General features: G+C 72.1%; 53 protein-coding genes and 4 pseudogenes (1 of these 57 only partly in view). 35 read left to right on the top strand and 22 right to left on the bottom strand.

Going from position 1 to position 56,631, the window contains the following annotated elements:
* The 6 genes in view from ABZ881_RS22525 to ABZ881_RS22500 are tightly spaced (at most 40 nt apart) and all read right to left on the bottom strand, a layout consistent with a single transcriptional unit that may run on beyond the window.
* Nucleotides 1-143: the 5' portion of an MFS transporter gene (locus ABZ881_RS22525; protein ID WP_358487394.1), read on the bottom strand. It extends 1,231 nt beyond the left edge of the window; the window shows 143 of its 1,374 coding nt (coding positions 1-143); the start codon lies at nt 141-143; its stop codon lies beyond the left edge, outside the window.
* A 40-nt stretch (nt 144-183) separates the two neighbouring features.
* On the bottom strand, nt 184-1,053 hold the full coding sequence (locus ABZ881_RS22520) for an alcohol dehydrogenase catalytic domain-containing protein (RefSeq protein ID WP_358487392.1): 870 nt from the start codon (nt 1,051-1,053) through the stop codon (nt 184-186).
* Nucleotides 1,050-2,486 (bottom strand): mannitol dehydrogenase family protein, encoded by a 1,437-nt coding sequence (locus tag ABZ881_RS22515; RefSeq protein ID WP_358487507.1) that lies wholly within the window; start codon nt 2,484-2,486, stop codon nt 1,050-1,052. Before ABZ881_RS22515 ends, ABZ881_RS22520 begins: the two co-directional genes overlap by 4 nt.
* A 2-nt stretch (nt 2,487-2,488) precedes the next feature.
* Nucleotides 2,489-3,709, bottom strand: a complete 1,221-nt coding sequence (manD, locus tag ABZ881_RS22510; protein ID WP_358487390.1) for a D-mannonate dehydratase ManD — start codon at nt 3,707-3,709, stop codon at nt 2,489-2,491.
* On the bottom strand, nt 3,706-4,698 hold the full coding sequence (locus ABZ881_RS22505; protein ID WP_358487387.1) for a 2-hydroxyacid dehydrogenase: 993 nt from the start codon (nt 4,696-4,698) through the stop codon (nt 3,706-3,708). Before ABZ881_RS22505 ends, manD begins: the two co-directional genes overlap by 4 nt.
* Entirely contained in the window at nt 4,695-5,705 is a 1,011-nt protein-coding gene (locus ABZ881_RS22500) for a LacI family DNA-binding transcriptional regulator (protein WP_358487385.1), read from the bottom strand. The genes ABZ881_RS22505 and ABZ881_RS22500 overlap by 4 nt, the downstream gene beginning before the upstream one ends.
* A 161-nt stretch (nt 5,706-5,866) precedes the next feature.
* Between ABZ881_RS22500 and ABZ881_RS22495 the strand changes: the two genes are divergently transcribed.
* Nucleotides 5,867-6,376 carry an Lrp/AsnC ligand binding domain-containing protein gene (locus ABZ881_RS22495; protein WP_358487383.1) on the top strand — a complete coding sequence of 170 codons (510 nt, stop codon included), beginning with the start codon at nt 5,867-5,869 and terminating at the stop codon, nt 6,374-6,376.
* A 4-nt stretch (nt 6,377-6,380) separates the two neighbouring features.
* On the opposite strand, the gene ABZ881_RS22490 is transcribed toward ABZ881_RS22495, so the two are convergent.
* Nucleotides 6,381-7,532 carry a DUF3500 domain-containing protein gene (locus ABZ881_RS22490; RefSeq protein WP_358487380.1) on the bottom strand — a complete coding sequence of 384 codons (1,152 nt, stop codon included), beginning with the start codon at nt 7,530-7,532 and terminating at the stop codon, nt 6,381-6,383.
* On the opposite strand from ABZ881_RS22490, the gene ABZ881_RS22485 reads away from it, so the two are divergent.
* The gene (locus ABZ881_RS22485) at nt 7,432-7,935 is read left to right on the top strand and encodes a putative quinol monooxygenase (RefSeq protein ID WP_358487378.1); all 504 of its coding nucleotides are present in this window, start codon (nt 7,432-7,434) and stop codon (nt 7,933-7,935) included. The genes ABZ881_RS22490 and ABZ881_RS22485 overlap by 101 nt on opposite strands.
* Before the next feature lie 63 nt (nt 7,936-7,998).
* Complete coding sequence (locus ABZ881_RS22480) at nt 7,999-8,901, top strand: DUF3152 domain-containing protein (RefSeq protein WP_358487375.1); 903 nt, start codon at nt 7,999-8,001, stop codon at nt 8,899-8,901.
* Nucleotides 8,902-8,953: 52 nt separating this feature from the next.
* Here the strand turns inward: ABZ881_RS22480 and ABZ881_RS22475 are convergent, their stop codons facing one another.
* The 4 genes from ABZ881_RS22475 to ABZ881_RS22460 all read right to left on the bottom strand — a co-directional run bounded on the left by ABZ881_RS22475 (nt 8,954) and on the right by ABZ881_RS22460 (nt 12,215).
* Nucleotides 8,954-9,568, bottom strand: a complete 615-nt coding sequence (locus ABZ881_RS22475) for a dihydrofolate reductase family protein (protein ID WP_358487373.1) — start codon at nt 9,566-9,568, stop codon at nt 8,954-8,956.
* Nucleotides 9,569-9,596: 28 nt separating this feature from the next.
* Nucleotides 9,597-10,286 carry a response regulator transcription factor gene (locus ABZ881_RS22470; RefSeq protein ID WP_358487371.1) on the bottom strand — a complete coding sequence of 230 codons (690 nt, stop codon included), beginning with the start codon at nt 10,284-10,286 and terminating at the stop codon, nt 9,597-9,599.
* Entirely contained in the window at nt 10,283-11,407 is a 1,125-nt protein-coding gene (locus ABZ881_RS22465; protein WP_358487368.1) for a histidine kinase, read from the bottom strand. The genes ABZ881_RS22470 and ABZ881_RS22465 overlap by 4 nt, the downstream gene beginning before the upstream one ends.
* Nucleotides 11,408-11,561: 154 nt before the next feature.
* Nucleotides 11,562-12,215: a GPP34 family phosphoprotein gene (locus ABZ881_RS22460; protein ID WP_358487366.1), complete on the bottom strand. Its 654-nt coding sequence runs from the start codon at nt 12,213-12,215 to the stop codon at nt 11,562-11,564.
* Between the two features lie 128 nt (nt 12,216-12,343).
* On the opposite strand from ABZ881_RS22460, the gene ABZ881_RS22455 reads away from it, so the two are divergent.
* The 6 genes from ABZ881_RS22455 to ABZ881_RS22430 all read left to right on the top strand — a co-directional run bounded on the left by ABZ881_RS22455 (nt 12,344) and on the right by ABZ881_RS22430 (nt 17,241).
* A complete protein-coding gene (locus ABZ881_RS22455) occupies nt 12,344-12,595 on the top strand; it encodes a hypothetical protein (protein WP_344025478.1) in 252 nt (83 codons plus the stop codon).
* 110 nt (nt 12,596-12,705) lie between these two features.
* Entirely contained in the window at nt 12,706-13,101 is a 396-nt protein-coding gene (locus ABZ881_RS22450; protein WP_358487364.1) for a hypothetical protein, read from the top strand.
* Nucleotides 13,098-14,585 carry a helix-turn-helix domain-containing protein gene (locus ABZ881_RS22445; protein WP_358487362.1) on the top strand — a complete coding sequence of 496 codons (1,488 nt, stop codon included), beginning with the start codon at nt 13,098-13,100 and terminating at the stop codon, nt 14,583-14,585. The genes ABZ881_RS22450 and ABZ881_RS22445 overlap by 4 nt, the downstream gene beginning before the upstream one ends.
* 233 nt (nt 14,586-14,818) lie before the next feature.
* On the top strand, nt 14,819-15,166 hold the full coding sequence (locus tag ABZ881_RS22440; RefSeq protein ID WP_358487359.1) for a hypothetical protein: 348 nt from the start codon (nt 14,819-14,821) through the stop codon (nt 15,164-15,166).
* Between the two features lie 67 nt (nt 15,167-15,233).
* Nucleotides 15,234-16,214: an aminoglycoside phosphotransferase family protein gene (locus ABZ881_RS22435; protein WP_358487357.1), complete on the top strand. Its 981-nt coding sequence runs from the start codon at nt 15,234-15,236 to the stop codon at nt 16,212-16,214.
* A 118-nt stretch (nt 16,215-16,332) separates the two neighbouring features.
* Nucleotides 16,333-17,241, top strand: a complete 909-nt coding sequence (locus ABZ881_RS22430; RefSeq protein WP_358487354.1) for a universal stress protein — start codon at nt 16,333-16,335, stop codon at nt 17,239-17,241.
* 30 nt (nt 17,242-17,271) lie between these two features.
* On the opposite strand, the gene ABZ881_RS22425 is transcribed toward ABZ881_RS22430, so the two are convergent.
* Together ABZ881_RS22425 and ABZ881_RS22420 are read right to left on the bottom strand one after the other, a co-directional pair.
* Entirely contained in the window at nt 17,272-19,650 is a 2,379-nt protein-coding gene (locus ABZ881_RS22425; RefSeq protein ID WP_358487352.1) for an excinuclease ABC subunit UvrA, read from the bottom strand.
* 187 nt (nt 19,651-19,837) lie between these two features.
* Complete coding sequence (locus ABZ881_RS22420; protein WP_358487349.1) at nt 19,838-20,605, bottom strand: alpha/beta hydrolase; 768 nt, start codon at nt 20,603-20,605, stop codon at nt 19,838-19,840.
* Nucleotides 20,606-20,869: 264 nt separating this feature from the next.
* Here ABZ881_RS22420 and ABZ881_RS22415 point away from each other — a divergent pair, with 264 nt between their 5' ends.
* Nucleotides 20,870-21,898, top strand: coding sequence for a YdcF family protein (locus ABZ881_RS22415; protein WP_358487346.1), 1,029 nt, complete (start codon nt 20,870-20,872; stop codon nt 21,896-21,898).
* Between the two features lie 83 nt (nt 21,899-21,981).
* On the opposite strand, the gene ABZ881_RS22410 is transcribed toward ABZ881_RS22415, so the two are convergent.
* The gene (locus ABZ881_RS22410; RefSeq protein ID WP_358487344.1) at nt 21,982-22,959 is read right to left on the bottom strand and encodes an alpha/beta fold hydrolase; all 978 of its coding nucleotides are present in this window, start codon (nt 22,957-22,959) and stop codon (nt 21,982-21,984) included.
* Between the two features lie 76 nt (nt 22,960-23,035).
* Between ABZ881_RS22410 and ABZ881_RS22405 the strand changes: the two genes are divergently transcribed.
* On the top strand, nt 23,036-23,593 hold the full coding sequence (locus ABZ881_RS22405; RefSeq protein WP_358487342.1) for a helix-turn-helix domain-containing protein: 558 nt from the start codon (nt 23,036-23,038) through the stop codon (nt 23,591-23,593).
* Here ABZ881_RS22405 and ABZ881_RS22400 read toward each other — a convergent pair.
* A complete protein-coding gene (locus ABZ881_RS22400) occupies nt 23,583-24,488 on the bottom strand; it encodes a LysR family transcriptional regulator (RefSeq protein WP_358487340.1) in 906 nt (301 codons plus the stop codon). The two genes, ABZ881_RS22405 and ABZ881_RS22400, sit on opposite strands and share 11 nt — an antisense overlap.
* Before the next feature lie 117 nt (nt 24,489-24,605).
* Between ABZ881_RS22400 and ABZ881_RS22395 the strand changes: the two genes are divergently transcribed.
* A complete protein-coding gene (locus ABZ881_RS22395; RefSeq protein ID WP_358487338.1) occupies nt 24,606-28,052 on the top strand; it encodes a proline dehydrogenase family protein in 3,447 nt (1,148 codons plus the stop codon).
* Nucleotides 28,053-28,079: 27 nt separating this feature from the next.
* A complete protein-coding gene (putP, locus tag ABZ881_RS22390) occupies nt 28,080-29,594 on the top strand; it encodes a sodium/proline symporter PutP (RefSeq protein WP_358487337.1) in 1,515 nt (504 codons plus the stop codon).
* Between the two features lie 98 nt (nt 29,595-29,692).
* On the opposite strand, the gene ABZ881_RS22385 is transcribed toward putP, so the two are convergent.
* Nucleotides 29,693-30,985 carry an acetylxylan esterase gene (locus ABZ881_RS22385; protein ID WP_358487336.1) on the bottom strand — a complete coding sequence of 431 codons (1,293 nt, stop codon included), beginning with the start codon at nt 30,983-30,985 and terminating at the stop codon, nt 29,693-29,695.
* Between the two features lie 1,045 nt (nt 30,986-32,030).
* On the opposite strand from ABZ881_RS22385, the gene ABZ881_RS22380 reads away from it, so the two are divergent.
* The 3 genes from ABZ881_RS22380 to ABZ881_RS22370 are packed head-to-tail and all read left to right on the top strand — an operon-like array spanning nt 32,031 to nt 34,232.
* Nucleotides 32,031-33,440, top strand: coding sequence for a DUF222 domain-containing protein (locus ABZ881_RS22380; protein WP_358487333.1), 1,410 nt, complete (start codon nt 32,031-32,033; stop codon nt 33,438-33,440).
* Nucleotides 33,441-33,477: 37 nt separating this feature from the next.
* The gene (locus tag ABZ881_RS22375; RefSeq protein ID WP_358487331.1) at nt 33,478-33,852 is read left to right on the top strand and encodes a hypothetical protein; all 375 of its coding nucleotides are present in this window, start codon (nt 33,478-33,480) and stop codon (nt 33,850-33,852) included.
* Complete coding sequence (locus ABZ881_RS22370) at nt 33,849-34,232, top strand: EamA family transporter (RefSeq protein ID WP_358487505.1); 384 nt, start codon at nt 33,849-33,851, stop codon at nt 34,230-34,232. Before ABZ881_RS22375 ends, ABZ881_RS22370 begins: the two co-directional genes overlap by 4 nt.
* A gap of 15 nt (nt 34,233-34,247) precedes the next feature.
* On the opposite strand, the gene ABZ881_RS22365 is transcribed toward ABZ881_RS22370, so the two are convergent.
* From ABZ881_RS22365 to ABZ881_RS22355, 3 genes and pseudogenes are all read right to left on the bottom strand, one after another.
* On the bottom strand, nt 34,248-35,267 hold the full coding sequence (locus ABZ881_RS22365) for an LLM class flavin-dependent oxidoreductase (RefSeq protein ID WP_358487330.1): 1,020 nt from the start codon (nt 35,265-35,267) through the stop codon (nt 34,248-34,250).
* A gap of 270 nt (nt 35,268-35,537) precedes the next feature.
* Entirely contained in the window at nt 35,538-36,077 is a 540-nt protein-coding gene (locus tag ABZ881_RS22360) for a pyridoxamine 5'-phosphate oxidase family protein (protein ID WP_358487504.1), read from the bottom strand.
* 207 nt (nt 36,078-36,284) lie between these two features.
* Nucleotides 36,285-36,830 (bottom strand): annotated as a pseudogene (locus ABZ881_RS22355) (transposase family protein); the annotation flags it as partial.
* Between the two features lie 85 nt (nt 36,831-36,915).
* Here ABZ881_RS22355 and ABZ881_RS22350 point away from each other — a divergent pair.
* The 8 genes and pseudogenes from ABZ881_RS22350 to ABZ881_RS22315 all read left to right on the top strand — a co-directional run.
* Nucleotides 36,916-37,881 (top strand): replication initiator, encoded by a 966-nt coding sequence (locus tag ABZ881_RS22350; protein WP_358487329.1) that lies wholly within the window; start codon nt 36,916-36,918, stop codon nt 37,879-37,881.
* Nucleotides 37,878-38,084: a helix-turn-helix domain-containing protein gene (locus ABZ881_RS22345; RefSeq protein ID WP_358487327.1), complete on the top strand. Its 207-nt coding sequence runs from the start codon at nt 37,878-37,880 to the stop codon at nt 38,082-38,084. Before ABZ881_RS22350 ends, ABZ881_RS22345 begins: the two co-directional genes overlap by 4 nt.
* Nucleotides 38,084-39,313 carry a site-specific integrase gene (locus tag ABZ881_RS22340; RefSeq protein ID WP_358487326.1) on the top strand — a complete coding sequence of 410 codons (1,230 nt, stop codon included), beginning with the start codon at nt 38,084-38,086 and terminating at the stop codon, nt 39,311-39,313. The genes ABZ881_RS22345 and ABZ881_RS22340 overlap by 1 nt, the downstream gene beginning before the upstream one ends.
* 488 nt (nt 39,314-39,801) lie before the next feature.
* On the top strand, nt 39,802-40,407 hold the full coding sequence (locus ABZ881_RS22335; protein ID WP_358487324.1) for a TetR/AcrR family transcriptional regulator: 606 nt from the start codon (nt 39,802-39,804) through the stop codon (nt 40,405-40,407).
* Nucleotides 40,404-41,123: a GAP family protein gene (locus tag ABZ881_RS22330; RefSeq protein WP_358487321.1), complete on the top strand. Its 720-nt coding sequence runs from the start codon at nt 40,404-40,406 to the stop codon at nt 41,121-41,123. The genes ABZ881_RS22335 and ABZ881_RS22330 overlap by 4 nt, the downstream gene beginning before the upstream one ends.
* Complete coding sequence (locus ABZ881_RS22325; protein ID WP_358487320.1) at nt 41,120-42,331, top strand: acyltransferase; 1,212 nt, start codon at nt 41,120-41,122, stop codon at nt 42,329-42,331. Before ABZ881_RS22330 ends, ABZ881_RS22325 begins: the two co-directional genes overlap by 4 nt.
* Nucleotides 42,332-42,445: 114 nt before the next feature.
* A complete protein-coding gene (locus ABZ881_RS22320; RefSeq protein WP_358487319.1) occupies nt 42,446-43,282 on the top strand; it encodes a BTAD domain-containing putative transcriptional regulator in 837 nt (278 codons plus the stop codon).
* 163 nt (nt 43,283-43,445) lie between these two features.
* Nucleotides 43,446-43,559: pseudogene (locus ABZ881_RS22315) on the top strand (helix-turn-helix domain-containing protein); the annotation flags it as partial.
* Nucleotides 43,560-43,581: 22 nt separating this feature from the next.
* On the opposite strand, the gene ABZ881_RS22310 reads toward ABZ881_RS22315, so the two are convergent.
* Complete coding sequence (locus ABZ881_RS22310; protein WP_358487514.1) at nt 43,582-43,998, bottom strand: hypothetical protein; 417 nt, start codon at nt 43,996-43,998, stop codon at nt 43,582-43,584.
* Nucleotides 43,999-44,263: 265 nt separating this feature from the next.
* Between ABZ881_RS22310 and ABZ881_RS22305 the strand changes: the two genes are divergently transcribed.
* The 9 genes from ABZ881_RS22305 to add all read left to right on the top strand — a co-directional run bounded on the left by ABZ881_RS22305 (nt 44,264) and on the right by add (nt 53,067).
* On the top strand, nt 44,264-45,214 hold the full coding sequence (locus tag ABZ881_RS22305; protein WP_358487317.1) for an ATP-binding cassette domain-containing protein: 951 nt from the start codon (nt 44,264-44,266) through the stop codon (nt 45,212-45,214).
* A complete protein-coding gene (locus ABZ881_RS22300; RefSeq protein WP_358487315.1) occupies nt 45,211-46,020 on the top strand; it encodes an ABC transporter permease in 810 nt (269 codons plus the stop codon). Before ABZ881_RS22305 ends, ABZ881_RS22300 begins: the two co-directional genes overlap by 4 nt.
* Nucleotides 46,017-46,661 carry an NAD(P)H-binding protein gene (locus ABZ881_RS22295; protein ID WP_358487313.1) on the top strand — a complete coding sequence of 215 codons (645 nt, stop codon included), beginning with the start codon at nt 46,017-46,019 and terminating at the stop codon, nt 46,659-46,661. Before ABZ881_RS22300 ends, ABZ881_RS22295 begins: the two co-directional genes overlap by 4 nt.
* A 239-nt stretch (nt 46,662-46,900) precedes the next feature.
* Nucleotides 46,901-47,599, top strand: coding sequence for a TetR family transcriptional regulator (locus tag ABZ881_RS22290; RefSeq protein ID WP_358487311.1), 699 nt, complete (start codon nt 46,901-46,903; stop codon nt 47,597-47,599).
* 10 nt (nt 47,600-47,609) lie between these two features.
* Nucleotides 47,610-48,518, top strand: coding sequence for an ABC transporter ATP-binding protein (locus ABZ881_RS22285; protein WP_358487502.1), 909 nt, complete (start codon nt 47,610-47,612; stop codon nt 48,516-48,518).
* Between the two features lie 92 nt (nt 48,519-48,610).
* Nucleotides 48,611-50,185 carry a hypothetical protein gene (locus tag ABZ881_RS22280; RefSeq protein ID WP_358487309.1) on the top strand — a complete coding sequence of 525 codons (1,575 nt, stop codon included), beginning with the start codon at nt 48,611-48,613 and terminating at the stop codon, nt 50,183-50,185.
* Between the two features lie 22 nt (nt 50,186-50,207).
* A complete protein-coding gene (locus ABZ881_RS22275) occupies nt 50,208-51,458 on the top strand; it encodes a macrolide family glycosyltransferase (RefSeq protein ID WP_358487307.1) in 1,251 nt (416 codons plus the stop codon).
* A gap of 401 nt (nt 51,459-51,859) precedes the next feature.
* On the top strand, nt 51,860-52,075 hold the full coding sequence (locus tag ABZ881_RS22270; protein WP_358487304.1) for a hypothetical protein: 216 nt from the start codon (nt 51,860-51,862) through the stop codon (nt 52,073-52,075).
* Nucleotides 52,072-53,067, top strand: coding sequence for an adenosine deaminase (gene add, locus ABZ881_RS22265; RefSeq protein ID WP_358487302.1), 996 nt, complete (start codon nt 52,072-52,074; stop codon nt 53,065-53,067). Before ABZ881_RS22270 ends, add begins: the two co-directional genes overlap by 4 nt.
* Nucleotides 53,068-53,132: 65 nt before the next feature.
* On the opposite strand, the pseudogene ABZ881_RS22260 reads toward add, so the two are convergent.
* A pseudogene (locus ABZ881_RS22260) lies at nt 53,133-53,913 on the bottom strand (transposase family protein).
* Between the two features lie 215 nt (nt 53,914-54,128).
* The gene (locus ABZ881_RS22255; RefSeq protein WP_358487300.1) at nt 54,129-55,070 is read right to left on the bottom strand and encodes an NAD(P)-binding domain-containing protein; all 942 of its coding nucleotides are present in this window, start codon (nt 55,068-55,070) and stop codon (nt 54,129-54,131) included.
* 59 nt (nt 55,071-55,129) lie between these two features.
* On the opposite strand from ABZ881_RS22255, the gene ABZ881_RS22250 reads away from it, so the two are divergent.
* On the top strand, nt 55,130-55,492 hold the full coding sequence (locus ABZ881_RS22250) for a MerR family transcriptional regulator (protein WP_358487298.1): 363 nt from the start codon (nt 55,130-55,132) through the stop codon (nt 55,490-55,492).
* 511 nt (nt 55,493-56,003) lie between these two features.
* A pseudogene (locus ABZ881_RS22245) lies at nt 56,004-56,537 on the top strand (transposase); the annotation flags it as partial.
* Nucleotides 56,538-56,631 lie beyond the last annotated feature (94 nt).

Below are 56,631 nucleotides of genomic sequence, written 5' to 3'. Positions count from 1 at the left end.
GCGGTGCCGTAGATGACGAAGTCGTACTGCTCGAGCGTGGTGCCGACCAGACCGGCCCAGGCCGCCTTGCGGGTCGCCTTCGGGTCGGCCGGCCGATCGGGATCCACTGTGGACGGGTTTGGTGCGGTTCCGCTGGTGTCCATGCGTCCTCGGATGGAGTCGGGCCCCGTGCGGGGCGGGATGTCAGTCGCCCGGGCGGACGACGACCTTCAGGTGGTGCGGGTCGGCACCCGGTGCGCGCAGCGCGTCCGGTGCCTGGCCGACGACGGTCGCCCGCCCGGCCGGGCCGAGCGCGTGCATGCCCTGCCAGAGCGCGGCGGGCACCGCGGAGCACTCGAGCAGCCGGTCGAACGTGGCCTCCCCGAGCTCGTCGCGGGCGGTGTTGACGGTGCCGGTGGCGCCGAGCCCGGCGGCCCGGTCGAGCCGGGCGTCGTGCACGTCGGTGACGACGACCTGCTCGGCGCCGGCGGCCCGGGCGACCTGGGCGACCAGCACCCCGATCGGCCCGGCACCGGTGACCAGCACCCGGTGCCCGGTGGACACCCCGGCCCGGCGGACCGCGTGCACGGCGACCGCCAGCGGTTCGACGAGCGCGCCGAGCTCGGTGGTCAGCGTGTCCGGCAGCGGGTGCACGGCGCGGGCCGGGACGGCCCGGTAGCCGGACATGGCGCCGTCGGTGGGCGGCGAGCCGAAGCAGGTCCCGGACGGGCACAGGTGGTAGGCGCCGGACCGGCAGGTCGGGCAGTCCCCGCAGCCGACCGCCGGTTCGACGGCGACCCTGGTGCCGACCGCCGGTCCGGTCACCCCCGGCCCGAGCGCGGCGACGACGCCGGCCGCCTCGTGCCCCAGCACCATCGGGCCGCGCAGCACGTTGCGCCCGTTGCGGCCGTCGGTGAAGTAGTGCACGTCGGAGCCGCAGACGCCGACCGCCTCGACCGCGACGAGCACCTCGCCGGGGGCGGGGCCGGTCACCGGCACCTCGTCGACCCGCAGGTCGAGCGCGGCGTGCAGGACGGCGGCGCGGGTGCGCCCGGGGATCGTTCCGGTGCTCATGCCGCCCTCCGCTCACCGGCGGCCTCGGCGGCCGCGGCGTCGACGCCGTGCCGCACGAGCACGTCGAGCAGCTCGGCGGTGCGGGCCGCGAACCCGCCACCGGGATCCCCGCCGAGCAGGTCCAGCCCGGCCCGCACGTGCCCGTCGGCCGGGCCGGCCGCGGTCGCGGCCAGCCGGTCGCGGGCCGGCTCGGCCATCGCGGCGGCGTGCGGGCCGGGATCGAACCCGGCGGGCGGTGCGACGCAGGCGAGCCAGCCGGCGACGGTCAGCGCGAGATGGTGCGGCATCGTGCCGGACGCCAGGTGCTCGGCGGCCGGGCCGGGGATCCGCTGGGCGAGCTTGAGCGACCCGTCCGACCCGACCTGCCGGGTGCGGTGCCCGAGCGCGACGTTCGACCAGCGGGTGAACAGCCGGGCGGCGTAGTCGTCGACGTCGACGCCGTCGGGCACCCGCACGGTGGGCCGGTAGTCGTCGTGCAGCACCCGCGCGGCCGCGGCCCGGATCGACGGCCGGGCGGCCGAGTCCGCGATCAGGTCCTCCCCGGCGAGCGCGCCGAGGTAGGCGAGCAGCGAGTGGGTGCCGTTGAGCAGGCGCAGCTTGAGCAGCTCGTAGCCGGCGACGTCGTCGGTGAACACCGCGCCGGGGACGCGCCCCCGGTCGCCCGGCGCCTCCCAGGCCGGCCGGCCTGCGGCGAACGCGTCCTGCAGCACCCACATGCTGAACGGCTCGGCGGGCACCGGGACGGCGTCCGGGACGCCGGTCAGCCGCGCCGCGGCGGCCCGGGTGGCGTCGGTGGTGGCCGGCACGATCCGGTCCACCATCGAGTTCGGGAACGTGACGGCGCCCGCGTCGAGCCAGCCGAGCAGGTCGTCGCGCTCGGCGGCCGGCAGCGCGGCCGCGAATCCGCGCACCAGCCGCTGTGTCACCTCGCCGTTGGCGAGCAGGTTGTCGCAGCTCAGCACGGTCACCGGGGCGCCGTGACCGCGGGCCCGGCGGAGCAGGCCGCGGGCGACCAGGCCGATCGCGGTGCCGCTCGCGCCGGCCAGGTCGGCCCGCACACCGGGATCGTCGAGATCGATGCCACCGGTGCGCGGATCGATCGTGTACCCGCCCTCGGTGACGGTCAGCGAGACGATCCGGGTGTCCGGTGCGGCGAGTGCGGCCAGCACCGGCTCCGGATCGCGGGCCGCCACCAGCGCACCGGTGTGCACCGCGGGGACGCTCGCCCGCTCGCCGTCCGGCGAGATCTCGACGACGGTGTAGCGCAGGTCCTGCGCGACGAGCGCGTCGGCGACCGCGGTGCTGCGCGGCGCCACCCCCAGCACGCCCCACGGGCCGGGTTCGGCGGCGAGCGCGGCGGCGGTGTGCACCGCCTGGTGCGCCCGATGGAAGTTGGACAGTCCGATGTGGACGATCCCGGTCGGTGGGTGCATGCTCACCAGTCCGTCATCGAGCCGTCGCGGCGGCGCGCGACGGGCAGCAGGGCGGGTTCGTAGGGGTACCGGGCGGCGAGCGCCTCGTCGACGTCGACGCCGAGGCCGGGCGCGTCGCCGGGGTGCAGGTGGCCGTCGGTGCAGGTCCAGGCGTGCCGGAACACCTCGTGCGCCGGCTCCGGGTAGCCCATGTACTCCGCGATCCCGTGGTTCGGCGTGGCCAGCGCGAGGTGCAGGCCCGCCGCCATCGCGATCGGCGAGACGTCCGAGGGGCCGTGCGGGCTCACCTTCACCTGCCAGACGTCGGCGAGCACGGCCAGCCTGCGCAGCGCGCTGATCCCGCCGGCGTGGGTGACCGCGGCGCGCGCGTGGTCGATCAGCTGCTCGGTGATCAGCTGCTGGAACTCCCAGAGGGTGGAGAACACCTCGCCGATCGCCAGCGGGACGGTGGTGTGTGCGCGGACCCGGCGCAGCACGTCCGGGTTCTCGGCCGGGGTGACGTCCTCCAGCCAGTACAGGTCGGCCGGTTCGAGGGCCTTCCCGAGCCGGGCGGCCTCGATCGGGGTGAGCCGGTGGTGCGCGTCGTGCAGCAGGGCGAGCTCCGGACCGGCGTGCGCCCGGACCTCGGCCAGCACGCCCGGGACGTGCCGCAGGTAGGCGGCGGTGTCCCAGACCTCCTCGGCGGGCACGGTGCCGCGGGCGGCCGGCTCGTAGCCGGGCCCGCGGCCGACGCCGTAGACCGAGTCCAGGCCGGGCACCCCGCTCTGCACCCGGACGGCGGTGAAGCCGCGCTCGCGCACGGCGTCCACGGCGTCGCACAGCTGGCCGGTCTCCCAGCCGGTGGCGTGTGTGTAGGCCCGCACCCGGTCCCGGACGGCGCCGCCGAGCAGCTGGTAGACGGGCAGCCCGGCGGCCTTGCCCTTGATGTCCCACAGCGCGAGATCGACTGCGCCGACCGCGGTCATGGTGACCGGGCCGCGCCGCCAGTAGGCGCCGCGGTAGAGGTACTGCCAGGTGTCCTCGATCCGGGCCGGGTCGCGCCCGAGCAGCTGCGGGCACAGGTGCTCGCGCAGGTAGGCGGCGACGGCCAGCTCGCGGCCGTTGAGGGTGGCGTCGCCCCAGCCGGTCACCCCCTCCGCGGTGGTGATCTTCAGCGTGAGGTAGTTGCGGCCGGGCGAGGTGAGCAGCACCTCGGCCGCGACGATCCGGTCCGGGCCGCTCACCGGCCGACCACCGCCACCACGTTGGCGAGGGGCTCCCCCGCTGCGAGCCGGTGGGTGTTCGCGCCGATCTCGGCGGCCCGCCCGAGGAAGGTCTGCCGGGTCAGGCCGGAGCTGTGCGGGGTCATCAGGACGTTGCCCAGCTCCCGGAACGGCAGCGCCGACGGCTCGGCCCGCGCGGTGCCCGGCGCCGGATAGCCGTACCAGACGTCGATCGCGGCACCGCCGATCACGTTGTCGCGCAGCGCCTCGTACAGCGCCCGCTCATCGACCAGCGGCCCACGGCCGACGTTGACCAGGATCGCGGAATCCTTCATGGACGTCAGCTCGGCGGCACCGATCAGCCCCTCGGTCGCCGGGGTGAGCGGGGCGCTGACGACGACCACGTCGGAGCAGGCCAGCAGCTCGCCGAGCCGGTCGGCGGTGCTGCCCGCCCAGTCCAGGCCGGTCGCGGCGGCGTCGATCGCACCGCGCCCGGTCACCGCGACGCCGCGCGCACCGAACGCCCGCAACCGGTCCCAGGCGCGGGACCCGATGTGGCCGAAACCGACGAACCCGACGGTCGCCTCCTGCAGCGAGCCGGTCCAGCGGGCGGCGGGATCGTAGGCCGGGGTCGGCCACTCCCCCCGGCGCAGCGCGGCGTCCTGGGCGAGGAAGCCGCGGCGCAGCAGGACCGCCGAGGCCGCGACGTACTCGGCGATCGAGTCCTCGTGGTGGAAGGTGTTGGCGACGGTGCACCCGGCGGGCAGCGCGCCGACGTCGATGCCGTCGGTGCCGGCGCCTGCGGCGTGCACCAGCCGCAGCCCGGGCCCCGCGTCCGCGACCTCCTTCGGGCAGTGCCCGCCGATCAGCACGTCCGCGTCGCCGACCAGCGCTGCGATGTCGTCGGCGTCCCGGGTCGGCGACCAGACGATCTCGCTGCCCGCTGGCAGCGACGCCTCGGTCTCGGCGCGGATGCCGGCCAGGTTCTGGTCGGCGACGACGATCTTCACGGGGTGACCTCCAGTGCGGTGGCGGAGCGGGCCGGCGCCGGGCCGGTGGTGCCGCGCGCGACGAAGTGGGTGGGCAGCCGGACGGCCCGCGGCGCGGTGCGCTCGCCCGCGGCGGCGCGGCCGAGGATCTCCATGGCGAGGGTCCCGGCGCGGTCCATCGGGGTGGCGATGCTGGACAGGCCCGGCTCGGACAGCGCGGAGAACGGGATGTCGTCGCTGCCGACGACGGACAGGTCGTCGGGCACCCGGGCGCCGAGCGCGCGGGCCCCGGCCATCAGCCCGAGCGCGACCAGGTCGTTGTGCGCGATCGCAGCGGTCGCGCCGGAAGCCAGCACCCGGGCCGCGGCGGCGCTGCCGCCGTCGGTGGTCTCGGTGTGCCAGCCCAGCAGCGACAGCTCGCAGCCGTACTCGGCGGCGAGCTCGCGCACCAGGCCGACCCGGTGCAGGTTGGACCAGGAGTCCGAGCGGCCCTGGACGTAGGCGATGTGCCGGTGGCCCAGCGCGTCCAGGTGGTCGACGACCTGGCGCAGCCCCTGCGTGGAGTCGGCGATCACGCAGTCCCCGCCGGGCACCTCGCGGTTGACCAGCACCGACGGCGTGCCGCCGCACAGGTCGAGCACCTCGGCGCCGTCCAGCCGGGACGAGTGCACGACGATGCCGTCCACCCGCGGGCAGAGCCCGGTGATCACCTCGCGCTCGCGGTCGGCGTCGTAGTCGGTGTCGGCGACGACGACCGTGGAGCGGACCTGCCTGCCCTGCGCCTGGGCGGCCTTGACGAAGCGGGAGAACACCGGGTTCGCGATGTCCGGGACGACCGCGGCGACGGTGGCGGTGACCGGCGCGGCCGTCGGCTCGGCGGTGCGCGGCGCGTACCCGAGCTCCTGCGCGGCGGCCAGCACCCTGCGGCGGGTCCCGGCGCCGATCCGGTCCGGGTCGGAGAACACCCGGGACGCGGTCGACAGTGCGACGCCTGCGGTCCGGGCGACGTCGGTCAGGGTGGGCGCCACGGTGCTCCTCCTCGTGCGTGTCCCCGCGGTGGGACGGCCTCACCCTGCAATGGCTTGCACAAGCTTGTCAAGCCTTGCCATATCCTTGCCAATCCCGTGCCGGAGCCGTGCCGGGAGCGGACCGGGCGGGGTGCGTCCCGGCCCGGCCTAGACTCCGCGGCGTGCCCGAGCCGATCCGCCTCGACGCCCTCGACGTCGACCTGCTCGCCGCCGTCGCGGACCGGCCGCGGGCCGGGGTGCTGGAGCTGTCCCGCGCGCTGACCGTCGCCCGCGGCACCGTGCAGGCCAGGCTGGACCGGCTGGAACGGGCCGGCGTGGTCACCGGCTACGGGCCGGACGTCGACCTCCCAGCAGCCGGTTTCGGCGTGCAGGCGTTCGTGACGCTGGAGATCGCCCAGGGCGAGCTGGACGACGTCACCGCGGCACTGGCCGCGCTCCCCGCGGTGACCGAGGCGTACGCGACGACCGGCTCGTCGGACGTGCTGTGCCGGATCGCGGCGTCCTCGCACGAGGACCTGCAGGCGACCCTGCTCGCGCTGGGACGCTCACCGCTGGTCGCCCGCACGGCCAGCGTCGTCGTGCTGTCCACGCTGGTCGCGCCGCGCTGGCGGCCGCTGCTCGCCGACCGGCACCGGGAGGGCCCGAGCCGGGCGCCCGCCTACCGGCCGTGATCCCTCACCGCAGGTGGTGCGCCGCCCGGTGCGCGCCCAGCACGTCCAGCCCGAAGTCGGCCGACGGGTCCCGCCACACCGAGTGCGCGTGGTTCGCCTCGCGCTGGGTGTTGTCCCACTCGACCAGCAGCCGCGGGCCCTGCAGCCGGTAGTAGTTCGGGGCACCGTCGGCCAGTGACCCGGCCCAGGCCACGTGCACCCGGTCCAGCTCGGCGTCGTCGTCGTACCGGCCGATCGGCGACACCTCGGCCGGCACCCGGCCCAGGTAGGTGCCGAGCAGCACGCGCAGCATCTCGCGCTGCCCGGCGTCCAGCTCCGCCGCGGGGACGCCCAGCGGGGTGCGGGAGAGCCGCACGACGTCCTTCTCGGCGTCGGTGAACCCGGCCCGCTCCTCGATCGCCTCGCTCACCGCGTCCAGCTTCGCCTGCTCGGTGTCCGAGCCGAACCGGTCCCGCCACACCCCGGCCAGCGGGATCCAGTTGTCGCCCTCCTGCGGATCGGCCCGGTTCGCCGCGACGACGTCCGGCGGGGCCCTGTCCAGCAGCACCGCGCGCCCGCGCAGCGGCGCGGGCAGCGACCGCACCAGATCGCGGGCCAGGTCCTCGACCCGGCCGAGCGGGCGCAGCGTCGCGTCCCCCAGCAGCTCCGACGACGCCGGATCGGCCCCCAGGAAGCACGGCGTCGTGGCCACCACCTCGCCGTCGACGACCAGCATGTTGACCGACACGTGATGCCCGCCGAACCGCCAGCCCCAGGCGCCGCTGCCGCCGGGCTCGCCGAACACCCGCAGGTAGTACATCAGCGGATCGCGACCGCGGGAGCGGTCGAACATGGTCACGAAACCCTCGGTGTGGTCCAGCAGGTTCTCCAGGCCCATCACGGTCACGACGGTGACGTAGGCGGGCCGGGACAGGCCCGACCCGATCAGCTTCATCGCGGCCCGCTGCTGCGGCGGGAGCTGCTCGTGGAAGGTCAGACCGCCGTGGTCGGTGGGAGTGTAGAACCAGCGCCTGCGCTCGGCGTCGGTGTCGCCGTCGCCGCTCGGGACGTGCCCGGTGGCCCGCTCGCGCTGCCCCGCGTCGAGCGTGCCGAGCCACTCCCGGGCCGCCTCGGCCATCGCGCCGGCCGTCGCCCGGGTACCCGCCGCATCGCTCATCGGGCCGACGGTAATCAGGTGCGGGGCGCCGCACCCGCCGAGATGCTCGATAGTCGCCGGGAAGGACCGACCACGACGGAGGCGACGATGCCACCCCACCGACGACAACCGCGAGCTGCTGACGGTCATCGCCCGGATGCGCGCCAAGCCGGGCAAGGAGGCGGAGCTACGGGCCGAGCTGGAGAAGCTGGTCGAGCCGACCTCGAAGGAGGACGGCTACGGCAACTACGACCTGCACCAGGGCGTCGACGACCCGGCGGCGTTCTTCTTCTACGAGAACTGGGAGACTGACGAGAAGCTGGGCGCGCACCTGCAGACCCCGCACCTGGTGCACTTCCAGCAGGTCATGGGCGACCTGCTGGACGGCGAGCTGATGATCCAGAAGCTCAAGCGGATCGCCTGACCGGGCGGCGGGTACGGCGCCTGGCGGCTCGTGCGCGCGGTCCGGCTCTGTCACCCTGGCCGCGTGCCGCACCTCATCCGGGCCGTTGCCCGGCCGGCCCGCACCGGCACCGCCGCGCCGACCGGGCCGACCGTGTCTGCCGGGCCGGCCGAGGCGGCTGAGTCCGCCGCGCCGGCTGAGTCGACCGGGCCGGCGCTGCGGACCGGGCCGGTTGTGCTGGCCCTGCTGGCGGCGCTGACCCTGCTGGCCGGCTGCGGCCCGGGCACCGTCGACGACCCCCCGGGCCCGGCACCCGGACCACCGCTCGGCGAGGCGACGGAGGCGCCCGCTCCCCCGGCAGCACCGGCCGAGCCCGCAGCACCGGCAGAGCCCGCAGCACCGGCAGAGCCCGCAGCACCGGCGCTCTCCGAGGCCGACGTCCGGGCGGGCGTCCGCAGCCGGGAGGTGCCGCGCTCCGCGTCCGGTGAGACGGTCGTCGTCCCGGGTGGGCACGCCGCGCCCGCCGGACGCGCGCGGACCGTCCCGATGCGGGTCGAGATCGAACGCGGCATCGACGTCGACGGTGCCGCGTTCGCCGCGTTCGTCTCCGAGGTGCTCGACCATCCCCGCTCCTGGGGCGGCGACGGCTCGGTCGGCTTCGCTCGCACCGACGGCCCGGCGCCGCTGCGGATCGTGCTCGCCACCCCGGAGCTGGCCGACCGGCTGTGCCTGCCGCTGGACACCGTCGGCAGGCTGTCCTGCCGCAACGGCGACCGCGTCGTGCTCAACCTGGAGCGCTGGGTCACCGGCACCCCGGACTACGCCCGCGACCCCACCGCCTACCGGCACTACCTGGTGAACCACGAGGTGGGGCACTGGCTCGGGCACGGCCACGAACCCTGCCCCGGGCCGGGCCGCCCGGCCCCGGTGATGCAGCAGCAGACCCTCGGCCTGCAGGGCTGCGCCCCCAACCCCTGGCCCCGCTGAGCACCCTCGGTCACACCACCTCGATCACTGCACCTCGATCACTGCACCTCGATCACTGCACCTCGATCGCGCCGTACTCCGGGCGCCCGCCGACGCGGTAGGTGTGGACGCCGACGCCGGCCGGGGTCGTCCGTGCCCCGGTCAGGGTCAGCGCGGTGTCGGGCCCGGACTCCGGGAACAGCCGGCGCCCGGCGCCGACCACCACCGGCGCGACGACCAGGGTCAGCTCGTCGAGCAGCTCCTGCGCCAGCAGCCACCGGACCAGCAGCCCGCTGCCGTGCACCTGCAGCTCCCGGCCCGGCTCCGCCTTCAGCGCGGCGACCGCGCCCGCCTCGCCGGGCAGCACCCGCGTCCCCGCCCAGGACGGCGCGGTCAGCGTCGCCGACACGACGTGCTTGGTGAGCGTGGCGAACCCGACCGCGATCGGGTCGTCGCCGGGATCGTCCATTGCCCCCCAGGACGCGGCGAAGATCTCGTAGGTGTGCCGACCGAGCAGCAGCGCGTCGGCCCGGCCGACGATGCCGGTCATCACTGAGCCGAGCTCGTCGTCGAAGTGCGGCACCAGCCAGCCGCCCCGGGTGAAGCCGCCCGAGGTGTCCTCCGTCGGGGCGCCGGGGCCCTGGTAGACGCCGTCGGTGGAGACGAACAGGGTCGAGGTGAGCTTCATGCCCTGCTGACCGGACGGGACGGCGGAACTAATCGCCGGCGTCGCGGACCAGCAGCGCGATCTGCACCCGGTTGTCCAGGCCCAGCTCCCGCAGCAGCCTGGACACATAGGACTTCACGGTCGCCACCGACATGTGCAGCTCCTCGGCGATGTCGGCGTTCGACCCGCCGCGGGCGACCGCCTCGGCCACGTCCCGCTCCCGCTCGGCGAGCCGGTCCAGCCGGGAGCGGGCGGCGCGCCGCCGGTCCAGCGGGCCGGCCCCGCCCTTCACGATGCCGATCAGCCTGCGGGTGATCGCCGGGGACAGCACCGCGTCGCCGTCGGCGGCGGCCCGGACCGCCTCGACGATCCGCTCCGGGGCGGCGTCCTTGAGCAGGAACCCGCCCGCGCCCGCCCGCAGCGCCCGCACCACGTGCTCATCGGCGTCGAACGTGGTCAGCACGACCACCGTCGGCGGGTCCGGCTCCGCGGTCAGCCGCTGGGTCGCGACGACGCCGTTCACCCGTCGCATCCGCAGGTCCATCAGCACCACGTGCGGCCGCCCGGCGCGGACCGCCTCCGGCACCTCGTCGCCGTCACCGGCGTCGCCGATCACCCGGATCCGGCGCGGCGCCGGTGCGTCGGCGAGGACGTGCCCGTCGAGCATCACCCGCAGACCGGCCCGGACCAGCGGATCGTCGTCGACGAGCAGCACCCGGATCTCCGGATCGGGATTCACGCGCTCTCCTTCCGCCACGGCAGCGCCGCCCGCAGCCGGTACCCGGTCGGCAGCGGGCCGTGCGCCAGCGTGCCGCCGGTGAGTGTCTCGACCCGCTCGCGCAGGCTCACCAGGCCGGTCCCCGCGCCCTCCGGGGCGGGCCGGTCGCCGGTGCAGCCGGAGGTGACGGTGACGGTCAGGTCGCGGCCCGGGCGGCCGTCGAGCACCACCTCCACCGGCGCGCCCGGCGAGTGCCGGGCCGCGTTGGTCAGGCCCTCGCGCACCACCCGGTAGGCGACCCCGGCCAGCGGCCTGCCCGGCGGCGCCACCATCAGCAGCGCGGTCGAGCGCAGCGACACGTCCGCGCCCGCCGCGCGGGCCTCGGCCACCAGACCCTCGACCGCGGTCAGGTCCTCGGTGTCCTCGGACTCGTCGCACGGTGGGTCGTGCAGCACCTGGACGATCGTGCGCAAGTCCTCCATCGCCCGGTGCGTGGTGTCGCGCAGCACCTGCGCGCTCTCCCGGACGGTCTCGGCGGACAGGTCGGTGCGCAGCGCCAGCGCGCCCGCGTGCACCGACAGCAGCGACAGCCGGTGCCCGAGCCGGTCGTGCATCTCCCCCGCGATCCGGCGGCGCTCGGCGATCCGGGCCTGCTCGTCGCGCAGCGCGCGGTCCACCTCGGCCCGGGTGAGCCGCTCGCGCAGGTCGTCGACCATCGCCCGGCGGGTGCCGGTGAACAGGCCCGCGGTGACCGAGCTGACCAGCAGCGTCGACGCGCCGAGCAGCATCGCCCACATCGTCTGCGGGTCCGGGATCGCGGCGAAGTTGAGCGCGGCCCCGCCGAGCGCGAGCACCGTGATCAGGACCGTCTCGGACACCCGGCGCCGGGTCGCGACGACGAACACCCCGACCAGCGGCAGGTAGCTGGTGAGCGGCGAGACGTTCGCCGACAGCACCGCCACCACGCCGAACGCCCGCGGGTACCGGTACCGCCACGGGATCGCCGCGATCGCGGCGGCGCCGGCGATCAGCTGCAGGACGTGCAGCGCGCCGTCGATCTCGCGGGTCTCGGCGACGGTCAGTCCGGCGACGGTGACGGCGATCATCAGGATCGCCGACATCGCGGAGGGTCGGACCGGCACCCGTCGACCATAGGCGGCGCGCCGCAGCTGTCCAGGAGATTCCCCCGGGAGCGGCCGGGCGCGGGGACCCCCCGGTGCCCCGCGCCCGGCCGCCGCCCCGGCCACCGCGGTCAGGACCTCCCCCGCCCCGGCGCGGTGCCGGCGCCCGCCCGACTCACCGGCCGTCCCCCGCGGTCGCCGCGGAGGCGGCCACCGCCGCGGTGACAGCCTGCACCTCACGGACGGCGGCGGTCACCGCCGGGCCGGCCCAGTCGCCGTCGGCGACGACCCGGGCCCGTTCGCGCAGCTCGCGCCGCCGCCCGTCGAGCACCCGGTGCTCGGCCCGGACGGCGTGCAGCAGCGAGACCAGCCCGGCGAGCCGGGCGTCGACCGCGACGCCGTCGCGCAGCGCGGCGGCCACCCCGGCCAGCAGCGCTTCGCGTAGCGCCGGTTCCGGCCACCACCGGGCGGACCGCAGGAACCCGCCGGGCTCGCGGTCGGCGTGCCCGCCGCTGCCGAGCGCGTCCAGCACGGCCGGCCGCAGCCCCGGCACCAGCCTGCTCACCCCGCGGCGGGCCGGGAACCAGCCGGACGGCAGTCGGGTCGCCCGCTCGGTGACGACGTCGGTGGCCGGTCCGGGCAGCAGCCGCAGCCGCGGCCGGGGGCGATCGTCGGTCGCCAGCCGGCCGCGGGCCGCCAGGTCGAGCAGCACCGCCCCGGCGAGTGCGCGCTCGGTGCGCTGCCGGTCGACGACGAACCGGCCGGTGCCGGGATCGAGCAGCACCACCGCCAGCAGCTCCGGCAGCGTGGCCGTCCCCGTGTCGTCCATCGGTGCGCCCCTCTCGCTCGGCGGGACCGAGCCTGCCGCGCCGGGCGGGTGGAACGCACCCTGCGAAGGTTGTCGGCGCACCGACGGAAGTCGCGCTCGTCGATCACCCGGATAGGTACAATTCGGACATGCCAGAGCCCCAGAGTCACCGCGAGAGCGGCCAGCACGTCATCGAGCACGCCCTCGACCTCCTCTCCGCAGCCGATCGGGCGAAGGACTACACCGAGGCCACCGACGGCCACACTGCCGCGACCGCCTACGCGGTGAGCGCGCTCTATCAGGAGATGCGGCACGGCGACGACCAGATCACCGCACTGATCGGGGCCGTCCGGGAGCAGACCGAGGTCCTCAAGCAGATCGGCGAGCAGCTCCGGCGCTGACCTCGACGCAGCCCCGGCCCGGCTCCGGTGCGCGGATCTGGCCGGATCTGTTCGCCCGGTGTCCGCCCGGACGGTGTCGGCTCCCCGTCGGCCGGAGCAGGCTCGCAGTCATGAACAGACTGCCGGTCACCGCCACGCTCCCCAGCAGCACCGCCCTCACGGCCACCGCGCTCGGTGTCACCGCCCTGGCCGTCCTGACGACACTCCCCCCCACGGTCACCGCGGCGCTGGCCGTGCTCGCACTCGCCGCCGCGCTCGCGGCGGCGGGTGCGGTGCGCCCGCTGCGGCTGCCGCTGACCCCGCACGCCGCCGCACTCCGCGCCGCCACCGTCGCACTGGTGGTGATCGGCGGGCCGATCGTCGCGGCCGTCCAGCTCGGCGCCCGCGCGGTGCCGCTGATGATGGCGGTCGCCGCGGTCACGGTGCTGGTGGCGCCACTGATCCCCGGCCTGTGGGGCGGGCAGCGCCGCGACCGCGACCTCCCGCCGCGGGACGCGCTCCGGTGACCGGGGTGGCCCCGTCGCCGCCCGCCGGCGTGCGCACCGCCCGCCCGGCGGGCATCCTGGGCCCGGTGGAGACTCAAGCCGGCTTGAGCGGAGCGCGGCTACCGATCGACGCCGCCGCCCGGCTGCTCGGGACGACCGTGTCCGCGCTGCGCCACTACGACGACCGCGGTCTGGTCCGCCCGGCGGGCCGGGCCGGCGGGCGCCGCTGGTACGGCCGCGCCGAGCTGCGCGAGCTGGCGCTGCTGCGCGCGACCCGGGACACCGGCCTGCCGCTGGAGGGCATCGCGGCCCTGCTCGACCCGGACCGCCGGGACACGATCGCCGACCGGCTCGCCGAGCTCGACCGGCTCGGTGCGCGGGCCGCGAGCGTCCGGACGGTGCTGGCGCACGTGCGGGACTGCCCGGCGGCGAACCCGTGGCGCGACTGCCCGGCGCTGACCGGCGCGCTGGACGCACTGCTCGACGGCGCCCCGCTGCCGGACCTCGGCGGGTCGCATCCCGGCCCGGCGACGGACACCGACGGCCGGCACGAGGTCGCCGTGCTCGTCCGGCCGGGGGTGCTGCCGATGGAGCTGGGGCTGGTCCATCAGCTGCTCGGCGGGGCCCGCTCCGCGGCCGGCGACCCGCTGTACCGGGTGCGGACCTGCGCGCCGGTCCCGGGGACGGTACGCACCGACGGCGACTTCGCGATCGTCGTCGACCACGGGCCGGAGATCCTGGCCGGCGCGGCGACCGTGGTCGTGCTCGGATCGCACGCGCCGAACGAAGAGGACCCGGACGTCCTCGACGACGGCCTCGGCGCGGCACTCGCCTCGATCGGGCCGGACACCCGGATCGTCTCGATCTGCACCGCGGCCTTCGCGCTCGCGCAGGCCGGTCTGCTCGACGGCAGGCGGGCTACCACGCACTGGCTCTCCGCGGAGCGCCTGCGCAGCCGGTTCCCGCAGGTGCAGGTGGAGCCCGACGTGCTCTACGTCGACGAGGGCCGGATCCTCACCGCGGCCGGCGAGGCGTCCGGGATCGACCTGTGCCTGCACCTGATCCGGCAGGACTTCGGCGCCGCCGTCGCCAACGACGTCGCCCGCCGGACCGTGGTGCCGCCCTACCGGGAGGGCGGCCAGGCGCAGTACGTCGCCCGCCCGGCCACGCCCGAGCGCACCGGGACCGGCACCGCCGGGCTGCGCGAGTGGATGCTCGACCGGCTCGACCGGCCGCTGTCGCTCGACGAGCTGGCCGCCCGGCTGCACGTCAGCGTTCGCACCCTGACCCGCCGGTTCCGCGCGGAGACCGGGCTCAGCCCGCTGGAGTGGCTGCTGCGCCAACGCATCGAGCGGGCCCGGGAACTGCTCGAGCTGGGCGACCTGTCGATCGAACGGATCGCCGACCGGTGCGGGTTCGGCACCGCCACCGCGCTGCGCAGGCACTTCGCCGCGCAGCTCGGCGTGCCCCCGGCCGCCTACCGCCGGACGTTCCGCGGGACCTGACGGCGCGGCCCGGGCCCGCCGCCCGTCGCACCGGAATGCGCTTTCCCGGAATCGACCGCATCGGGTGCGAAACCGAACCCAGGGTGATCCGGTCACACGATGGAATTGCCTGAATTGAGTCGGCGATTTCGCCCGAATACGGTGCACGGCAGCCGATGCGGGCTCCCCCATGTTCGCTGCATCGGCAGTGTGGTGGCCGTACCGGCGACCACCGGACCGACAGGAGAGAAACTGTGCTGAAGAAGGCTGGAATTGTCGTGGCGGCATCGGCCGCGTCGCTGCTCGCGATCAGCCCGATGGCGTTCGCCGGGCACGGCGACGAGATCGACAAGGGCGCCGACGGCCTCGTCGCCGCCGGCAACGGCAACAACCTCGACGTGCCGATCCAGGCCTGCAACAACAACGTGCCGGTCAACGTGCTGGGCGTGCAGGTCCCGGTCGAGAACGCGGCCGCCGGCAACGGCGTCACCGGCGCGCTGGGCCTGCTGGGCTCCGGCCAGGCGGCGAGCGGCGACTCGGTCACCGACCAGTCCGACCTGTGCGCGCAGGAGTCCGGCGCGGGCGACTCGATCGGCGGCTGAGCCGCCCGGCGGGCGGGCCACCGGAATCCGGGGCCCGCCCGCCGGCCCGATCGGGCAGGATCCCCGCATGGAGCAGCGACCGCACGGATTCGACGACGAGAACGTCCGCTCCGCGCTGTCCTGCCATCACGGCATCGACGCGCGCGAGCTCCACCACCGCCCGGTCGGCTTCGGCGACTACCACTGGGCGGTGACCGGCGCCGACGGCACACGCTGGTTCGCGAAGGTCTCCGACCTCACCGACAAGCCGCAGTGCGGCAACACCCCCGCGGCCGCCCTCGACGGCTACCGGGCGGCGCTGCGCACCGCGACCGAGCTGCGCGCCGGCGGGCTCGAGTTCGTCCTCGCGCCGGTCCCGGCCGCCGGCGGCGAGCTCGTCGCCGACCTGGACGGCCGCTGGGCACTGACGGTGTTCGAGCACGTCGACGCCCCGGGCCAGGACTTCCACACCGAGCTCTCGACCGGCAGCCGGGACGCCGTCCTCGCCCTGCTGGCCCGGCTGCACGGCGCGCCGGCGCCGGACGCCACCCCGCGACACTCGCCCGCCGTCCCCGACCGGCAGCTCGTCGAGGACGCGCTCGCCGAACAGCAGACCTCCTGGACCGGTGGCCCGTTCTCCGAGCCGGCGCGGCAGGCCGTCGTCACCCACACGACCGCGATCCGGGCCCGGCTGGCCGACGCCGACGCGCTCACCCACCAGGTCAGGACGGCCGGCCGGGAGCGCGTCGTCACGCACGGGGAGCCGCATCCGGGCAACCTGCTCGACTCCGGGAAGGGCTACCTGCTGATCGACTGGGACACCGTCGGGCTGGGCGTGCCGGAGCGGGACCTCGCCGTCGTCTCCGGTGATCCCGCAGAGCTCGCCGCCTACACCGAGCTGACCGGCGTCCGGCCGGACCCGGCGGCACTGGAGCTCTACGCGCTGCGCTGGACGCTCGCCGATCTCGGCGAGTTCCTGCGCTGGTTCCGCGCCCCGCACGACGACGACGCCGACAGCGCCACCGCCTGGGAGGGCCTGCTCGCGACCCTCGCCGACCTGGACCGCTGACCAGCCGCCGGGACCTCCGTCCCCCGGACGGGGTTCGGACGGCCCTGTCGCACAGGCCCGCCCGCGGGGAGCATCGGTACCGTCACCCGACCCGCGGGTGACGGCGAGAGGGGCGAGCGTGACGGTGGACGGACTGGAGGTGCCGGCGGTCGTCGTCGGCGTGGACGGGTCGGAGTCGGCGCTGGCCGCCGTGCGCTGGGCGGCCGGCGAAGCGACCCGCCGGGGTGCCCCGCTGCGGCTGGTCGGCGTGCTCGAATGGTCGGCGTACCGGCCGCCCGCCGCCGCCGGGGTGCTCCCCGCGGGGGACCGCGACGTGCTGATCGAGCACCTGCGCAAGGAGCTGACCGGCGCCGCGGCGCAGGCACACGCCCTCGCACCCGAGCTGACCGTCACCCACCACATCGCCGTCGGCTCCCCGAAGCGGGTGCTGCTCGACGAGGCCGGGTCCGCGATGCTGCTGGTACTGGGCAGCCGCGGCCGCGGCGGGTTCACCGGGCTGCTCACCGGGTCGGTGTCGATGGCGCTGTCCGCGGTGGCGCCGTGCCCGGTCGTCGTGGTCCGCGGGAAGGGCGTGCCGGACGGGCCGGTGGTGGTCGGCGTCGACGGCTCCGTGGCGGGCGCGCTGGCCCTGCGCTTCGCGGTCGAATCCGCGGCCCGGCTCGGTACCTCGGTGCTGGCGGTGCGGGCCTGGAGCCACGACCGGATCGACCCCTACGTGCTGGAGCTGGTCCAGTGGGACGGCGTCGAGGACGACGAGCGGCGCCAGCTGGAGAAGTCGGTGCTGCCCGCCCAGCAGGCCCGTCCGGACGTGCCGATCGAGACCGAGCTGGTGCGCGGGCATCCCGCCCAGGCCCTGCTGGAGGCCGGTGAGCGGGCGCAGCTGCTGGTCGTCGGGTCGCGGGGCAACGGCGGGGTGACCGGGCTGCTGCTCGGATCGATCAGCCGGTCGGTGCTGCACCACGCGCACTGCCCGGTCGCGGTGCTCACCGAGCCGCCGCCCGCGGACCCGTCCGACGTGCAGCCCTGATCCACCGCGCCGCGCACGCCGGCCCGGGGATCAGCCTCCGACGTAGGCTGCGAGGTGCTGCCCGGTCAGCGTGGACGCGTCGGCGACGAGCTCGGCGGGCGTCCCCTCGAACACCACCCGGCCGCCGTCGTACCCGGCGCCCGGCCCCAGATCGATGATCCGGTCGGCGTGCGCCATCACCGCCTGGTGGTGCTCGATGACGATCACCGACAGGCCGGAGTCGACGAGCCGGTCCAGCAGGGCGAGCAGCTGCTCGACGTCGGCGAGGTGCAGTCCGGTGGTCGGCTCGTCCAGGACGTAGATCCGGCCCTTCTCCCCCATGTTGACGGCCAGCTTGAGCCGCTGCCGCTCGCCGCCGGACAGCGTGGTCAGCGGCTGGCCCAGGGTGAGATAGCCGAGCCCGACGTCGGCCAGCCGTTCCAGGATCTTGTGCGCGGCGGGCGTCCGGGCCTCGCCGGCACCGAAGAACTTCTCGGCCTCGGCGACCGGCATCGCCAGCACCTCGCTGATGTCCCGCCCGCCGAACCGGTACTCCAGCACCGAGGAGTCGAACCGGCGGCCCTCGCACACCTCGCAGGTGGTCGCCACGCCCGCCATCATCGCCAGGTCGGTGTAGACGACCCCGGCGCCGTTGCAGTTCGGGCAGGCCCCCTCGGAGTTGGCGCTGAACAGGGCCGGCTTCACGCCGTTGGCCTTCGCGAACGCCTTGCGGATCGGCTCGAGCAGCCCGGTGTAGGTGGCGGGGTTGCTGCGCCGCGATCCCTTGATCGCGCCCTGGTCGACCACGACGACGCCGTCGCGCCCGGCGACGGAGCCGTGGATCAGCGAGCTCTTGCCGGACCCGGCCACCCCGGTGATGACGGTGAGCACGCCGAGCGGGACGTCGACGTCGACCCCCTGCAGGTTGTGGCTGTCCGCGCCGCGGATCTCCAGCGCGCCGGACGGCGTCCGCACCGACCCCTTGATCCGCGCCCGGTCGTCGAGGTGCCGGCCGGTGAGGGTGCCGCTGGACCGCAGACCGGCGACCGTCCCCTCATAGACGACCTGGCCGCCGTCGGTCCCGGCCCGCGGGCCGAGATCGACGACGTGATCGGCGATCACGATCGTCTCCGGCTTGTGCTCGACGACGAGCACGGTGTTCCCCTTGTCCCGCAACCGCAGCAGCAGGTCGTTCATCCGCGCGATGTCGTGCGGGTGCAGGCCGATCGTCGGCTCGTCGAACACGTAGGTGACGTCGGTGAGCGACGACCCGAGATGCCGGATCATCTTGGTGCGCTGCGCCTCGCCGCCGGACAGCGTGCCGGCCGGGCGGTCCAGCGACAGGTAGCCGAGCCCGATCTCGACGAACGAGTCCAGGGTCTCCCGCAGCGAGGCGAGCAGCGGGGCGACCCCCCGCGCGGCCGACTCCCGTTCCAGACCGCGGACCCACTCGGCGAGGTCGTTGATCTGCATCGCGCAGGCGTCGGCGATGTTGATGCCGCCGATCCGCGACGAGCGGGCGAGCTCGGAGAGCCGAGTGCCCTCGCAGTCCGGGCAGGTGCGGAACACGATCGCCCGGTCCACGAACGCCCGGATGTGCGGCTGCATCGCCTCCCGGTCCTTGGCCAGGAACGACTTCTCGATCCGCGGGATCAGCCCCTCGAAGGTGACGTTGACGCCGTCCACCTTGATCCGGGTCGGCTCCTTGTAGAGCAGCGCGTCGAGCTGCGGCTTCGTGAACGACGAGATCGGCTTGTCGCCCGGGAAGAACCCGGAGCCGGCGAAGATCCGGCCGTACCAGCCGTCGACCGAGTAGTTCGGGATGGTGAGGGCACCCTCGACGATCGACTTCGAGTCGTCGTAGAGGGCGGTGAGGTCGAAGTCGGAGACGTTGCCGCGGCCCTCGCAGCGCGGGCAGGCGCCGCCGATGATCTCGAACTCGCGGCGCTCCTTGACCTGCCGACCGCCCTTCTCGACGGTCACCGCGCCGCTGCCGCTGATCGAGGCGACGTTGAACGAGAACGCCTTCGCCGAGCCGACGTGCGGCTCCCCGATCCGGCTGAACAGGATCCGCAGCAGCGCACCGACGTCGGTCGCGGTGCCGACGGTGGAGCGGACGTCGCCGCCCATCCGCTCCTGGTCGACGATGATCGCGGTGGTCAGCCCGTCCAGCAGGTCGACGTCCGGCCGGGCCTGGGTCGGCATGAACCCCTGCACGAACGTGCTGTACGTCTCGTTGATCATCCGCTGGGACTCGGCGGCGATCGTCGCGAACACCAGCGAGCTCTTGCCGGAGCCGGAGACCCCGGTGAACACGGTCAGCCGCCGTTTCGGCAGCTCCACGCTGACGTCGCGCAGGTTGTTCTCCCGCGCGCCGTGCACCCGGATCAGGTCGTGGCTGTCGGCGGCGTGCCGCTCGGACGTGCTCATTCGGTGGTCCCCCCTGGTCATGCGGTGCGCCCGATGCCCCGGGCCCGCTCACGAGATCCGGACCATGGTGCCCGCCCGGACGGTCACCGTCACGCTATGAGGGGCGGGTCCCGCAGCGCTTCTCGATTCCTGACCACCTACGGCGCGGTGACGGATGCCCGCCTTCGGCGTGGTGATCGATGCCCGCCTACGGCGTGGTGAGGAACGCCCGCAGTTCGGCCGCCGTCTCCGCCGGGCGTTCCAGGTAGACCATGTGGCCGGTGTCGAACGGGCGCACCGTGAGGTCGTCGCCGAGCGCGGCCCGGCAGGCGTCCAGCCACCCGTCGCGGACGAAGTCGGCGCCCGTGGCGGGCAGCACCAGGGTCGGCAGGCCGGCCGGTGGGACGAGCGCCGGGCGGGCCATCTCCGACCAGGCCGCGACCACCGAGGCCCGCGAGTAGCGCCAGCGCAGCGCGCCGTCGCGCTCCTCCAGGTGGTCGGCCAGCTCGGCGTCGACGAGCTCTCCGGACACTCCGGGCCAGGTCGCGACCCGATCGGCCCGGGCCGCGGCGACGCTCGTCCAGGACTGGTCGGCGCGGAACTCCTCGGCCCGCTCCAGCATGTCGTCCGGGTCCAGGCCGATCGCCGGGTCGATCAGCACGAGCCGGCTCACCCGGTCCGGCGCGGTGCGGGCGAGGTGGGTGGCGATCGCACCACCGAACGAGTGCCCGACGACGGCGGCCCGCCCGATCCCGAGCCCGTCCAGCACGTCGAGCGCGTCGGCGACGTGGCGTTCCAGGTTCCACGGCGGCGCCCAGCGGGATCGGCCGTGCCCGCGGACGTCGACGCTGATCCAGCGCAGCTGCGGGCACGCGTCGAACAGCGGGCGGAACCGCAGGCCGTGCCCGGTGACGCCGTGCACGGCGAGCACCGGCGGGCCGTCGGGGGCACCGGCGTGATGGACGTTGAGCAGCATGCGGGGATCGTCGCACCGGCGGGTCGCCGGGCGGGTCGCCGGGCGGCGGTCCGGGGCTCGGCGCCACCCTCCGCGCACCCCGTGCACGGCGCCGCACCGGGTACCGGGGGTGCGCGATCGTCCTGGAGGTGCGGGACGGTGCCAGGGGTGCGACGCGGGCCCTCCGCACGACGCGGGCCCGCGGCACGTCCCCCGCCACGACCGGGTGTGCGCCGCGGTTCGTTCCGCGGAACGTGCCCGGGTACACGGCAGGATGGGCCGATCATGCCCGAGTTCGCGGTGATCGTCCTGCTCGTCCTGTCCTTCGTCGTGCCCCTGCTGCTGGCCCTCGGCGTGTGCCTGTTCGTCCGGCGCCGCATCCGGACCGATCCGCGCCGGCTCGGCAACGCCTACTGGCTGCTGCTCGCGGCACTGCTGGTCGGCAACGCGGCGGCGACACTCGGGATCGTCGGGAGCAATCCGGTCGTCGCGACGGGCGTGTTCCTGGCCGTCATCTCACCGCTGATCGCGCTGGTGTTCGCCGGGTTCCTGCTGCTCAACGGCGTGGTCATGCTGCGGCGGGAACGGGTGAGCCCGGGCAACTCGCTGTCCCTGCTGGCCGGGCTGCTGATCGTCGGGCTGCTCGCCGTCACCGTGCCGGTGCTGCTGAACGGCACGCTGTGGATGCGCGCCCTGTGGCTGTTCTGCGCGCTGGCGGCGCTGGTGCTCGCCTTCCAGTTCGTCGCCTTCCTCGGCTACGCGCGGCTGTACGCCTGGCTGGTGCACGACCGTCCCGCCGACTGGGTGCTGGTGCTCGGGTCGGGTCTGCGCGGCAGCGAGGTGCCGCCGCTGCTGGCGTCCCGGATCCGGACCGGGATGGACGAGTTCGGCAGGCGGGACGCCCGGCTGCTGGTGCTCTCCGGCGGCAAGGGAAGCGACGAGCAGCTCGCCGAGGGCGAGGCGATGCGCCGGTGGGCGATCGCGCACGGCGCCGATCCCGGTGCGTTGCGGGCCGAGACCGCGTCCCGCAACACCGAGCAGAACCTGCGCTTCTCCGACACCCTGGTGCGCGACGAGGTGTCCGGCAGCGGCCTGATCGTCACCAGCAACTACCACGCGTTCCGGGCCGCGGTGCTGGCCCGCAGGCTCGGCATCGACGCGCAGGCGGTCGGCGCCCCGACCGCCGGGTACTACTGGCCGAGCGCCGTGCTGCGCGAGTTCGTCGCGATCCTGCGCGAGCACCGGGTGCGCAACCTGGTGCTGCTGGTGCTGGTGTGCGTCCCGGCGCCGCTCGCGCTGCTGCTGGCCGCCTGACCGACCGTCACGATCACCGAGATGCAGATCAGCGGGCCGCACCCGGCGGATCCGGCCCGCTGATCTGCATCTCGGCGGGCGCCTCACCGGTCGTGCCCGGACCAGTACCGCTCCAGCTCCGGGCCGAGCGGCCCGGCGTCCTGCATCGGCAGCGAGTGCGTCGTCCCCGGCCGGACGGTCACCGGGTCGATGCCCAGCGCCCTGGCCCGCTCCGCGGCCTCCGCGCCACCGGCCAGCGACCGGTCCCCGGCGATGTCGATCCGCACCGGCATCCGAAGCGACCGCCACTCGTCGTCGGTGAGGGTGCGCGGCACCAGGGTGACGGCCGCGTAGTGCCGGGCCCCCTCGTCGATCATCACCGACATCGGCGTGCGTTCCCGCACCTCCTCGACGGTGACGCCGCCGATCCCGGCCATCGCCCGGTCCTTCCAGGACTGCGGCACGGGCACCAGCAGCAGCGTCGACCACAGGTAGGTCGACGCGGGGAGCCCGTGCAGCACCAGCACCGGTTCGAGCAGCGTCAGCGAGGCGACCCGGCCCGGGTGGGCGAGTGCGTGCTTGGTCGCGGTGGCCGCACCGAACGAGTGCCCGACGACGTGCGCCCGGTCCAGCCCGAGCCCGGCGAGCGCCTGCTCGACCCAGGTGGCCTGGTCGTCGAACGAGGCGAGCGGCACGGACTGGAGCGACATCCCGGAGTCGCCGATCGCGTCCATCGCGTAGACGGTGCGATCACCGATCCAGTGCCCCAGGTTCTCCCCCCACATCGGCGCGCCGGACCGGATGCCGGGCAGCAGCACCACCGGCAGCCGGTTGCCGGACGACGGACCGGTGGCCCGCCACTCGTAGACCCGCACGCTGCCGTGGTCGACGGCGACGTCGTGCACGGCGTTCGGTGCGGGCAGCGTCGCCATCACCCCGTCGTACGCGGCGCGGTAGGCCTCCCGGCCCTGCTCGCTGCGCCAGTGCCCGACGGTCGGCTCCGGCGCGACGAGCGAGACGGCCTTGTCGACCACCAGCCAGCCCACCACCAGCACCGCGACGACGCTCAGGAACCGGCGCACGCGAGACCTCCGTCAATACGACCGTATTGAACACGACTCTAATACAGTCGTATCGATCTCGCCTAGAGTGGCGGCCGTGGCCTCCGAAGACCGCCGGGCGGCGATCATCCACGCCGTCTGGCAGGTGATCGCCGAGCGCGGCATGGCGGCGGTGTCCATGCGCACCGTCGCCGCCGCCGCGGGCGTCTCGGTCGGCCGGATCCAGTACTGGTTCGCGAGCAAGGACGAGCTCGTCCGGGCCGGTCTGGCGGCGATGCTCACCGGCGCCGCCGAGCAGCACGCCGATGCGACGGCCGGTGCCGACGACCGCGAGCAGCTGTGGCAGCTCGTCGGGCACCCGATCCCGCGCACCGCGGCCGAGCGCGCCGGGGTGTCGGTGTTCCACCAGTACGCCGCCGCCGCGATCAGCCATCCGGCGCTCGCCGCGATGCTGGCCGACGCGAAGGACGGTCAGGAGCGCGCGGCCGCCCGGCTGGTCACCGCGATCGCCCCCGCGCTCGACGACCCGCTCGCCGCGGCCCGGGCACTCATCGCCACCGCGGACGGGCTGACCGTGCGCGTGCTGATCGGCGGGCTGTCCGCGGACGACGCCGAGCGCGCGCTGCGGGACGCGCTGCTCCGGCTCATCGGCTGACCGGCCGGCCGGCACCGACGACCGCGAACGCGTCCGCGAGCGCGCCCCGGACCTGCGCGATCGCCGGATGCCCCGCGGACACCAGCCGCGCCGAGGTGAACAGCTCGCGGTGCGACGGGCCCGCGAGCCCGATCAGCCGGACGCCGTCCCGGTTCCCGGTCCACACCAGGTCCGGCAGCAGGCTCACCGCGTGCCCGGCCCGGACCAGGTGCACGTGGATCTCCAGGTCGGCGGAGTCGAACCGGATGTCGGGCTCGAACCCGGCCGCCCGGCACTGCTGCACCGCCCACTGCCGCGCGGCGGTCCCCGCCGGCTCCATCACCCAGGGCAGGTCCCGGGCGTCGGCGAGGCCGGTCACCCCGGAGCCCGCGGCGACCGCGAGCCGCACCGGATCGGTGCCGAGCGGCTCGCGGTCCAGCGTGGCCCGGTGCGACCGGCTGTGGCCGGGGTACTGCTCGGCGACGGCGACGTCGAACCCGCGGGTCTCCAGCTCGGCCAGTCCGGTCTCGGGCGGGACCACCGACGCCTCCAGCCGCAGGTGCGGCGCGCTGCCCCGCAGCCGGGTCAGCGCGTGCGGCAGCAGCGCCCGGGCCGTCGTCTCCAGTGTCGCCAGGCGCACCGTCTCGCCGACCGGTTCCGCCGAGGCGAGCCTGCTCCGGACCCGTTCCTCCAGGTCGAGGACCTCCGCCGCGTGCCGGGCGACCAGCTCGCCGGGCGGGGTCAGCCGGAGCCGGCGCCCGTCCGGTTCGAGCAGCCGGACCCCGACCTCCTCCTCCAGCTTCGCCAGCTGCTGGGACACGCTCGACGGCGCGTAGTTGAGCGTGCGCGCCACCTCGGTCACGGTCCCCCGCAGGCTGAGCTCGTGCAGCAGCCGGAGCCGGTGGAGATCCCACATCGGTCACACCTTTCGATCGACCCGAATAATAGTGTTCACTTATCGTCGCTTTTGTCGACGTATGTCGGCTGGGACTCTCGTCTTCCCGGAAACGGTGGACGAGTGGAGGGGTGCGGCGTGAGCGTGACGAACGGCGTCGTGATCGACGAGGAGCTGGCGACCGAGGCGGTCGCGCTGGTGCGGCGCTGGCTGGAGGCCGCCCGGCAGGAACCGGTCGACCGCTCCGCCCGCCGGCTGGCGGACGTGCTGCAGGACCCGGACGGGCTCGCCTTCACCGTCGGCTTCGTCGACGGCGTGATCCGGCCGGAGGACCCACGGGCCGCCGCCCGGCATCTGGCGACCCTGGTCCCGATCGTCCCGCGCTTCCTGCCGTGGCCGCTGCGCACCGCCATCCGGGCCGGCGCGGTCGCCGGCCGGGTGGCGCCCGGCGTCGTCGTCCCGGTGGCCAGGGCCGCACTGCGCCGGATGGTCCGCCATCTCGTCGTGGACGCCTCCGAGCGCCGGCTCGGCCCGGCGATCCGGCGGATCCGCCGCGACCGTCCGGGCACCCGGCTGAACGTCAACCTGCTCGGCGAGGCCATCCTCGGCCGCGACGAGGCGGACCGCCGGGTCGAGGGCACCCGCGCGCTGCTCGCCCGCGACGACGTCGACTACGTCTCGATCAAGGTCTCGTCCACCGTCGCGCCGCACGACCCGTGGTCGTTCGACGCCGCCGTCGCCGACGCCGTCGACGCGCTCGCCCCGCTCTACCGGCTGGCCCGTTCCGCGCCCGGCGGCCCGAAGTTCCTCAATCTAGACATGGAGGAGTACCGCGATCTCGACCTGACCCTCGCCGTGTTCACCACGCTGCTGGAGCGCCCCGAGTTCCACGACCTGCCGGCCGGGATCGTGCTGCAGGCGTACCTGCCCGACGCGCTCGGCGCGATGGTCCGGCTGCAGGAGTGGGCGGCCGCGCGGGTCGCCGGCGGCGGCGCCCCGATCAAGGTCCGGGTGGTGAAGGGCGCGAACCTGCCGATGGAGCGGGTCGACGCCGAGCTGCACGGCTGGCCGCTCGCGACCTGCGGCAGCAAGCAGGAGTCCGACTCGTCGTACAAGGCGGTGCTGGATTACGCGCTGCGCCCCGAGCACACGGCCGCCGTCCGGATCGGGGTGGCCGGGCACAACCTGTTCGACATCGCGCTGGCCCGGCTGCTCGCCGGGCGTCGCGGCTGCCTCGACGGGATGGACGTCGAGATGCTGCTCGGCATGGCGACCGCGCAGGCCGCCGCGGTGCGCGCCGACGTCGGGTCACTGCTGCTCTACACCCCGGTCGTGCACCCGCAGGAGTTCGACGTCGCGATCGCCTACCTGGTCCGCAGGCTCGAGGAGGGCGCGTCCCGGGAGAACTTCATGTCCGCCGCGTTCGACATCGACCGCGACCACGACCTGTTCGAGCGCGAGCGCGACCGGTTCCTGGCCTCGGTCGCGACCGTCCCCACCTCGGTGCCCGCGCCGAACCGGGTGCAGGACCGCAGCCGTCCCGAACCGGCCGCGCCCACCGACGGCTTCACCAACACCCCGGACACCGACACCGCCGTCGCGGCGAACCGCGCCTGGGGCGACGCGATCCGCGCCCGGATGCGCGACAGCGCGCTCGGCACCGGCACCGCGGACGCCGGTCGGGTGCACACTCGCACCGAGCTCGACGACGTCGTGACCGGCGCCCGCGACGCCGGCCCGGCCTGGCGTGGGCTGGGCGCCGACCGGCGCGCGGAGATCCTGCACCGGGCCGGTGACGAGCTGGCCGCCCGGCGCGCCGACCTGCTGGAGGTCATGGGCTCCGAGTGCGGCAAGGTGCTGGAGCAGGGCGATCCGGAGGTCAGCGAGGCGATCGACTTCGCCCACTACTACGCCGAGCAGGCCCGCCGGCTCGACGACGTGGCGGGCGCCCGCTTCTCCCCCGCCGCGCTGACCGTGGTGACGCCGCCGTGGAACTTCCCGGTGGCGATCCCGGCCGGCTCGACGCTGGCCGCGCTCGCCGCCGGCTCACCGGTCGTCCTCAAGCCGGCCGACCAGGCCCGGCGCAGCGCGGCCGTGGTCGCCGAGGCGCTCTGGGCGGCGGGCGTCCCGCGCGAGGTGCTGCGCTACGTCCAGCTCGACGAGATTGAGCTCGGCTCCGCGCTGATCACCCATCCCGCCGTCGAGCGGGTGGTGCTCACCGGCGCCTACGAGACGGCCGAGCTGTTCCGCTCGATGCGCCCCGATCTCCCGCTGCTGGCCGAGACCAGCGGCAAGAACGCGATCATCGTGACCCCCGCCGCGGATCTCGACCTGGCCGCGAAGGACGTCGCCCGCTCCGCGTTCGGGCACGCCGGGCAGAAGTGCTCGGCCGCGTCGCTGGTGATCCTGGTCGGCTCGGTCCGGCACTCCCGGCGGTTCCGGCGCCAGCTCGCCGACGCCGTGTCCTCACTGCACGTGGGCCTGCCCTGGACCGAGGGCACGCAGGTCGGCCCGCTGATCGAGCCGGCGTCGGGCAAGCTGGCGTCCGCCCTGACCTCGACCGGGCCCGGCGAGAGCTGGATGATCGCCCCCGAGCGGCTCGACGACACCGGCGCGCTGTGGCGGCCGGGCGTGCGCGAGGGCGTCGCGCCGGGCTCGGAGTTCCACCTCACCGAGTACTTCGGCCCGGTGCTCGGGATCATGACCGCCGCCACCCTGGAGGAGGCGATCGCGCTGGTCAACCGGGTCGAGTACGGGCTCACCTCCGGCCTGCACTCGCTCGACGAGACCGAGATCGACACCTGGCTGCGCACCGTCGAGGCCGGGAACCTCTACGTCAACCGCGGGATCACCGGGGCGATCGTGCAGCGTCAGCCGTTCGGCGGCTGGAAGAAGGCCGCCGTCGGCACCGGCACGAAGGCGGGCGGGCCGAGCTACCTGTTCGGCTTCGGGACCTGGTCCGACGACCCGGTCAGCGCCGCCGGGACCGGGGCCGATCCGCTCGCGGACCGGGTGCTCGACGTCGCGCTGCCCGACACCGACCGGGACTGGCTGCGCGGCGCGCTGGCGACCGATGCGGACGCCTGGGCGGCCGGCTACGGCATCGCTCACGACGCGACCGGCCTGACCTGCGAGCACAACGTGCTGCGCTACCACCCGGTGCCGGTCACCGTGCGGTACGCGACCGGCCGCCCGGTGGAGCTGCTGCGGATCGTCGCCGCCGGCCTGCGCGCGTCGGCGCCGCCGGCCGTCAGCGCCGCCGCGCCGCTGCCCGCCGCGCTCGACGCGCACCTGGCCCGGCTCGGCGTGACCGTCCTGGTGGAGGACGACCCCGCGTGGCACGACCGGCTGCGCACCCTCGCCGCCGAGGGCGGCCGGGTCCGGCTCGTCGGCGACCGTGCGGCGGACGTCGCCGGGGTGACCGGCGGCTCGCCCGCACTGGCCGTGTACGACGGCCCGGTCGTCACCGCCGGGCGGGTCGAGCTGCTGACCTTCCTGCGCGAGCAGGCCGTGTCGGTCACCGCGCACCGGTTCGGCAGCCCGCACCCGGTGCCGGTCCCGGCCCCCGTCTCCACCCCCGTCTGACCCGTACAGCGAACAGAGAGGTTCGTGATGCACGACCAGACCTTCCAGATCGTCGCGCTCGTCGTCTACTTCGCGTTGATGATGGGAATCGGCTACTACGCGTACCGGCAGACGGCCGACCACGAGGGCTACATGCTCGCGGGACGCAAGCTCCCGCCGTGGACGGCCGCACTGAGCGCCGGGGCGTCCGACATGTCCGGCTGGCTGATGATGGGCCTGCCCGGGGCGATCTACGCGGCCGGGCTGATCGAGGCGTGGATCGCGATCGGCCTCACCATCGGCGCCTACCTGAACTGGCGCTTCGTGGCGCCGCGGCTGCGCTCCTACACCGAGGTGGCGCGGAACTCGATCACCATCCCGAGCTTCTTCGAGAACCGGCTGCACGACACGTCCCGGTCGCTGCGGGTCGCCTCCGGCGCGATCGTGCTGGTCTTCTTCACCTTCTACGTCTCGTCGATGATGGTGGCCGGCGGGGAGTTCTTCCAGCTCGCGTTCGGCGGGTCGTACCTGACGGGCATGCTGATCGTCGCCGTCGTCACGCTGGCCTACACGATGATCGGCGGTTTCCTCGGCGCCTCGCTGACCGACGTCGTGCAGGGCACGATGATGCTGCTGGCGCTGCTGATCGTGCCGGTGATCGCGATCTTCTCGGTCGGCGGGATCGGCGAGACGACGGCGGCGATCAGCGCCGTCGACCCGGACCGGCTGTCGCTGCTCGGCGGTGCCGCGCTCTCCGGCGCGACGGTGCTCGGCATCGTCTCGGCCGCGGCCTGGGGCCTGGGCTACTTCGGCCAGCCGCACATCATCGTGCGCTTCATGGCGATGCGCGACGCCGCGTCCGCCGGACCGGCCCGCCGGGTCGGGATGAGCTGGATGATCCTGTCCCTGATCGGGGCGGTCGCCTGCGGCGTCGTCGGCATCGCGTTCTTCGCGACCACGCCGAACGAGCTCGACAATCCCGAGCTGGTCGTGCTCGCGATGTCCCAGATCCTGCTGCACCCGCTGGTCGTCGGGTTCGTGTTCGCCGCGGTCCTGGCCGCGATCATGAGCACCGTGTCGAGCCAGCTGATCGTCAGCTCGTCAGCGTTCGTCGAGGACCTCTACAAGGTCTTCGGGCGCGACACCTCACCGCGCACGCTGATGTTCCTCGGCCGGTCCTGCGTGCTGGCGGTCGCGGTGATCGCCGGCGTCATCGCACTCGATCCGAGCGGCACCATCCTGGATCTCGTCGCGTTCGCCTGGGCCGGGTTCGGCGCGTCCTTCGGGCCGGCGATCCTGCTGTGCCTGTTCTGGCGCAGGCTCACCAACTGGGGTGCGCTCGCCGGCATGGTCGGCGGGGCGGTCACGGTGTTCGCGTGGGACACCTACGGGCCGCCGATCGCAGGCGTCGAGCTGTACGAGATCGTGCCGGGATTCGCGGTGAACGTGCTACTGGCGGTGGTCGTGAGCAGGCTGACCCACGTCCCGAACGCCGAGATCGAGCGGGAGTTCGACGACGCCGCCGCGATCGCCGCGGGCCGCGACGTCACCGCGGCGCGCTGATCCTGCCGGCCGCGGGGGCGCGCCGGCGCGGCGCGCTGATCCTGCCGGCCGCGGGGGCGCGCCGGCGCGGGCCGGTGGTGCGCCGATCCCGGCGGGGGTCAGAGCCCGGCCGGGGCGGCGGCCCGGGAGAACAGGTCGCCGTCGAGGTAGACCTCCCAGTCGGCGCCGGTCAGGCCGTGCCCGCCGGAACGCAGGTGGTAGCTCATCGCCGGGCCACGGTGGGCGCGGTCGGTCTCGGGCCGCCAGTCGTCCGAGCCGAGGCCGGTGTCCCCCAGGCCGTACAGCTCGTAGACCCGGGCGGCGCCGACGTAGGCGAGGAACTCGCCCTGCGGATCGGCGTTGGAGTCGTCGGTGGCGCTGCCGACGACAAGGCGCCGCGGCGCGACGAGCCCCATCAGCTCGTGCTGGTCGACCGGCAGGGCGCTCTCGTTGTCGTTGTACTCGCGGTAGGTCTGCGGGAACCAGTGCGGGAACGAGCTGTTGATCCGGGCGACCGTCTCGGCGCCCACCCCGCCGTCGCCGCGGCGGGCGAGCTTGGCGCCGGTCGATCCGGAGTTGTTGGTGATGACGGCGGCGAACCGGGTGTCCTGCGCACCCGCCCACAGCGACGCCTTCCCGCTGCGCGAGTGGCCGATCACGCCGACCTTCGTGGGGTCGATGTCCGGATCGGTCTCCAGGTAGTCCATCGCCCGGCTGGCGCCCCAGGCCCAGGAGCTGATCGCGCGGCCGGCGTCGTCGGGCAGGTCCCGGCCGGACGGGTGGAACAGGTTGATGACGCCGTCGCGGTAGCTGCCGCTGTCGTCGGGGGCGAGATCGTTCGCGTCGATGACGGCGAACGCGTACCCGGCACCGGTGATCGTCGAGACGGGTGCGTAGCCCGACGACTGGCCGGGATCGTCGCCGACCGATCCGCGGTGGTCGATCATCAGGAAGGTGCCGCGCGGCGGGGCGTCGCCCTGCGGGACGAACAGCCGCAGGTCGAAGCTGCCGGAGCCCTCGGGCCCGGTGACGCCGATCGTGACGGTCTTGCGCACGACGTCGCCGGTGTCGGACGTGGACACGTCGAACGTCTGCTCCGTCGGGAGCGGCAGGCTCTCCCCGTAGACGTGCTCCCGGAAATCGGCCAGCAATTCCTCGCGGCGGACGTTCTCCCATGATTCCGGGCTGTCCACCGCGTTTCCGTCCAGCAATCGCAGCGGATTCGGATAATCGTTCCCGCCGAGCGTGATCGTGGCGTCGGCGAGCATCTCGGCGAGGCCGCCGACGATGTCGTCCCCGCGCTCGGCCGAGGCGCCTGCCGGTGCCTCCGCAGCCGCCGCGACCTGCGGCATCGCGAGCCCGCCGGTCGCGAACAGCGTCGCGGCGACGAGCAGCGCCCGCGCGCTCCTCACGGCGCCGCGCGGGCGGTCGGGTCGACGACTCGGAATATGCATCGAGCGTGACCGTACCCGAGGGTTGCTTCCCGATCAGGTCGTTCCCGACCACCGAACGGATGATGCCGGACACCGTCCGCTGCACAGGTCCGGAAGTGCGAACGGGAGTAGGTCGCGCAATTGTCACCGGAACGGTGGACACCGAAGGCGGGACGGACCCACGAACGGGTCGCCCGGGCCCGCCGGCTCTGGCGGGTTCTCCCGTCGGAGATGCCCTCCGCGCTCCCCGCCGGCCCGCCCGTCCCCGGCGACACTCCGCCCGAGCCGTCCACCATCTCGGCGACACGCTCCACCTGGCCGACCACCACCTCGGCGGCAGGCTCCCCGGGCCGCGCACCATCTCGGCGGCAGGCTCCCCCAGGCCGCGCACCATCTCGGCGGCAGGCCCCCGGGCCGCCCACCCCGCCTCGGCTCCGGAGCCCGCCGGACCGGCCGCCGCCTCGGCGGCAGATCTCCCCGGATCCGACCACCGCACCGGCGACGCACTCCACGGGTCCGCCGCCGGGCAACAGACTCCCCGGATCCGACCTCTCACCCCGCGCCGGACCTTCCGGGACCGACCTCACCGCCCGACCACCAGGGTCCGCCGGACCTCCCACTCGGCGACAGACCGACCGGGCCGCCTCCGCCCAGCGACGAACGCACCGGCCCCGTGGGCCCGCCGACCGGACCGGCAGCCCACCCCCACAGCCGCCGGCCGGACCGGCAGCGGACTCCGCCGGACCACCCACGCCCCCGGCACCGGACTCCCGCGGGCCGTTCTCGACCCCACCGCACACGCTCCGGCTCCGGCTCCGGCGGCACGCGCCGAACGCCACGGGCTCCCGACCGGCCCCACCCCCGCATCCGCCGCCTCGCCACGCCGCCCACCCTCGCTCAGCCGAGCCCCGAGCCCCGAACCCCGAGCCCGGCCCCACCCCGTTCACGATCGCAAACGACGAACGGTCCCCCACCTGCGACAACCGACTGTCGAACATGGACTCAGTCCGCTAGAATCGAACACATGTACGAACGGGTCACTCACGCGCAGGACCGCCTCACCGCGGCCGCCGACGACCTCACCGCGCTCCTCGACACCGCCACCGATGACGAGATCTGCGCACTCCAGCTCGCCATCGAAGCGACCATCCGCCGCCTCGACCACGCCGCGGTCACCGCGCTCGCCGGCGCGCAGCGGCGCGGCATCTACGCCGAGCGCGGCTACCGCACCCCCGCCGCCGCCCTGGCCGACCTGCTGCGCTGGGAACCCCGCCGCGCCCGCCGCTTCACCATCGCCGCCGAGGCCGTCAGCACCCGCACCGGGCTCGACGGCACCCCGCTCCCCGCCCGGCTCCCCGCGACCGCCACCGTGTTCGCCTCCGGCGAGACGTCACTGCGCCACGTCGAGGTGATCGCCACGCTGCTGCGCTCGGCACCGGCCACCCGGCTCGACGACGGCACCCTGGCCGGCGCCGAACAGGCCCTCGCCGAACACGCCGTCCTCTGCACCCCCGCCGAGCTCCACACCTGGGGCACCCAGCTCCTCGAAGCCCTCGACCAGGACGGCCCGGAACCCGACGGCGACGGCCCGACACCCATGGTCAACGAGCTCCGCATCACCCGGCACCGGAACCGCCCCGGCGGCACCCTGCGCGCCCACTTCGACGACGCCGAGATGTTCGACCGGATCGCCACCAGCCTCGACGGTCTCGCGGCACCGTCCGACGCCGACGACGTCCGCGACCACCCCGAACGCGCCGCCGAAGCGCTCGCCGAGCTCTGCGGCTTCGCCCTGGCCCACGCCCCGGGCCGAGTACTGCCCGAGTCCGGCGGGCGGCGCCCCCAGGTGGTGGTCACCATCCGGCTCGACGATCTCGAACGCCGCGCCCGCGCCGCGACCGCCGGCCACGGTGGCCGGCTCGATCCCGCCGCGCTGCGGATGCTCGCCTGTGATGCCGCCGTCCTGCCGGTCGTCCTCGCCGGCGACGGCCGGCCGCTCGACGTCGGACGTGCCACACGCACCGTCACCGTCGCCCAACGCCGTGCCCTCACCGCGCGCGACCGAGGCTGCGCCCATCCGGGGTGCGACCGGCCACCCGCCTGGTGCGAAGCCCACCACATCGTGCCGTGGCAGCACGGCGGCACCACCGATCTCGACAATCTCGTCCTGCTCTGCCGCGTCCACCACCGGCTCGTCCACCACTCCCGGTGGGAGATCCACCTGACCGGCGGGCGGCCCGAGTTCGTCCCACCCGGCTGGATCGACCCCCAGCGCCGGCCACGGCGCACACCCGACCCGAACCGGGTCGTCCCGTCACCCCGGCCGCCCACCGACCGCACGCCCCCCGGCATCCGTGCCGAGGTGGCGACGGGGCCGCCACAGGTCCGGGTGATCAGCTTCGACGAGCTCACCGCCGGCGTCACCGCACGATGAGACATGCGCCGGCCCCCGCGGGCGATAACCTCGCGACGTGCTCCCCGCGCTCCTGCTCGTGGCCGTGCTCGCGGTCCTCGCGGTGTTCCAGGTCGCCCTGGTCCTCGGCGCGCCGCTCGGCCGGTTCACCTTCGGCGGGCGGCACCCGGGCGTGCTCCCGGCGGGCCTGCGGGTCGCCGCGGCGCTCTCGGTCGGTGTCTACGCACTGATGGCGACGCTCGCGCTGGACCGGGCCGGCGTGATCGACGTGTACCCGCAGGGCGCCGCACGGACCGGGATGTGGGTGGTGTTCGGCTTCCTCGTCCTCAACACGCTGCCGAACGCCGTCTCCCCGTCCCGCAGCGAACGCCTCGTCATGACGCCGCTGCTGGTCGTCATGTCCGTCCTGGCGCTGCTGGTCGCACTGGGCTGAGCGGCGGACCGTCGAGATCCGGCGGCGGGAGGCTGACGGCCGGGCTGTTCCCGACGCCGTCACCGGCGGGACTCGCGGCGCTCGCCGCGCTCGGCCTGGTCGCGACGCCCGGCGGCTTCGTGGCCTTCTTCCGGCTCATCGCGATCGCCGGGCCGGACCGCGCGGCACTCATCACCTACGCCGCCCCGGTGGTGGCGGTCGCGGCCGGCGCGGTCGTCCTGTCCGAGCCGGTCCGCCCGCGGACGGTCGGCGGGACGGTGCTCATCCTCATCGGCGCGTGGCTGGCCACCCGCGTGCCGCACGCCGCGCACACCGGTGACCCGGTCGCCCGTCCCGCCCGCGGCCTGCGGCGTCGCCGTCGAGCCCGGCGGGACGGGTGATCAGGTGAGCGTCGCTCAGCGCCAGCCCAGCTCCGGCGCCAGGTGGGTGAGCACGCTCTCGATCACGTGCGCGTTGTAGTCGACGCCCAGCTGGTTGGGGACGGTCAGCAGCAGTGTGTCCGCCGCGGCGATCGCCTCGTCCTCGGCCAGCTCGGCGACCAGCTTGTCCGGCTCACCGGCGTAGGTGCGCCCGAACCGGGCCTCGCCGCCGTCGATGTGACCGACCTGGTCGGTGCTGTGCCGCTCCCGCCAGAAGAACTGCCGATCGAGGTCGTTGACGATCGGGAAGATGCTGCGGCTGACCGACACCCGCGGCTCCCGCTGGTGCCCGGCCGCGTCCCAGGCCGCCCGGAAGCGCTGGATCTGCTCGGCCTGCAGCTGGTGGAACGGCACGCCCGTGTCCTCGGTGAGCAGGGTCGAGCTCATCAGGTTCATCCCGCGCTCCGCGGTCCACTCCGCGGTCGCCCGGCTTCCGGCGCCCCACCAGATCCGGTCCCGCAGGCCCGGCGAGTGCGGCTCGATCCGCAGCAGCCCGGGCGGGTTGGGGAACATCGGGCGCGGGTTCGGCCGCGCGAAACCCTCGCCACCGATCGCCTCGAAGAACTGGCGGGTGTGCTCGCGCGCCATGTCCGCGTCGGTCGAGCCCTCGGCGGGCTCGAACCCGAAGTAGCGGTACCCGTCGATGACCTGCTCGGGCGATCCGCGGCTGAGCCCCAGCTGGAGCCGGCCACCGGAGATCAGGTCGGCGGCACCGGCGTCCTCCGCCATGTACAGCGGGTTCTCGTAGCGCATGTCGATGACACCGGTGCCGAGCTCGATCCGGCTGGTCCGGGCGGCGGCCGCGGCCAGCAGCGGGAACGGCGACGCGAGCTGACGGGCGAAGTGGTGCACCCGGAAGTAGGCGCCGTCGGCACCGAGCTCCTCCGCCGCCACGGCCAGCTCGATCGACTGCAGCAGCGTGTCGGACGCCGAACGCGCCTCGGACTGCGGGGACGGGGACCAGTGCCCGAAGGACAGGAACCCAATCTTCTTCATGCTGCAAACAACTGCGGTACGACGGCCGGGTATTCCGCTGAGCCGGGCCGGCAGCCGGGCCGGGCCGAACCGGACCGGACCGCCCGCCTGCCTGCCCGGAGCGACTCCGCCGCCGCGCCGCGGGTCCGCCGCCGCCCCGATCCCATCGATTCCTGGACCCCGGTCCACCCGCTCCACACCTTACCAGCCTGCCGACTTGAACCGGCGCTCCAGCCAGGACCGCGGCCGGCCAAGGGCTCCCGCCCGCCGCTCCGGGGCCGCGACCTCGTGTCAGACCTGTGCTTGCCGGTCGAGCAGACCGGCGGGGTCGACGCTGTAGGCGATCATCCAGCTGGGTTCGATGCGGTACCAGATGCTCTCCTCCCAGAACGGCCCCTCTCCGTCGTCCTCGTAGTGGTCGACGAGGTGGTCGCGGACCGCCTGCCAGGCCGGGTCGATGTCCGCGCCGTCGGGGTTCAGCGCGACGGCGTGCCCGTGCGTGAAGATGCCGAGCTCCTCGCCGCGCATGAAGGTCGCGCTGATGCCCGGCCGCGCCGCGAGATGACGGGCTTTCGCCGCCCGGCGGTGCGTGCCGACGACCCAGCGTCCGTGCAGGAGGTGCCCGTCGGCGCCGCTGATCCGGGGCTCGCCCCGGCGGGTGACCGTGGCGATGGCCAGGGTGCACATGCCGCGGCAGACCCGGACGACCTGCTCCGCGTCCAGGGTCCGCTCGCCCTGTCGGACGATCGACCTGAGGTGGCTGCTGGAGCCGGCCCACGAGGTGTCGAGGAGGGCCTGGAGATCGTGGAGCTCGTCGGGCGTCTCGAACATGCGGTCAGGTAAGCAGAGCCCGCCGACAACACCGGTCCGGCGCAACCGGGTTGTCCTCGGGGCGCTGCCCTCGATGCCCGCACGGCATGTCCCACCCTGCGGGTCCGGCCGCCCTCCGGGATGAGGCCGGGCGGGACGCCGCCCGGCTCCCCCGCCTCCGGCCCGCGCCGTTCGGGACAGCCGACCGCCCGGCGAGGGCAGGGACACGTTCCGCGCGGAAACGTCGCCGGGGTGGGTGCGAGCGCAGCGCGTGTCGTGCTCGCGGCCTGGTCGCACTTGGGAGGTCCACAACGGCCATCCGTCGAGTGCGGTGACGACCTGGATGTTGCCGCCGTGGCGATGGTGCTTGCCCGACCACCACAGGTCCACCCCAGCGGTAGGTCCGAGCGCGCGGCACCGGTCGGTGGCGATCAGGGTGCCGTCGAGACTCACGTGGGTGTGCCCGGCTGCACGGGCGGCGATCAGGGCGCCGTGGAGCCAGGGCGCGGCCGAGGCGAGGACGTCGATGCCTTCGTGCAGGTAACGGTAGGCGGTCGCGATGCTGCTCTCGTTGTCCGTTGCCAGGCGCACCACCCGGTTCGTGTCGAGGAACCACCGCGGGACCACCACCGCCTGACCGGCCGGGTCCAGGGCCCGGCGCCCGGCCCGGGTGCCGCGACGGGCGCGTTCGCCGGCCAGCAGCTCAGCCAGGTAGCGCACGGTGGGTTCCCGATCGGGAGTACGCCGGTGTCGATGACAGGATCGGGCACGCAGGACCTCGGTAGCAGAGTCGATCCTTGGTCGGACCGACCTGATCTACCGGGGTCCTGTCCAGTGAGCGTTTTTCATCCTGCGGTTCGTGCAGGTCGCGGCACCGCTCCCGCTGTGTCGCCCGTCGGGGTACCGGACCGCATGGCCTGCGGTAGCGGGCTCGTCATCCCTGCGGCTGCGGGCACACGCTCGCCCTGCGCTGTGGGACCGGTTCGCGATCCGGCTGCGCCGCACCCTCGCCTCGATGCTCGGCATCAAGGTCCGCGACTTCCGCGCCCACGCCCGCCTGTCCTACGCCAAGGTCGCCGAGTACCAACGCCGCGGACTCGTCCACTTCCACGCCGTCGTCCGCCTCGACGGCCCCGACGGTCCCTGGACCACCCCACCCGCAGGGATCACCGCCGACGGGCTCACCGCCGCCATCCGGGACGCTGCGCGCGCCGTCTCGCTCGTCGTCGACCGGCCCGACGGCGTCCCGCTGGCACTCGCATGGGGCCCGCAGGTCGACGTCCGCCCCATCACCTCCACCACCGCGGCCGCGCTGGAGAACGACGCCGGCCAGATCACCGACTCAGCCCTGGCCGCCTACGTCGCCAAGTACGCCACCAAGGGCACCGGCAAATCCGAGGCCACCGACCGCCCGATCCGCGACATCGCCCACGTCCGCCACCTCGACATCACCGCGCACCACCGGCGGCTGATCGAGACCGCGTGGGAGCTCGGCGGGCGCGAGGAGTACGAGGGGCTGAACCTGCGCCGGTGGGCGCACATGCTCGGGTTCCGCGGCCACTTCCTCACCAAGTCCCGCGCCTACTCCACGACGTTCGGCGCGATCCGCGGCGACCGACGCACCTACCGACTCAGCGAGACCCTCGCAGCCTTCGACACACCGGCCGAGGCGGCGTCGGTGCTGGTGGTCAACGACTGGGCCGTCGTCCACATCGGGCACCGCAACGACGCCGAACGGGAAATCGCCCTCGGCATCGCCGAACGACGACGCGAACAACGCCGCACCCGCAGCACCCAGCCCACCGAGCACGGGAGGACGTCATGACCAGCACCGAGTCCCTGGCCTACACCGTCGACCAGGTCGCCGCGCTGCTCGGGATCGCCCGCGGCGTCGCCTACGAGTCCGTGCGCAACGGGGAGATCCCCGCGACCCGCGTCGGCCGTCGCTGGCTGATCCCGCGCAAGCGATTCCACGCCTGGCTCGACGGCGAGACCGAGCAGACGACCGCGATCGGGGCGGTGGCCTGATGGGCTTCATCGACAAGACCCCGGAGGGCCGGTACCGGGCGTACTTCCGCGATCCGTCGGGCAAGCAGCGGTCCAAGACGTTCCGGCTCAAGAAGGACGCGACGACGTTCCTCGCCGAGATCGAGACGTCGCAGACCCGTGGCGCCTACGTCTCGCCGCACGCCGGCCGGATGGCGTTCGGTGCCCATGCCGCGGAGTGGATGGCGACGTGGAACGTCGAGATCACCACGGCCGCGCGGGACCGGTCGATCATGCAGACCCACGTCCTGCCGCGCTGGGGCGACGTGCCGCTGTCGAGGGTCGACCATCTCTCGCTCCAGGCATGGGCGACCGACCTCGGCACCCGACGGTCCCGAGCCACCGTCGTCGAGTCGCTACGCCTGGCGTCGGCGGTACTGCGCTCCGCGGTCCGGAACCGGCTGATCCCCTTCAACCCGGCCGACGAGGTCCGTGTGCCGCGCGCCCGCACCCGGGACACCCACGAACAGATCATCAGCCGGGCGGACCTCCATCATCGGCTGCTGCCCGCAGTTCCCGAGCAGCATCGAGGCGTCGTCGCGACGGCGGCCGGGGCCGGTCTGCGCTGGGGCGAGGTCGTGGGGCTGCGGACCGATGCGCTGGACCTCGACGCCGCCCGGCTGGTCGTGATCCGCACCGTGGTGGAGGTCGCCGGGACCACCTCGTTCAAGCCGTTCCCGAAGAGCCGTGCCGGACGCCGCACGGTGCCGCTGCCGAGCTGGCTCCTGCCGATCATCCGCGAGCACCTGGAGCGGTGGCCGACCGAGCCGAACGCACCGGTCTTCGCCAATGAGGTCGGGGCGCCGCTGCGGCGGACGCTGTTCCGGTCGCGGATCTGGCGTCCCTCACTGGTCCGGGCGGGCCTGCTCGGCGGCGTCACCTCGGTCGGTGACCGGTACCGGGCGCGGTGGACCGACGCCGCGGGCAAGGAGCACACGGAGGACTTCCGGGCCGAGTCCCCCGCCGTGCACCACGTCGCACGACACCAGTCCGGCGGACTGCGGTTCCACGACCTGCGCCACTCGTACGCCACCTGGCTCGTCGACGACGGCGTCCCGCCGAACATGGTGCAGCGGGTCCTCGGCCACGAGCGGTCCTCGACGACGCTGGACCTCTACACCCGGCGGACCGACAACAGCGAGCGCATCCTCCAGGCCCTCGACGACGAGGACGACCCGGACGACGGCGGAGCGTCCGTCGCTCCGGAATGAGCGATGCTCCGGAAATGCTCCGGGAACACCCCGGGAAACGACGAAACCCCTGGTCACATCCGGCTCGTCGAGCCTGTGACCAGGGGTTCTGACTGTGGGCGATACTGGGATCGAACCAGTGACCTCTTCGGTGTGAAGGGCGCTCCGACGTGTCAGGAAGTGTCGAGAACGACCGGCACGTGCGTCTTGACCTGCGGCTACGTGACCGCGGGTGTCACCGCGAGACGAGCAGCCGTGCGACGCCCGCTGCCGAAATGCTGCCGACGCTCACCCCTGGACCTCTTGGACGTGGGAGGTGACGTATCCGCACGTCACCAGGCGTCCGAGACACCTCTCGCGGACACGTCCCGAGTGCGCAGCGTTCATGGTCACAAGGCATGTAGTCCCCAGATGACCCCAACGACGGCGCTCACGTTCAAGGCCACTGGGACGCCGGACCACGTCCTCGCTCGTCGGTGGACAGAAAAAAATATGTATGTAATATTTGAATGGTGACCGAGAACCGCCCGGCCGATGAGCGCCGCCACGAGATCGCCAAGGCGCTGATGAGCGTCGTGGCCGAACACGGCCTTGAACGCACTACGATCCGGCGGGTCGCCGACGCCGCCGGCGTGTCCGTCGGGCTCGTACAGCGCTACTTCGCGAGCAAGGATGACCTCCTGCGCTTCGGCATCGAGTACGTCTACGAGCGCACCCGCGCGAGGGTCGCGGCAGTTCCACTGGATCAACCCGAGGTGCGCACGATCGTCGAGCAGATCATCGTGGTCCAGCTGCCGCTGAACGACGAGCGCGCCCACGAGAGCCGCGTGTGGCTGGCGTTCATCGAAGCCACGCTCAGCGACGCCACCAAGCGTGGCATCCACGTCGATGCGACCCGTGAACTGCTCGACGGGCTCACCCGGGCCCTTGCAGGTGCCCAGCGGCGCGGTGAGATGGCTCCGTCCCTGGACCCGTCCCAGGAGGCGATGGCGCTGGTGGCGTTGATGGACGGCCTGGTGTTGCACGCCACGGCGACCGGGTCGCCCTTCGACAGGGACACCGTCCGGACCGCCGTGCGTACCCACCTCGACCGACTGTTCGCTGGTGCGCGGTGAGCACCGGCCTGATCGCTGTACTCGTCGGACTGAGCCTGGTCGACAGCACCAGTTTCGGGACCCTGCTGATCCCGATCTGGTTGTTGCTCGCCCCCGGTCGGGTGCGCGCCGGTCGGATCGCGGTCTATCTGGGTACCGTCGCCGCCTTCTATCTCGTCGTCGGCCTGGCCCTCGCCGCGGGGGCGGCCACGACACTCACCGCCGCGCGCAGCCTCGTCACAGGAGTTCCCGAGACCCCGCTGCGCGTCGCCCAGCTGGCGACCGGAATCGCCCTCGTCGCACTCAGCTACTGGCTGGAGGCACGGATCCGACGCCGCGAGGACCGGTCGGGTCGGCTGCAGGCCTGGCGAGCCCGTGCGGTCGGCGACTCCGGACCGGCCGGGGCACGGAGCCTGATGGTGCTCGCGATCCTGGCGTCCGGTATCGAGGTGGTGACGATGCTGCCGTACCTGGCGGCGATCGGACTGCTGACCGCGGCCGCGCCGGGCCCGGCCGTCCTCGGCGCGGCCCTCGCGGTGTACTGCCTGGTGATGGTCGCTCCCGCGGTGGTGCTGACCGCTCTGCGGATTGTCTGGCATTCCCGGGTGGACCCGCTGCTCACCCGCATCAGCAGCTGGTTCGAGCGCAACAACGCGAAGGCGGTGGGCTGGACCGTGGGCGGGATCGGCATCGGAGTCGGGGTCAACGCGATCATCAACCTGGCGGTGCAGGCATGACCGCCGCCGACCGCGAGCCCGGTCGCTCGACGGCGAGGCTGCACGGGCTGGACGCCCTGCGTGGCGGAGCGCTGGTACTCGGCATCATCCTGCACTCACTGATGCCGTTCCTGCCCGCGGGGACCTGGGTTCCGGACGACCGGCACAGCAGTGTCACCGCGGACACCGCCGTGACCGTCATCCACCTGTTTCGGATGGTGCTGTTCATGATGCTGGCCGGTTACTTCGGTCGGATGGTCCTGCACCGTGTCGGTGTCCGCGCCTACCTGCGTGACCGCGGCGTGCGCATCCTGTTGCCCCTGGTGATCTTCGGTCCGGTGATGCTGGCATCGGTCGTCGCGATCTACCTCGTCGACGGTGCCGGTCAGCGGATCGCAGAGGACGACGACCAGTCACCGTGGTTCCTGCTTCTCGCCTCGCCCGCGCACCTCTGGTTCCTCAACGTGCTTCTCCAGTGCGTCGCCGTCACCGTCGTCATCCGGTGGCTCCTGATCCGTGGGGTCGGCCCGACCACGGTGCACACCTGGTGTGCGCGTGCAGGGAATCTGCTCGCCACGCCGGTGCTGGGTGTCCTGCTCGCCGCGCTGCCGTACCTGGGCGCCCTCCTGCTGCAAGGACACATCGAGGACGGCATCGAGGAACCCTCGACCGTCCTGCCGGAACCTGTCCCACTCCTGGTGTACCTGGGGGCGTTCGTCGTCGGTTGGTGCCTGCAGGGCGGCGGCACGGCGTCGACCCGCGTCATGCGGGCCTGGGCCTGGAATCTCGTGGCGGCCATGGCGTTGTCTGTCGCGGTCCTCACTGTTCCCGACGCCGTCCCGCTCGGGATCCGCGCGATCCTGGTCGCAGTCGCGGGGTGGACCTGGGCACTGGGCCTCTTCGGTGCCGGCGTGCGCTTCGTTCGTCGTGAACGGGCCTGGATTCGCTACCTGGCCGACGCCTCGTACTGGATGTATCTGATCCACCTTCCCATCGTCATGGTGGCCGGCGTGCTCCTCGCCGACCTGACGTGGCCCGTCCTGGTCAAGCTGGTCGTGGTCTGGACCGTCTGCCCGGTGCTGCTCCTGGGCAGCTACGACCTTCTCGTGCGGAACACCTGGATCGGAGTCTGGTTGAACGGCCGACGTCGGCCGTCAACGCTTGTGGCTTGTTTCAGGCTGCCCCAGTCAGCTACGCGGCCACGGGCCGCCAAGAAACAACGACACTAGGCTGGAAGCATCGCAGTGTGTCGGGCCCTGCGCGCGTCGCAACCACGGGCGGCGACGCGCAGGCTGTCGTCATGAACTACGCGGTGGCCACGGGTACGGCATAGGATCGGGTGCATGCGGATCGATGTGCTGGGCGCGGTTCGGCTCAGCACCGACGAGGGCGCAGTAGTGGAGGTGGCTGAACGCCACCTTCGTCTGTTGCTGGCTTCCCTGGTCGCCGCCAACGGCGAACCAGTATCGGCCGACACCTTGAGCGACCGTCTGTGGGATGGCGATCTCCCAGTCAATCCCAAGAAGGTGCTGCAAGCCAAGCTCTCCCGGCTGCGCACGGTCCTGGACCAGGCGCGTCCGGGCTCCCGCGAGCTGCTGACCCATACCCCTGGTGGTTACCGGCTCGTTCTGGAACCGGGCGCGCTAGATGCCCGGCGGTTCAAGAACGCGGTCCAACATGCGCGGCGGAGGGAATCGTCATCGCAGAGGGCCGAGGCCCTTGCTGAAGCACTCGCGATGTGGCGGGGTGATCCTTTCGGCGATGTAGCCGAGGAGGTCTGGCTCAGCCCGGTGGTCGCCGAGCTGCACGAGGTACGCGGCGATGCGCTGGGGGCACTGATCGAGACACTTGTCGAGCAGGGAGACCTCCAGGAAGCCCTCAGCCAGGCCAACGGCGCCGTCGAGGACTACGCCACCCGTGAGGGATTGGTGGAGTCGGTGATGCTGGCGCTATATCAGCTCGGCCGCCAGCACGAAGCGCTGGAGACGTTCGAGACCCTGCGCCGACGCCTCGCCGAGGACCTCGGCGTCGACCCCAACCCGAGTCTGCGTGAGCTGCACGCCCGTATCCTGCGCCAGGACCCGGCGCTGCTGGCTTCGAAGCCGGCGGCTGAGCCGGTAGCACGTCCGAGCGTCGGCCGCACTAACGTTCCAGCCCAGACGACACCCTTGAAGACGTAAAGAAAGTCCTCACCATCCGGGACGCGCCAGGGACGCGCCAGGGTGTCGGGTTCCGTTTGATGGGTAACACGCTGGCTCCAGATGAGGGGTAACGCTCCGCTCCTGGTCTCTGCTGTGCACGACGGTCGTCGTGCGAGAGGGGCCAGGACTGATGCTCGTGGAGTTGAGCGTCGTGGAGCAGCGCTATCACGCGGTGATGGAAGTCGTCTCGGCCCGCGCCCCGGTGGTCGAGGTCGCCGCCCGCTACGGGGTCTCGCGCAAGACGGTGCACGCCTGGCAGCTCGACGAGCGGCGCAATCCTATGAGCCGGGTCCATCCGCGGCAGGTGCAGTGTCAGCACCGACACCCGCCAACAGGGTTCGCACAGCCGCGTCCGCGGCTTCACTAGGCGTGAGGTGGCCGTCCGCGATGCTCTCAGCGGCAGTGTGCACGGTTGCGTAGAAGCTCGATTGGATCCAGCGCGCTGTCAGTGAGGCGACGAGAAGATTCTCCGCCTGCGCCCGCTCGATCAGATCAACCAGGGTCGTGTCCTCGTCTTCTGAGTCGTCGGCGAAGCGATTGGGGTCAGCGAACAGGAACAAGATGCGATTGTGGTGATCAACGGCAAAGCGCGTCAGCCGTTCGAGCGCCACGAGCGGCCCGGATCCGTCGACACGCGCTCGCGTGGCCGCGTCCAGCAACAACTGCTGCGACTCGATCCGCAGGGCGTCGACCAAGGCGTGTCGGTCCGGGAAGTAGCGACGCAACGTACTCCGACTGACCCGGGCGCAATCCGCCACCTCGCCCAATGATGCGGAGAAGTTTCGCGCCCACACATGAGCCGCAGCGTCGAGCACAGCTGCGCGCGTCCGCGCCCGCACCGCCGTCTCGGGTTCATCTACTGATCGCACACCAGCAGCCTACCAAGGCGCCACAGTAGCGAACTGGAGTTGCAAAATAGCACATACATGCGTCACTATGACGTCCATGTGCAGTGGCGCGATGATCGAGGCAGACGGGTTGACGAGGAGATACGGCGAGACGACCGTCGTGGACTCCATCGACCTGGCCGTGCGAGAGGGGACGGTCTGCGCCGTCCTGGGCCCGAACGGTGCAGGCAAGACCACTACCGTCCGGATGCTCGCCACACTGCTCCGCGCAACCAGCGGTTCGGCATCGGTAGGCGGCCACGACATCCGCCGTAACGCGCATCGCGTGCGTCAGTTGATCGGGCTCACCGGACAGTACGCCTCGGTGGACGAGAACCTGTCCGGGAGGGATAATCTCACCCTGATCGGCAAGCTGTGGGGCATGTCCGGCAAGCGTGCGCGAGCCCGTGCGGACCAGCTGCTCACTGCCTTCGACCTCGTCGACGTGGCGGACCGGGCTGCCGGTCGCTATTCCGGTGGTATACGCCGACGGCTTGATCTCGCCACCAGCCTCGTGGCGAACTCGAGAGTGCTCTTCCTGGACGAGCCGACCACCGGCCTGGACCCTCGCAGCCGCAGCGGCCTGTGGGAGACCGTGCGAGAACTCGTCGCTGACGGGGTCACCGTTCTGCTGACCACGCAGTACCTGGACGAGGCCGCAGCACTCGCCGACCACATCGTGGTCATCGACCAGGGACGCGTCGTCGCCGACGGAACCCCGAACGACCTGAGAGGGCACGTGGGTGGGCGCACCCTCACCGTGCGTCCGCGCCGCCCGCGCGACCTGCCGCTGGTGCAGGAGCGCATGGCAGCAGCCCTCCCAGAGGCGCTGTCCAGCTCACGGGGTGGCGTCCGGGCCCGGATCGAGGACATCGACGGAATTCAGCCGGTCATCGATCGCCTCGCGGGCCTCGAGATCGCCGAACTCTCGATGAACGACCCGAGCTTGGAGGAGACCTTCTTCCGGCTGACTGAGCGACCGAGCCCCTTCCCCGCCGAGCCGGCGATCAAGGACATCCCATGACCACCCGAGCAGCTCCTCACCTGCCAGCTGGCCCGGCGCGCGCCACCGCCGGCGCAGGCTTCCGCCAGAGTCTCGCTCTCGCGTGGCGGTCGCTGATCCAGCTGCGCAACAACCCGTGGGAACTCGCCGACTACAGCATTCAACCGGTCATGTTCGTGCTGTTATTCACCTTCGTCTTCGGCGGCGCGATCGCCGGGTCCAGCGACGGCTACCTCGACTACGCGTTGCCCGGTGTGATCGTCATGAACATGCTCTTCGTGACGCTCTACGTCGGCATGGGACTCAACGAAGATCTGACCCAGGGATTCTTTGATCGACTTCGCTCGATGCCCTTGGCGGCATGGGCACCCTTGGCCGGACGCATCCTGGCCGATACGGTCAAGCAGGCTTGGTCGATTGTGCTTTTGCTCGGCATCGGTTTCCTACTCGGGTTCCGGGTACAGAGCTCGGTCTTCCATGTGCTGGCTGCCGTGGGACTCATCCTGGTCGCGGCACTCGCCTTCTCATGGGTCACCATCCTCATCGGCCTGCTCGCGACGAGTCCGACCCAGACCCAGCTGTACGGATACTCCATCATCTTCCCGATCGCCTTCGTCAGCAGCGTCTTCGTACCTGCCGACACCATGCCCGACTGGCTCCAGCCCATAGCGGAGGGAAACCCAGTGTCCACATTGACCGACGCCGTACGCGGCCTACTCTCGGGGGCGCCATTCGTCGACGATGCACTCGCGTCGCTGATCGCGGCGCTCGCTATCACCGTTGTCGCGGTGCCGATCTGCCTGACGATCCTCCGTAGGACAACATGAGCCAGCCACAGCCGCCCCGGACGATCGCTATCCTCGGCGCGACCGGGGGGACGGGACGACAACTCGTCAACCAGGCCCTTGCCGCCGGTTACCACGTCATCGCGCTCGTCCGCGACCCGGCCAAACTTGACCTGGCCCACGAACGGCTCCGCATCGAAGTCGCGGACGTGACCGATGCCGAGAGCCTGGCGCCTCTGCTCGAGGACGCCGATGCAGTCCTCTCTGCGCTCGGCTCGACCGGAGGCGACGTCTGCGAACAGGCCATGCGGGCGGTCCTGGATGCCTCGGCCTCGGACGCGCGCATCATCGCCGTCAGCGCCCAGCCCGTCGCACGCCGGGACGACGGACCAGCCTGGTGGTGCCGACTGTTCCTCCTTCCGGTGATCCGCAGGATCTACCGGGCCGAGTACGCCGACCTCGCACGGATGGAGGAGGTCTTGCACGCCAGCGCAGTGGTCTGGAGCGTCCTGCGGCCACCGTACCTGACCGACGCACCCGCAGTCGGCACTCGACGGCTCCGAGAAGAGGCGAGCCCGCCGCGCAGCCTCAGCATGTCGCGCGCAGACCTCGCTCTGACCATGCTCCACATCCTTGACGAGCCTTCCACCTACCGACGTGTCCTCGGCGTCGGATCACCCTGACGGCTCAGCACCGAACACGATTCTGGCGACTGATGGTCGACGTCCAGGGCAACGTCTGATCTTGCCGAGCCCGGTGCACGCTCCCCTCGCTCTTTGGCCTTGCCTTGACCTCGGCCGCGCCGCTTAAGGCACAGGCGGCGGCACGCGGCTCAAAGCCAGGCAAGTCTCGAGCGGTCAGTCGTTTGCGCGAGCTGACTTTATGTAGTACAGTAAACTTCACTACATACAGAGGAGAGTTCATGGGTTCCCCCACCGGTCGCGCGAGTGGCGCGCTCAACCGGCGCCGGTTCGTCGACCCGGACCGCACAGCTGTCGCACGGATCCGGGATGCGGCGATCGCTGAGTTCGCCGAGCACGGTGTGGCCGGAGCGACGCTGAAGTCCGTGGCGGCCGCCGCCGGTGTGTCCGCCCAGCTCGTCGTCCACCACTTCGGCTCGAAGGAAGGTCTGGCCACCGCCTGCGACGAGTACGTGCTGGCCCTGTTCCGCGAGCACAACACCTCGTTGCTGAGCTCGGGGGGAGCGTTCGCGCCGGTCCAGTCCCTGGAGGCCCCGTGGCTGGGGCCTGCGATGGGCTACCTGTCCGCCCGACTGGCCGACGATTCACCGGCAGTGGCCCAGCTGGTCGACGAGGCCTTGCAGGACGCGCTGAGCTACCTGGATGCGGGAGTCCAGAGCGGCCTGGTGAAACCCTCGGAGTTCCCGCGGGAACGTGCGGTCGTCGGTCTGCTCTGGAACCTCGGTGCTCTGGTGTTGCACCGCCACGCCAAACGTCTTATGGGTGTCGATCTCATGGCCCCTGATACGAGGCAGCGGCTGACCTGGAGCCTGGCTGCAACGGAGATGCTCACCGAGGGCCTCTTCCACCAGGAGGCATACGAGAAGTTGAAGTCCGGGTCGGAGTCGATGGGCAGTGAAGATCCTGCTGACGGAACATGAGGAGCTGACGATGAACGACGTGATCTCGGTCGCCGGACTGGTCAAGCGGTTCGGGAACGTCACGGCACTGGACGGCGTCGACATGACGGTCGGCGAAGGATCGGTCCACGGATTCCTCGGCCCCAACGGGGCGGGGAAGTCGACCACGATCCGAGTCCTGCTGGGACTGCTGCGCCATGACAGCGGGCAGGTGCGACTGCTCGGCGGTGACCCGTGGCGCGACGCGTCGGCACTGCACCGCCGCCTGGCCTACGTTCCCGGGGATGTCGAGCTGTGGCCCTCGCTGACAGGCGGGCAGGTCATCGACATCCTGGCCCGTCTCCGCGGGAACTTCGATCGCGCTCGGCGGGCGTCGCTGTGCGAGCGCTTCGACCTCGACCCGACGAAGAAGTGCCGGACGTACTCGAAAGGGAACCGCCAGAAGGTCGCCCTCGTGGCGGCCCTCGCCGGCGACGTGGATCTCCTGCTCTTGGACGAGCCGACGGCCGGACTCGACCCGCTGATGGACTCGGTCTTCCAGGAAGTCATTCTCGAGGAGAAGGCACGCGGCCGCACCGTCCTGCTGTCCAGCCACATCATGGCCCAGGTCGAGAAGCTCGCCGACCGGGTGTCGATCATCCGTAAAGGCAGCATCGTCGAATCCGGGACCTTGGACGAGCTCCGGCACCTCAGTCGCACCACGGTCGTGGCGAGCACTGTCCGTCCTGCCGACCGGATCGCGGCCGTGCCGGGAACGCACAACGTACGGCTGGTCGACCGGCAGGTGACGGTCGACGTCGACGGCGAGCACATGGGTGAGGTGATCGGTCACCTCCACGCGCTGGGAATCAGGTCGCTGACCTCGACACCGCCCACGCTAGAGCAGCTGTTCATGCGCCACTACGGCGACGCCATCGAGACGAGCGGGCAGGCGGCGTAGCGATGACGACCGCACCAGCACTCACGACTGCGACTCCGACGAGCCCTCGGAGATCCGACAGCACGGTCACCGGACTCCCGATCCTGCTGCGCGTGGCGCTCCGCCGGGACAGAGTACGGCTTCCGGCCTGGGTCATCGGCATCGCTGCGGGCGTCATCGCCACGCTGGGAGCCGCCTCGGGCGGCTACAGCAACGAGGCAGACCTCGCCGACCGCGCCGAGATGCTGCAGCAGCCGGCCCTGATCGCGATATCGGGCCCGAGCATCGGCGTGGACAACTACACACTCGGCGCGTTCCTGACGAACGAGGCCATGGGCTACATGCTCATCATCGTGGCCCTGATGAACATCCTCCTCGTCGTTCGCCACACCCGCACCGAGGAGGACACTGGCCGCGCGGAACTGCTCCGCTCCAATGTGGTCGGCCGACATTCTACACTGGGTGCAGCGATGATCGTCGCTCTCATCGCAGACCTCGCATTGGCAGTACTCGTGGCTGTCGGCCTCGCTAGCGCGGGAATCGACAGCGTGACCTGGACGGGTTCCTGGGTCTACGGCCTCGCCATGGCAGGTGCCGGGTTCTTCTTCGCCGCGGTCACCGCCGTAGCGGTACAGCTGCGAGGACAGGCGACCCCGGCGACCGCGATGGCCACGCTGCTGATGTTCTCGGCGTACGTCGTCCGCGCGGTGGGTGACGTGACCGGTGCGTACTGGCTGTCGTGGCTCTCGCCATTCGCTTGGGCGCAACGGACCTACGCGTTCGTCGACACCGCCTGGTGGCCGCTCCTGATCCCCGTCGTCGCAGGTACCGCAACCGTTCTCCTGGCCGCCGGCCTGAGTTCACGTCGCGACCTCGGTGCCGGCCTGTGGGCCGATCGTCCGGGAGCTACCGCTGCGTCGAGGAGCCTCGCCACCCCCATCGGGCTGCGATGGCGGTTGCACTACGGCGGTCTGATCGGCTGGACGCTCGGAATCGTCGGATTCGGCCTCCTCTACGGTCCTCTCATCGGAGAGGTCGAGAGCGTCGCCGCGAACTCGACACAGATCGGAAACATCGTGGAGCGCACCGCCGGGTCCGCCGCCGAGGCACTTCTCGCTCATCTCGTCTCGGTCCTGGCGATCTTCTCGGCCATCTACGGAAGCGCTTTCGCCCTTCTCCGCGCACGTCACGACGAGCTGCAGGGGCTGGCCGAGCCGATCCTGTCGACAGGAGTGAGCAGAGACCGCTGGCTGGGGAGCTACGTCGTGGTGGGGACGCTCTCCGGCGTCGGCATACTGTTCCTCAGTGCACTCGGCCTCGGCGCGACTGCCGCCACCGCCACCGGGGACGCCACCCTCCTACCGAAGATGCTGCTCGCTGCTCTGGTGTACGTCGCCCCACTGTTGTTCACGATCTCGGTCGCCGCTGCATTCTTCGGGGTCGCCCCAGCCCTCGCCCGCCTGGCGGTCTGGGTCCTGGTCGTCTACGCCCTGACGGTCGGCAAGTTCGGTGAGCTGTTCGGAATCGGTGGCTGGGCTCCCCAGCTCTCGCCCTTCACGGTCGTGCCCAGATACCCCGCAGAGACCCTGTCGGGCACCGCCATCATCGGTCTACTCGTCCTCACGACCGGACTGTTCATCGTCGGATTCAGACGGTTCCGGTCCCGCGACCTCACCACAACCGTGTGAGTACTTCCCGAAGGAGGCGTCAATGCCCCAGGTCATCATGGCCGCCATGCCAGCATGGGGCCACATCAATCCCAGTGCACCACTCGTCCGCGAGCTGACCGATCGCGGCATCGGTGTCACATTCTACGCCACCGAACAGTTCCGTCCTCTCGTCGAATCGACCGGGGCCGAGTTCCGGGCATACCCCGTGGGTGCGATCTCCCCCGAGGTGATCGCCGAGGCGACCGGCCGGGGTGGATCGGCGAAGGTCGTGCAGCGAATCCTCGAGGCGACACCGATCCTGCTGCCGTTCCTGCAATCCCGGCTCCGCGAGGAGCCGACGCCGGACGCCGTCATGTTCGACTCGAACGCCCTCTGGGGGCGAATGCTCGCGACCAGCATCGCTCGTCCCGCTGTCTCCCTGATGACCACGATCTTCGTCGGCTCGTCCGCGTTCCGTGCGCTCCGTGCCCGCGAGCTGCTCCCCGTCGTCCGGGAGTCGGTCGCCGCGCTGCCGGGGACCCTCAACGCCCGACATCGGCTGCGCCGCGGTGCTGGTCGAGGACTCCTACCGCCCAGCCCGATGTTCCCGACACGGGGAGACCTGACCATCTTCCCCATACCGGAGTGGATGCAACCGCCGGACGACCGGCGGGATACGAGCTGCCATTACGCCGGCCCCTCCATCGAACACGGCGTGCGCACCGAGGAGACCGACCCCGAGCTCGCGAACCTCCTCGAACGGACGAACCCGCTAGTCGTGGTGTCGCTGGGGACGCTCCACGCCTTCGACGAAGGCTTCTTCCGCTCCTGCGTCGACGCGTTCAGCTCGCTGCCAGCGAACGTACTGCTCGTCGTGGGCCCCAACACCGATCCCGCCCGGCTCGGGCCGACGCCCTCGAACATCATCGTGCGCTCCGTCATTCCCCAGCTCAAGGTGCTTCGGCATGCTGCGGTGTTCGTGACACACGGCGGGATGAACAGCGTGCTGGAGGCGCTTCACTTCGGGGTGCCGATGGTCGCGATCCCTCAGCAGGTCGAGCAGCTGCTGATCGGGCAGGCGATCGCGGACCGTGGGGCAGGGCACGTTCTGCGCCACCATCTCGGCGGACGAGATGTCCCTCCGGGGAAAGTGCGGACCGCGGTCGAATCGTTGTTGCTCGACCCGTCGTACACCACGTCCGCTCGCTCCCTCGCAGCCACTCTCCACACCGGGGGCGGAGCCAAACTGGCCGCAGACCGCATCGAACGTCTCCTCCTGGGCTCGGGTGCCGCCCCGAACGAGACCCATTGAACTCTTTCCACTTGGTGTCATCGAGCGAGGATGCGGACCTGGATCGCGTTGACCATCGCGCTCGCCCGATACGGGCAGCAACGAGCCCCATAAGCACAAACAAGCGGCTCCGCCGCTCGAGCGTCGCCTCCCGCCTGCACCCCTCCGGATTGGCCGAGCGTGTCGTCGTGAACCCGAAGACGGTCGAACGCTGGATCGCCAAGGAAAAGACTGCCGCACCGCACGCACCAGGTCGCAGTGGCCGGCGCCCTGGAGGTCGACGAGACGTACCTCTGGCAGGAGGTTCTGAGCAAGCAGGTGCCCGGTCCAGGAGCGTCGCGCCGAGCTCCTGAAACTTCATCCGACCGGGCGTCGGTGCCGCACGACACCCTGGCAGCAGCTACGGCTCTGCCCGCGAGGCGATGGACATCCTGATCTACGCCGGGTCGTTCCTGTTCGAGCAGCACGAGATCATCGAAGTCCTGCGCGCCAGGTCCCGCGAGGGTGTGCGCTGCCGCTTCCTGATCGGCGAGGAGACTTCCGTGAAGCTGGCGAGCATGCGAGTCGTGACTGCCGTCGACGAAACCGCGTTAAAGTCCCGACTGTTTGATCTGCTTACCGATAGGACCCCAACGTGACCGCGCGCTACAAGGCCGTCGAACTGCACTGCCATCTCGATGGCTGCGTCCGGCCCACCACCATCGAGCAGCTCGCTCACGAGCAACGCATCGATCTTCCGGGCCCCGCGGCCCGGCTGGCCACGGTTTCGCCCGGTTGTCAGAGCCTGGTCGACTACATCAGCGCGATCGACATCGCTCTCGATGTACTCCAGACCCCTGAAGCGTTGTGGCGCGCCGCCTATGAACTTACTGAGCAATGGCAGGTCGATGGCGTTCTCCACGGGGAGGCTCGATTCGCTCCCGAGCTGCACACTCGTCGTGGCTTGGCGCTCTCGGAGATCGTTGAAGCTGTTTCAGCGGGCCTATCGGCCGGTTCGCAGGCTACGCAGGTCCATCACAGCCTGATCCTCTCGTGCATGCGGCCCAGCCCACCCGAGATTTCTTGGAAGGTGATCGAAGAGGCACTCGCGTGTGAAGGCGTCATCGGCGTCGACGTCGCCGGTCCGGAGAAGGGAGTCGCGCTGTTGCCGCACGCTCCCGCGTTCCAAGCCGCCCGCGCCGCAAACCTGCGAGTCACGGTGCATGCGGGCGAAGCGGACTCGGCGACGGGGGTCTGGCAAGCGATTGATGAGCTAGGGGCCGAACGGATCGGGCACGGAGTCACGAGCATTCACGACTCCGCCCTAGTGGAGCGGCTGGCCAACGATAGCATCACTCTCGAGCAGTGCCCGAGCTCGAACCTTCAGACAACTGCGGTTGCGAATATAGCTGAACATCCGATCGAGAGTTTTAGAAGCGCAGGGGTGCGGATCTCTCTCTCGACGGATTGCCGCACCACTTCTGGAGTAACACTTGAGAGCGAATACTGTCTTCTTCGAGAGCAGTTTTCCTGGGACACTGCCGTTTGGAATGAAGTTCAGTCGTCGGCCTGTGCGGCCGCATTCATTCCGGAACCCCGCGTGGGGCGGCTCCGACAACGCTTCTATGAGGAGATCCACTCGCAAGATTAGTCCGTTGCAGTGAATTTTGAGAAAGTCAACGGAGTGGCAGTGAGGTGTTCTCAGTAGCGCGGTGATCATGTTGTGCGGTCGTGTTCGATGTGGAGCAGCACGAGCGCGGCAGCGGTGATCGCGCCAATCCGCCAGGGGCACAGCGTGACTCGCCGCAACGCCGCGAAGGTGGTCTTGAGCAGGGCGTTTCCTCGTTCGGCCAGCGCGCGGACGGCCGAGTGCAGGCTGTTGACGGTGCGCTGGTTGAACCGTTCGCCCGCCGCCGGGGACGGGTTTTGTCGGCACGGTGAGCCGGTCGGTCTCGCCTTCGTAGCCGAGATCGCCCAGCGCGGCGTGGGTGTCGTCGGTGAACGCGGCCAGGGTGTCGGGCAGGCCGGGGTGGGTGCGAGCGCAGCGCGTGTCGTGCTCGCGGCCTGGTCGCACTTGGGAGGTCCACAACGGCCATCCGTCGAGTGCGGTGACGACCTGGATGTTGCCGCCGTGGCGATGGTGCTTGCCCGACCACCACAGGTCCACCCCAGCGGTAGGTCCGAGCGCGCGGCACCGGTCGGTGGCGATCAGGGTGCCGTCGAGACTCACGTGGGTGTGCCCGGCTGCACGGGCGGCGATCAGGGCGCCGTGGAGCCAGGGCGCGGCCGAGGCGAGGACGTCGATGCCTTCGTGCAGGTAACGGTAGGCGGTCGCGATGCTGCTCTCGTTGTCCGTTGCCAGGCGCACCACCCGGTTCGTGTCGAGGAACCACCGCGGGACCACCACCGCCTGACCGGCCGGGTCCAGGGCCCGGCGCCCGGCCCGGGTGCCGCGACGGGCGCGTTCGCCGGCCAGCAGCTCAGCCAGGTAGCGCACGGTGGGTTCCCGATCGGGAGTACGCCGGTGTCGATGACAGGATCGGGCACGCAGGACCTCGGTAGCAGAGTCGATCCTTGGTCGGACCGACCTGATCTACCGGGGTCCTGTCCAGTCTCTGCTCATCTCACCGACCTCGGTGTGTCGCGACGATCTGCCACCGCGCTACTGAGAACACCTCACTATCCATGTTTCTATACAACCGCGCGAACCAGTCACTGAACGCGAGAGAAATCGTGATCCTGACGCGAGAAGTGTTCCGTCAGCCTGATCGGAGCATCCGAGCCGTGTCCGGCGTGCGCTGCGTTATCGACCAGGGAGCTGATCGAGTCGAGCACACCGGTGGTGAGGCCGGAGTGGGAGAACGCGGATCGCAGGTGCGTCAGGCTCGCTGCCAGGGAATCGATGGTGGCGCTGTCGGAGCCGCAGTAGCGTTCTGCGGCGAAGTCGGCGGCCAGGCCGGGCAGTAGGTCCGTGACGAGCTTGCTCATCGCGACCGCGTGTGGGGTGAACTCATCGGTGTCGAGTCCTTCGGCGCGAGTGAGCGCGAATGCCTGGGTCAGGCCTGCGATGGAGGTCCAGAACAGCGAGAGCAGCGCGACGTCATAGGTCGCGGCCGCCGCCATGTCCTCGCCGAGGTAGTACGCGCTGCCCCCGAACGCCGCCAGCAGGTCGCGGTGATCGTCGTAGGCCTGTGATGGCCCGGCGTAGAGGATGCGGGTCGCCCCGGTTCCGATCGCGGCCGCGGGCGTCATGATCGCACCGTCGAGGAGGGTGATGCCGTGCGTGGCAAGCTGGTCTGCCAGGACGCGGGTGCGGGCGGGACTGTCAGCGGTGAGATTCACCAGCGCTAGCCCTTTCAGGTTCGCGCCCCCAGAGGCCTGTTCGACGACGGAGGCGACAGCGTCGTCATCGACCAGGCAGGACACCGCTACCCTGGCGCCGTCCAGTGCCTCGGCGGGCGAATGCGAAAGGTGGGCACCGTGGGCGACGAGGTCGTCGGCCTTGCCGGGGGTACGGTTCCAGATTGTGACCCGGTGACCTGCCGCAAGGAGTGCACCCGCGAGGGCGCGTCCCATCGGTCCGAGTCCGATGACGGTTACGGTCGTGGCGGTGGCGGCGTCGGTCGCACGCTGAGGGTCTCGGGGGGAGATCATGACTGCTACGCTAAAGCTTGACGTTGACGTGAAGGTCAAGCCCTGCAAGAGGTGTGGTCATGAAGATCGGCGAGTTGGGTCGCCGCGCGGGCGTGAGCTCCAGGACCCTGCGCTACTACGAGGAGCAAGGGCTCCTCGAACCAACCCGGCAGCCCAACGGGTATCGCTCCTACAACGATCAGGACGTCGAACAGGTCCGCAGGATCAGATTCCTCCTGGCCGCGGGCATCAACACCGACATGGCCCGCGAAGTGTTGCCGTGCATGGTCGATGACGGGCAATTCCTCATCCCAGCGTGCGAAGATCTTATAGCCGAGTTCGAGCGAGAGGAGATCCGCATCGCTGAGCGCATCGCGGAACTCGAATCCGCCCGCACCGCCCTGTCTGGCATCATCGCCGCCGCGTACACCACCACCGCATAAAGGCGGCGGCCACGGCGGGGCGCACTCCACGTGCCGATCCACGCCGCGCTTGAACTCACGAAGAATTGGAGTAGCGTCGAATCGGCTACCTATTCGCTCGAACGCACCGGCCTTTACCGACTCTTCTGAATTTAGAGCGTGAAGGGGCCACAGTGCAGTAATGAAACTTTCCACTCGGCATCAACGAGCGAGGATGAGGACCTGGATCGCGTTGACCAGCGCGGTCGCCCGAAACTGGCAGCAGTGGATCCTGCGTATGCCGGCCCAGCACTCGAGTTGGGCGTTCACACGTTCTCCGGGACCGTGCTGGCTGCCGGGCATGCGCGGCGTTGACCGTCTTTCCGGGCGATGACCCGAACCTCGGCTACGTTCAGACCTGTGAGGGACTGTAAGAACATCGGTGTAACTCCGATCAAGGAGTGTGGACCCGATGACAGACCTGGCAGACGAGCCGGTGGTTGACCTCGACGCGGTAACCGACGGCCCTGCCGAGGGTGCAGGCCCAGCCGGGCTGGACCCGGTCGATGAGCAGCTGATCGCCCAGCTCGCCGGCCAGGCACGGGCGAACGGGCTGGAGCTGACCGGGGAGAATGGTCTGCTCGCGCAGCTGACCAAGCGGGTCCTGGAATCCGCCCTGGAAGGTGAGATCACCGATCACCTCGGCTACGAGTCCCACGACCCGGCCGGCCGTGACGGCGGGAACTCCCGCAACGGTCACCGGTCGAAGACCGTGCTGACCGAGGCCGGGCCGGTCGAGCTCGACGTGCCCCGGGACCGGGACGGCTCGTTCACCCCGAAGATCGTCGCCAAGCGGCAGCGCCGCATGTCCGGGGTCGACGAGCTCGTGCTGTCGCTGTCGGCGAAGGGCCTGACCACCGGGGAGGTCCAGGCTCACCTGGCCGAGGTCTACGGCGCCCAGGTGTCCCGGCAGACGATCTCGACGATCACCGACAAGGTCATCGAGGCGATGGTCGAGTGGCAGAACCGGCCACTCGACCCGGTCTACCCGGTGATCTTCATCGACGCGATCCACGTCAAGATCCGGGCTCTGGCGCACTTTGCGTGATGGGCGGTTCGGCGTGGCTCCCGGCTTCTGGCCCGCCACGGAGCAAGATCGCTTGAATGTGATCTTGCGCAGC

Origin of the sequence: Pseudonocardia sp. NPDC046786, from assembly GCF_040645415.1 — a bacterium.
GTDB classification, from domain to species: Bacteria; Actinomycetota; Actinomycetes; order Mycobacteriales; family Pseudonocardiaceae; genus Pseudonocardia; species Pseudonocardia kongjuensis.
The sequence above is the reverse complement of the archived record's forward strand: the minus strand, read 5'-3'. Positions and strand labels throughout refer to the sequence as shown.

Excerpts from the sequence above, each read along its gene's own strand:
- ABZ881_RS22360 (WP_358487504.1), bottom strand. The coding sequence starts at position 36,077 with ATGTTCGAGACGCCCGACGAGCTCCACGATCTCCAGGCCCTCCTCGAC.
- putP (WP_358487337.1), top strand. The coding sequence starts at position 28,080 with ATGCACGACCAGACCTTCCAGATCGTCGCGCTCGTCGTCTACTTCGCG.
- ABZ881_RS22255 (WP_358487300.1), bottom strand. The coding sequence starts at position 55,070 with ATGATCTCCCCCCGAGACCCTCAGCGTGCGACCGACGCCGCCACCGCC.
- ABZ881_RS22345 (WP_358487327.1), top strand. The coding sequence starts at position 37,878 with ATGACCAGCACCGAGTCCCTGGCCTACACCGTCGACCAGGTCGCCGCG.
- ABZ881_RS22250 (WP_358487298.1), top strand. The coding sequence starts at position 55,130 with ATGAAGATCGGCGAGTTGGGTCGCCGCGCGGGCGTGAGCTCCAGGACC.
- ABZ881_RS22340 (WP_358487326.1), top strand. The coding sequence starts at position 38,084 with ATGGGCTTCATCGACAAGACCCCGGAGGGCCGGTACCGGGCGTACTTC.
- ABZ881_RS22490 (WP_358487380.1), bottom strand. The coding sequence starts at position 7,532 with ATGAGCGATGCGGCGGGTACCCGGGCGACGGCCGGCGCGATGGCCGAG.
- ABZ881_RS22285 (WP_358487502.1), top strand. The coding sequence starts at position 47,610 with ATGAACGACGTGATCTCGGTCGCCGGACTGGTCAAGCGGTTCGGGAAC.
- ABZ881_RS22325 (WP_358487320.1), top strand. The coding sequence starts at position 41,120 with ATGACCGCCGCCGACCGCGAGCCCGGTCGCTCGACGGCGAGGCTGCAC.
- ABZ881_RS22455 (WP_344025478.1), top strand. The coding sequence starts at position 12,344 with ATGCCAGAGCCCCAGAGTCACCGCGAGAGCGGCCAGCACGTCATCGAG.
- ABZ881_RS22270 (WP_358487304.1), top strand. The coding sequence starts at position 51,860 with ATGGACATCCTGATCTACGCCGGGTCGTTCCTGTTCGAGCAGCACGAG.
- ABZ881_RS22515 (WP_358487507.1), bottom strand. The coding sequence starts at position 2,486 with ATGCACCCACCGACCGGGATCGTCCACATCGGACTGTCCAACTTCCAT.
- ABZ881_RS22450 (WP_358487364.1), top strand. The coding sequence starts at position 12,706 with ATGAACAGACTGCCGGTCACCGCCACGCTCCCCAGCAGCACCGCCCTC.
- ABZ881_RS22335 (WP_358487324.1), top strand. The coding sequence starts at position 39,802 with ATGGTGACCGAGAACCGCCCGGCCGATGAGCGCCGCCACGAGATCGCC.
- ABZ881_RS22380 (WP_358487333.1), top strand. The coding sequence starts at position 32,031 with ATGTACGAACGGGTCACTCACGCGCAGGACCGCCTCACCGCGGCCGCC.
- ABZ881_RS22425 (WP_358487352.1), bottom strand. The coding sequence starts at position 19,650 with ATGAGCACGTCCGAGCGGCACGCCGCCGACAGCCACGACCTGATCCGG.
- ABZ881_RS22520 (WP_358487392.1), bottom strand. The coding sequence starts at position 1,053 with ATGAGCACCGGAACGATCCCCGGGCGCACCCGCGCCGCCGTCCTGCAC.
- ABZ881_RS22295 (WP_358487313.1), top strand. The coding sequence starts at position 46,017 with ATGAGCCAGCCACAGCCGCCCCGGACGATCGCTATCCTCGGCGCGACC.
- ABZ881_RS22475 (WP_358487373.1), bottom strand. The coding sequence starts at position 9,568 with ATGAAGCTCACCTCGACCCTGTTCGTCTCCACCGACGGCGTCTACCAG.
- ABZ881_RS22460 (WP_358487366.1), bottom strand. The coding sequence starts at position 12,215 with ATGGACGACACGGGGACGGCCACGCTGCCGGAGCTGCTGGCGGTGGTG.
- ABZ881_RS22435 (WP_358487357.1), top strand. The coding sequence starts at position 15,234 with ATGGAGCAGCGACCGCACGGATTCGACGACGAGAACGTCCGCTCCGCG.
- ABZ881_RS22420 (WP_358487349.1), bottom strand. The coding sequence starts at position 20,605 with ATGCTGCTCAACGTCCATCACGCCGGTGCCCCCGACGGCCCGCCGGTG.
- ABZ881_RS22290 (WP_358487311.1), top strand. The coding sequence starts at position 46,901 with ATGGGTTCCCCCACCGGTCGCGCGAGTGGCGCGCTCAACCGGCGCCGG.
- ABZ881_RS22300 (WP_358487315.1), top strand. The coding sequence starts at position 45,211 with ATGACCACCCGAGCAGCTCCTCACCTGCCAGCTGGCCCGGCGCGCGCC.
- ABZ881_RS22415 (WP_358487346.1), top strand. The coding sequence starts at position 20,870 with ATGCCCGAGTTCGCGGTGATCGTCCTGCTCGTCCTGTCCTTCGTCGTG.
- ABZ881_RS22305 (WP_358487317.1), top strand. The coding sequence starts at position 44,264 with ATGATCGAGGCAGACGGGTTGACGAGGAGATACGGCGAGACGACCGTC.
- ABZ881_RS22275 (WP_358487307.1), top strand. The coding sequence starts at position 50,208 with ATGCCCCAGGTCATCATGGCCGCCATGCCAGCATGGGGCCACATCAAT.
- ABZ881_RS22400 (WP_358487340.1), bottom strand. The coding sequence starts at position 24,488 with ATGTGGGATCTCCACCGGCTCCGGCTGCTGCACGAGCTCAGCCTGCGG.
- ABZ881_RS22320 (WP_358487319.1), top strand. The coding sequence starts at position 42,446 with ATGCGGATCGATGTGCTGGGCGCGGTTCGGCTCAGCACCGACGAGGGC.
- ABZ881_RS22365 (WP_358487330.1), bottom strand. The coding sequence starts at position 35,267 with ATGAAGAAGATTGGGTTCCTGTCCTTCGGGCACTGGTCCCCGTCCCCG.